This window comes from Acinetobacter sp. NIPH 284, assembly GCF_000369425.1.
GTDB lineage: Bacteria > Pseudomonadota > Gammaproteobacteria > Pseudomonadales > Moraxellaceae > Acinetobacter.
Map to the genome: position 1 here is coordinate 172,891 of NZ_KB850011.1, position 57,671 is coordinate 230,561.

At 37.8% G+C, this 57,671-nt stretch carries 51 protein-coding genes, 1 tRNA gene and 1 pseudogene (1 of these 53 running past the window's edge); 24 read left to right on the forward strand and 29 right to left on the reverse strand.

Annotated elements, in window-relative coordinates:
• Positions 1 to 1,581, forward strand: partial view of a 5-oxoprolinase subunit B/C family protein gene (locus tag F908_RS06815; RefSeq protein ID WP_005159601.1) — the 3' portion only. It extends 3 nt beyond the left edge of the window; only the last 1,581 of its 1,584 coding nucleotides appear in the window; the start codon falls outside the window, past its left edge; the stop codon is at positions 1,579 to 1,581.
• A complete protein-coding gene (locus F908_RS06820) occupies positions 1,574 to 3,301 on the forward strand; it encodes an acetyl/propionyl/methylcrotonyl-CoA carboxylase subunit alpha (protein WP_005159603.1) in 1,728 nt (575 codons plus the stop codon). The genes F908_RS06815 and F908_RS06820 overlap by 8 nt, the downstream gene beginning before the upstream one ends.
• Positions 3,302 to 3,374: 73 nt before the next feature.
• On the opposite strand, the gene F908_RS06825 is transcribed toward F908_RS06820, so the two are convergent.
• Together F908_RS06825 and crp are read right to left on the reverse strand one after the other, a co-directional pair.
• Positions 3,375 to 4,151, reverse strand: coding sequence for a M48 family metallopeptidase (locus tag F908_RS06825; protein ID WP_005159604.1), 777 nt, complete (start codon positions 4,149 to 4,151; stop codon positions 3,375 to 3,377).
• A 213-nt stretch (positions 4,152 to 4,364) separates the two neighbouring features.
• Positions 4,365 to 5,072 carry a cAMP-activated global transcriptional regulator CRP gene (gene crp / locus F908_RS06830; RefSeq protein WP_004662603.1) on the reverse strand — a complete coding sequence of 236 codons (708 nt, stop codon included), beginning with the start codon at positions 5,070 to 5,072 and terminating at the stop codon, positions 4,365 to 4,367.
• A gap of 147 nt (positions 5,073 to 5,219) precedes the next feature.
• Here crp and F908_RS06835 point away from each other — a divergent pair, with 147 nt between their 5' ends.
• The gene (locus F908_RS06835; protein WP_004662601.1) at positions 5,220 to 5,642 is read left to right on the forward strand and encodes an OsmC family protein; all 423 of its coding nucleotides are present in this window, start codon (positions 5,220 to 5,222) and stop codon (positions 5,640 to 5,642) included.
• A gap of 68 nt (positions 5,643 to 5,710) precedes the next feature.
• On the opposite strand, the gene F908_RS06840 is transcribed toward F908_RS06835, so the two are convergent.
• A complete protein-coding gene (locus F908_RS06840; protein ID WP_005159605.1) occupies positions 5,711 to 6,511 on the reverse strand; it encodes a M23 family metallopeptidase in 801 nt (266 codons plus the stop codon).
• 262 nt (positions 6,512 to 6,773) lie between these two features.
• Between F908_RS06840 and clpB the strand changes: the two genes are divergently transcribed.
• Positions 6,774 to 9,353 (forward strand): ATP-dependent chaperone ClpB, encoded by a 2,580-nt coding sequence (gene clpB, locus F908_RS06845; RefSeq protein ID WP_005159607.1) that lies wholly within the window; start codon positions 6,774 to 6,776, stop codon positions 9,351 to 9,353.
• A 167-nt stretch (positions 9,354 to 9,520) separates the two neighbouring features.
• Positions 9,521 to 9,940 (forward strand): hypothetical protein, encoded by a 420-nt coding sequence (locus F908_RS06850; RefSeq protein WP_005159609.1) that lies wholly within the window; start codon positions 9,521 to 9,523, stop codon positions 9,938 to 9,940.
• Between the two features lie 16 nt (positions 9,941 to 9,956).
• Here the strand turns inward: F908_RS06850 and rlmKL are convergent, their stop codons facing one another.
• Positions 9,957 to 12,161 (reverse strand): bifunctional 23S rRNA (guanine(2069)-N(7))-methyltransferase RlmK/23S rRNA (guanine(2445)-N(2))-methyltransferase RlmL, encoded by a 2,205-nt coding sequence (gene rlmKL / locus F908_RS06855; protein ID WP_005159612.1) that lies wholly within the window; start codon positions 12,159 to 12,161, stop codon positions 9,957 to 9,959.
• Between the two features lie 337 nt (positions 12,162 to 12,498).
• Here rlmKL and F908_RS06860 point away from each other — a divergent pair, with 337 nt between their 5' ends.
• From F908_RS06860 to F908_RS06875, 4 genes are all read left to right on the forward strand, one after another.
• On the forward strand, positions 12,499 to 12,858 hold the full coding sequence (locus tag F908_RS06860) for a hypothetical protein (RefSeq protein WP_005159614.1): 360 nt from the start codon (positions 12,499 to 12,501) through the stop codon (positions 12,856 to 12,858).
• Positions 12,859 to 12,977: 119 nt separating this feature from the next.
• A complete protein-coding gene (locus tag F908_RS06865; protein ID WP_005159617.1) occupies positions 12,978 to 13,994 on the forward strand; it encodes an aspartate carbamoyltransferase catalytic subunit in 1,017 nt (338 codons plus the stop codon).
• Between the two features lie 12 nt (positions 13,995 to 14,006).
• Positions 14,007 to 15,239, forward strand: coding sequence for a dihydroorotase (locus F908_RS06870; RefSeq protein ID WP_005159621.1), 1,233 nt, complete (start codon positions 14,007 to 14,009; stop codon positions 15,237 to 15,239).
• 132 nt (positions 15,240 to 15,371) lie between these two features.
• Positions 15,372 to 16,154: a Rossmann-like and DUF2520 domain-containing protein gene (locus tag F908_RS06875; protein WP_005159624.1), complete on the forward strand. Its 783-nt coding sequence runs from the start codon at positions 15,372 to 15,374 to the stop codon at positions 16,152 to 16,154.
• A 200-nt stretch (positions 16,155 to 16,354) separates the two neighbouring features.
• On the opposite strand, the gene F908_RS06880 is transcribed toward F908_RS06875, so the two are convergent.
• Both F908_RS06880 and trmB read right to left on the reverse strand, forming a co-directional pair.
• Positions 16,355 to 16,714 carry a hypothetical protein gene (locus F908_RS06880; RefSeq protein ID WP_004915115.1) on the reverse strand — a complete coding sequence of 120 codons (360 nt, stop codon included), beginning with the start codon at positions 16,712 to 16,714 and terminating at the stop codon, positions 16,355 to 16,357.
• A 347-nt stretch (positions 16,715 to 17,061) separates the two neighbouring features.
• Positions 17,062 to 17,778, reverse strand: a complete 717-nt coding sequence (trmB, locus tag F908_RS06885; protein WP_004662584.1) for a tRNA (guanosine(46)-N7)-methyltransferase TrmB — start codon at positions 17,776 to 17,778, stop codon at positions 17,062 to 17,064.
• A 184-nt stretch (positions 17,779 to 17,962) separates the two neighbouring features.
• Between trmB and F908_RS06890 the strand changes: the two genes are divergently transcribed.
• Positions 17,963 to 20,425 carry an ExeM/NucH family extracellular endonuclease gene (locus tag F908_RS06890; RefSeq protein WP_005159627.1) on the forward strand — a complete coding sequence of 821 codons (2,463 nt, stop codon included), beginning with the start codon at positions 17,963 to 17,965 and terminating at the stop codon, positions 20,423 to 20,425.
• Between the two features lie 238 nt (positions 20,426 to 20,663).
• Positions 20,664 to 21,275, forward strand: a complete 612-nt coding sequence (locus F908_RS06895; RefSeq protein ID WP_004662579.1) for a glutathione binding-like protein — start codon at positions 20,664 to 20,666, stop codon at positions 21,273 to 21,275.
• Between the two features lie 55 nt (positions 21,276 to 21,330).
• On the opposite strand, the gene F908_RS06900 is transcribed toward F908_RS06895, so the two are convergent.
• Positions 21,331 to 21,675, reverse strand: a complete 345-nt coding sequence (locus F908_RS06900; protein ID WP_005159630.1) for a hypothetical protein — start codon at positions 21,673 to 21,675, stop codon at positions 21,331 to 21,333.
• 159 nt (positions 21,676 to 21,834) lie between these two features.
• A complete protein-coding gene (gene ahpF / locus F908_RS06905; protein WP_005159633.1) occupies positions 21,835 to 23,400 on the reverse strand; it encodes an alkyl hydroperoxide reductase subunit F in 1,566 nt (521 codons plus the stop codon).
• 230 nt (positions 23,401 to 23,630) lie between these two features.
• Here ahpF and F908_RS06910 point away from each other — a divergent pair, with 230 nt between their 5' ends.
• Positions 23,631 to 23,849: a DUF1653 domain-containing protein gene (locus F908_RS06910; protein ID WP_004662574.1), complete on the forward strand. Its 219-nt coding sequence runs from the start codon at positions 23,631 to 23,633 to the stop codon at positions 23,847 to 23,849.
• Positions 23,850 to 23,887: 38 nt separating this feature from the next.
• Positions 23,888 to 24,475: an O-methyltransferase gene (locus tag F908_RS06915; RefSeq protein ID WP_005159636.1), complete on the forward strand. Its 588-nt coding sequence runs from the start codon at positions 23,888 to 23,890 to the stop codon at positions 24,473 to 24,475.
• On the opposite strand, the gene F908_RS06920 is transcribed toward F908_RS06915, so the two are convergent.
• A complete protein-coding gene (locus tag F908_RS06920) occupies positions 24,452 to 25,501 on the reverse strand; it encodes a helix-turn-helix domain-containing protein (RefSeq protein WP_005159640.1) in 1,050 nt (349 codons plus the stop codon). The two genes, F908_RS06915 and F908_RS06920, sit on opposite strands and share 24 nt — an antisense overlap.
• Before the next feature lie 122 nt (positions 25,502 to 25,623).
• On the opposite strand from F908_RS06920, the gene F908_RS06925 reads away from it, so the two are divergent.
• Positions 25,624 to 26,823 carry an alkane 1-monooxygenase gene (locus F908_RS06925; RefSeq protein ID WP_005159642.1) on the forward strand — a complete coding sequence of 400 codons (1,200 nt, stop codon included), beginning with the start codon at positions 25,624 to 25,626 and terminating at the stop codon, positions 26,821 to 26,823.
• Between the two features lie 45 nt (positions 26,824 to 26,868).
• On the opposite strand, the gene F908_RS06930 is transcribed toward F908_RS06925, so the two are convergent.
• Positions 26,869 to 27,081: a KTSC domain-containing protein gene (locus F908_RS06930; RefSeq protein ID WP_005159645.1), complete on the reverse strand. Its 213-nt coding sequence runs from the start codon at positions 27,079 to 27,081 to the stop codon at positions 26,869 to 26,871.
• A 253-nt stretch (positions 27,082 to 27,334) separates the two neighbouring features.
• Positions 27,335 to 27,898 (reverse strand): alkyl hydroperoxide reductase subunit C, encoded by a 564-nt coding sequence (gene ahpC / locus F908_RS06935; protein WP_004662563.1) that lies wholly within the window; start codon positions 27,896 to 27,898, stop codon positions 27,335 to 27,337.
• Between the two features lie 475 nt (positions 27,899 to 28,373).
• Between ahpC and hrpA the strand changes: the two genes are divergently transcribed.
• Both hrpA and F908_RS06945 read left to right on the forward strand, forming a co-directional pair.
• Positions 28,374 to 32,228, forward strand: coding sequence for an ATP-dependent RNA helicase HrpA (gene hrpA, locus F908_RS06940; protein WP_005159649.1), 3,855 nt, complete (start codon positions 28,374 to 28,376; stop codon positions 32,226 to 32,228).
• A 46-nt stretch (positions 32,229 to 32,274) separates the two neighbouring features.
• Positions 32,275 to 33,381 carry a beta-ketoacyl-ACP synthase III gene (locus F908_RS06945; RefSeq protein WP_005159653.1) on the forward strand — a complete coding sequence of 369 codons (1,107 nt, stop codon included), beginning with the start codon at positions 32,275 to 32,277 and terminating at the stop codon, positions 33,379 to 33,381.
• Positions 33,382 to 33,437: 56 nt separating this feature from the next.
• On the opposite strand, the gene F908_RS06950 is transcribed toward F908_RS06945, so the two are convergent.
• Together F908_RS06950 and lipA are read right to left on the reverse strand one after the other, a co-directional pair.
• Positions 33,438 to 35,141, reverse strand: coding sequence for a DUF4394 domain-containing protein (locus F908_RS06950; protein ID WP_005159654.1), 1,704 nt, complete (start codon positions 35,139 to 35,141; stop codon positions 33,438 to 33,440).
• Between the two features lie 389 nt (positions 35,142 to 35,530).
• Positions 35,531 to 36,544, reverse strand: a complete 1,014-nt coding sequence (gene lipA / locus F908_RS06955; protein ID WP_005159655.1) for a lipoyl synthase — start codon at positions 36,542 to 36,544, stop codon at positions 35,531 to 35,533.
• Positions 36,545 to 36,735: 191 nt separating this feature from the next.
• Between lipA and sthA the strand changes: the two genes are divergently transcribed.
• Together sthA and F908_RS06965 are read left to right on the forward strand one after the other, a co-directional pair.
• Complete coding sequence (gene sthA, locus F908_RS06960) at positions 36,736 to 38,151, forward strand: Si-specific NAD(P)(+) transhydrogenase (RefSeq protein WP_005159656.1); 1,416 nt, start codon at positions 36,736 to 36,738, stop codon at positions 38,149 to 38,151.
• An 87-nt stretch (positions 38,152 to 38,238) separates the two neighbouring features.
• Complete coding sequence (locus F908_RS06965; protein WP_005159657.1) at positions 38,239 to 38,721, forward strand: DUF3465 domain-containing protein; 483 nt, start codon at positions 38,239 to 38,241, stop codon at positions 38,719 to 38,721.
• A 40-nt stretch (positions 38,722 to 38,761) separates the two neighbouring features.
• On the opposite strand, the gene F908_RS06970 is transcribed toward F908_RS06965, so the two are convergent.
• The 11 genes from F908_RS06970 to F908_RS07020 all read right to left on the reverse strand — a co-directional run bounded on the left by F908_RS06970 (position 38,762) and on the right by F908_RS07020 (position 48,050).
• A complete protein-coding gene (locus F908_RS06970; RefSeq protein WP_004662548.1) occupies positions 38,762 to 39,214 on the reverse strand; it encodes an Mpo1 family 2-hydroxy fatty acid dioxygenase in 453 nt (150 codons plus the stop codon).
• 181 nt (positions 39,215 to 39,395) lie between these two features.
• Positions 39,396 to 40,007, reverse strand: coding sequence for a septal ring lytic transglycosylase RlpA family protein (locus F908_RS06975; RefSeq protein ID WP_005159659.1), 612 nt, complete (start codon positions 40,005 to 40,007; stop codon positions 39,396 to 39,398).
• 287 nt (positions 40,008 to 40,294) lie between these two features.
• The gene (gene mltB, locus F908_RS06980; protein WP_005159661.1) at positions 40,295 to 41,296 is read right to left on the reverse strand and encodes a lytic murein transglycosylase B; all 1,002 of its coding nucleotides are present in this window, start codon (positions 41,294 to 41,296) and stop codon (positions 40,295 to 40,297) included.
• A 19-nt stretch (positions 41,297 to 41,315) separates the two neighbouring features.
• Complete coding sequence (gene rodA / locus F908_RS06985; RefSeq protein WP_005159663.1) at positions 41,316 to 42,458, reverse strand: rod shape-determining protein RodA; 1,143 nt, start codon at positions 42,456 to 42,458, stop codon at positions 41,316 to 41,318.
• A 242-nt stretch (positions 42,459 to 42,700) separates the two neighbouring features.
• A complete protein-coding gene (locus F908_RS06990) occupies positions 42,701 to 43,360 on the reverse strand; it encodes a hypothetical protein (protein WP_005159664.1) in 660 nt (219 codons plus the stop codon).
• A gap of 33 nt (positions 43,361 to 43,393) precedes the next feature.
• A complete protein-coding gene (gene queF / locus F908_RS06995; protein ID WP_005159665.1) occupies positions 43,394 to 44,209 on the reverse strand; it encodes an NADPH-dependent 7-cyano-7-deazaguanine reductase QueF in 816 nt (271 codons plus the stop codon).
• Positions 44,206 to 44,979, reverse strand: a complete 774-nt coding sequence (locus F908_RS07000) for an ABC transporter permease (protein WP_005159666.1) — start codon at positions 44,977 to 44,979, stop codon at positions 44,206 to 44,208. Before F908_RS07000 ends, queF begins: the two co-directional genes overlap by 4 nt.
• Entirely contained in the window at positions 44,976 to 45,911 is a 936-nt protein-coding gene (locus F908_RS07005; protein WP_005159668.1) for an ABC transporter ATP-binding protein, read from the reverse strand. The genes F908_RS07000 and F908_RS07005 overlap by 4 nt, the downstream gene beginning before the upstream one ends.
• 538 nt (positions 45,912 to 46,449) lie before the next feature.
• Positions 46,450 to 46,525 (reverse strand) — tRNA-Arg (locus F908_RS07010).
• Positions 46,526 to 46,644: 119 nt separating this feature from the next.
• Positions 46,645 to 47,217: a hypothetical protein gene (locus F908_RS07015; protein WP_005159671.1), complete on the reverse strand. Its 573-nt coding sequence runs from the start codon at positions 47,215 to 47,217 to the stop codon at positions 46,645 to 46,647.
• Between the two features lie 140 nt (positions 47,218 to 47,357).
• Complete coding sequence (locus tag F908_RS07020; protein WP_005159674.1) at positions 47,358 to 48,050, reverse strand: 3'-5' exonuclease; 693 nt, start codon at positions 48,048 to 48,050, stop codon at positions 47,358 to 47,360.
• Positions 48,051 to 48,315: 265 nt separating this feature from the next.
• On the opposite strand from F908_RS07020, the gene F908_RS07025 reads away from it, so the two are divergent.
• Positions 48,316 to 49,593: an alpha/beta fold hydrolase gene (locus F908_RS07025; RefSeq protein ID WP_005159677.1), complete on the forward strand. Its 1,278-nt coding sequence runs from the start codon at positions 48,316 to 48,318 to the stop codon at positions 49,591 to 49,593.
• Positions 49,594 to 49,833: 240 nt separating this feature from the next.
• Positions 49,834 to 51,090 carry a serine hydroxymethyltransferase gene (gene glyA, locus F908_RS07030; RefSeq protein ID WP_005159681.1) on the forward strand — a complete coding sequence of 419 codons (1,257 nt, stop codon included), beginning with the start codon at positions 49,834 to 49,836 and terminating at the stop codon, positions 51,088 to 51,090.
• Positions 51,091 to 51,483: 393 nt separating this feature from the next.
• Here glyA and F908_RS07035 read toward each other — a convergent pair whose 3' ends face one another.
• The 3 genes and pseudogenes from F908_RS07035 to F908_RS15495 all read right to left on the reverse strand — a co-directional run.
• Positions 51,484 to 51,738 carry a YfhL family 4Fe-4S dicluster ferredoxin gene (locus F908_RS07035; RefSeq protein ID WP_005159685.1) on the reverse strand — a complete coding sequence of 85 codons (255 nt, stop codon included), beginning with the start codon at positions 51,736 to 51,738 and terminating at the stop codon, positions 51,484 to 51,486.
• Positions 51,739 to 51,740: 2 nt separating this feature from the next.
• Positions 51,741 to 53,105 carry a prephenate-dependent tRNA uridine(34) hydroxylase TrhP gene (gene yegQ, locus F908_RS07040; RefSeq protein WP_005159686.1) on the reverse strand — a complete coding sequence of 455 codons (1,365 nt, stop codon included), beginning with the start codon at positions 53,103 to 53,105 and terminating at the stop codon, positions 51,741 to 51,743.
• Positions 53,106 to 53,356: 251 nt separating this feature from the next.
• Positions 53,357 to 53,628, reverse strand: a pseudogene (locus F908_RS15495) (IS5/IS1182 family transposase); the annotation flags it as partial.
• A 254-nt stretch (positions 53,629 to 53,882) separates the two neighbouring features.
• Between F908_RS15495 and F908_RS16090 the strand changes: the two are divergent.
• From F908_RS16090 to F908_RS07050, 3 genes are all read left to right on the forward strand, one after another.
• Entirely contained in the window at positions 53,883 to 54,044 is a 162-nt protein-coding gene (locus F908_RS16090; RefSeq protein ID WP_005159687.1) for a hypothetical protein, read from the forward strand.
• Between the two features lie 158 nt (positions 54,045 to 54,202).
• On the forward strand, positions 54,203 to 54,637 hold the full coding sequence (locus F908_RS07045; RefSeq protein WP_005159689.1) for a putative hemolysin: 435 nt from the start codon (positions 54,203 to 54,205) through the stop codon (positions 54,635 to 54,637).
• A gap of 200 nt (positions 54,638 to 54,837) precedes the next feature.
• Complete coding sequence (locus tag F908_RS07050; RefSeq protein WP_005159693.1) at positions 54,838 to 55,392, forward strand: FxsA family protein; 555 nt, start codon at positions 54,838 to 54,840, stop codon at positions 55,390 to 55,392.
• 43 nt (positions 55,393 to 55,435) lie between these two features.
• Here F908_RS07050 and F908_RS07055 read toward each other — a convergent pair whose 3' ends face one another.
• Positions 55,436 to 55,618, reverse strand: a complete 183-nt coding sequence (locus F908_RS07055) for a hypothetical protein (protein ID WP_005159698.1) — start codon at positions 55,616 to 55,618, stop codon at positions 55,436 to 55,438.
• 229 nt (positions 55,619 to 55,847) lie between these two features.
• Between F908_RS07055 and F908_RS07060 the strand changes: the two genes are divergently transcribed.
• On the forward strand, positions 55,848 to 56,105 hold the full coding sequence (locus F908_RS07060) for a hypothetical protein (RefSeq protein WP_034602683.1): 258 nt from the start codon (positions 55,848 to 55,850) through the stop codon (positions 56,103 to 56,105).
• Positions 56,106 to 56,155: 50 nt separating this feature from the next.
• Here the strand turns inward: F908_RS07060 and metK are convergent, their stop codons facing one another.
• Positions 56,156 to 57,322, reverse strand: a complete 1,167-nt coding sequence (metK, locus tag F908_RS07065) for a methionine adenosyltransferase (RefSeq protein WP_005159701.1) — start codon at positions 57,320 to 57,322, stop codon at positions 56,156 to 56,158.
• Positions 57,323 to 57,671 lie beyond the last annotated feature (349 nt).

The following is a 57,671-nucleotide window of genomic DNA, read 5'->3' on the forward strand; positions in this document are numbered from 1 at the left end:
CGATTTCTATCCGTTAATTTAGATTGTTTTTTGATTGAGCTTGAAAGTTTAGAAGAAACAATGGCGGTTCATTACTGCTTAAAACAAGCACAGCATCCTCATATAAAAGAACTTATTCCTGCGGCACGTAGCATACTGATTTATTTTGATTCGTTATTGGTCGAGATGCATACACTCATTCGATGGATTTCAAGCCAAAAAATCAGTCAGGATACTTTGCGTCAAGGGAAGGAAATTGTTATCGGTGTGCGCTATAACGGTATTGATTTAAATAATGTTGCTGAATATTTAGGAATAAGTACTGAACAAGTCATTCAGAAACATACCAACTCTTATTGGCAAGTTGCATTTATTGGCTTTGCTCCCGGCTTTGCTTATCTAACCAATCCTGAGCAAGTATTTAGGAGTATTCCACGCTTAGCATCACCACGTAAAAAAGTTAGTGCAGGGGCAGTAGGTTTAGCAGGCGAATATAGCGGTATTTATCCTCAAGATAGTCCGGGTGGATGGCAGTTGATTGGACAGACTGATGAGATATTGTGGGATATTCATCGACAACAGCCTGCTTTATTACTGCCGAGTGATCATGTCATCTTCAAGGATAATAGTCATAATCCAACCCAAATTTGTGTGCCTGCTCAGAGATTTTCTCAAAGAAAATCGATTAAAAAACCTGCTGTGTTACGCGTTAAAAATGTTGGCTTACAAGTATTGATCCAAGATGAAGGACGTAAAAATTTAGCTGAGCTAGGCGTGGGGCGGGCAGGTGCTATGGATCAAAAGGCATTTCGTCAGGCAAACTTAATTGTTGGTAATCCAAAGAATGCAGCCGTCATAGAGGTTTTAAATGGTGGAGTGCGATTACAAGTTTTGGAACCGACGGTTATGGCTGTGACAGGTGCTGAAACGGAAGTCTGGGTGAGTTATATAGGTTCGAATAAAGTCAAAGTGATGATGTACCAGCCAATCGCTTTAGATTATGGCGATGAAATTTATATTGCTGTACCTACCGCAGGCATTCGTAATTATATTGCGCTACGTGGCGGTATCACCGTTGAGAAAGTACTCGAAAGTGCTAGTTATGATTCTTTGGCTGAATTGGGTACAAAACCAATTCAAGTGGGTGATGAGATTCATTTTGCCCAATTAATAACGCAGCCTGTCAGCTTAAATGAAATACCGATTAAATTACCTAAACGAGATGAGATTATTGAAATAGATCTCGTGTTAGGGCCGCGTACAGATTGGTTTGCCGAAGAAAGCCTTGATTTATTGTTTAAACAAACTTGGTTAGTGAGCACAGAGAGTAATCGAATTGGATTGAGATTAGTGGGTGATCAGCCTTTAACGCGACAATTCGAGCAAGAATTACCGAGCGAAGGTTGTTGTACAGGTGCTTTGCAAATTCCTCCAAATGGTCAGCCTGTATTATTTATGAATGATCATCCTATTACAGGGGGTTATCCTGTGATTGCGGCGGTCGCATTCTATCATTTGGACTTAATTGCACAGATTCCAGCTGGTTGCCATATTCAATTTCGTAAAATTTATGATTTCATGGATGTCAAAAAAGATGCATAAAAAACATAAGCTGTTGATTGCGAATCGTGGAGAAATTGCTGTACGCATTATTCACGCATGTAAAGATATGGATATTACATCAGTGGCGATTTATGCAGATGATGATATTGCCAGTTTGCATGTTCAACTTGCAGATGAAGCTTGGGCATTATCAGGACAAACAGCACAGCACACTTATTTAGATATCAATAAAATTATTGATATTGCGTATAAATCCCAAGTGACCATGATTCATCCTGGTTATGGTTTTTTATCAGAACGTGCCGAATTTGCCCAAGCTGTGATAGATGCGGGGCTGATTTGGATTGGGCCATCTCCTGAAACTATCCATAAACTTGGTGACAAAATACAAGCGCGTAAAATTGCACAGTCGGTAAATGCACCTTTGGTTCATGGTACTGAACAACCACTTCAATCAGCTCAAGAAGCGTTATATTTTGCGAAACAGTATGGTCTGCCGATTGCGATAAAAGCTGCGTATGGTGGTGGTGGACGTGGTTTAAAAGTTGCTTGGCAATTGAATGAAGTTGCCGATTTATATGAATCGGCTGTGCGAGAAGCATTCGCTGCTTTTGGTCGAGGAGAATGTTTTGTTGAACAATATTTAAATAAGCCTCGGCATTTGGAAGCACAAGTTATTGCTGATCAACAGGGACATATTGTCGTTGTAGGAACGAGAGATTGTTCTTTACAACGCCGTAATCAAAAGCTAGTCGAGGAAGCACCTGCACCATTTATTAATGAGCATATTGAAGCTCAGTTAGTGCAATCTGCTATTGCAATTTGCCGCGCTGCAGATTATGTCGGGGCAGGTACCGTCGAGTATTTACTTAGTCAAAATGGTCAACTTTCGTTCTTAGAGGTTAATACACGTCTACAAGTTGAGCACACAGTTACTGAGCAAACTACGGGCCTAGACTTAGTTGTCGAACAAATTCGAATTGCTTTAGGTCAACCACTTTCGATTCAAGAAATGCCAAAACCAATAGGACATGCAATTGAATTCCGAATTAATGCGGAAGATCCAGCACGTGGTTTTATCCCAGCATTTGGACAGCTTACTCGTTTTCACCCACCATCAGGAATTGGTATTCGTCTTGATACGGGGGTGATGACTGGAAGTGTTGTTTCAAGTCATTTTGATTCTTTAATTGCGAAATTAATTGTGACTGGTGCAACCCGCGAGATTGCAATTCAACGGGCCAAAAGAGCGCTTGCCCATTTTGAAATAGAGGGCATTGCTTCAGTATTACCATTCCATCGTGCAATCCTGTCAGATGCTGACTTTATTGATGAATTTAAAGTACATACACGTTGGATTGAACAAGATAGTCGCCATGATTATCCTCACTATTCACGTAGTAAACTGAGCAATCAAGTTGAATTACAACGTTATCCAATTGAAATAGATGGAAAGTTGCATCAGATTGGCTTACCAAATGGATTTTTTAGTTTAGTCGGGACACCCCCACCCAATCAGAAACAAAATGATTCTGATCAGAACCCAAGTAGTAATAGTGTCTTAGCACCGATGAGTGGTGTAATCACCGTGTGGAAAGTTCAAGAAAATGATCATGTAAACCAAGGTGAGACAATTGCAATTATGGAAGCAATGAAAATGGAGGTCCCTGTGATTGCTCCACAAACGGGGAAAATTCAAAAGCTGATAGAGATTAATCAGACTGTTGAAACGGATTCAAAAATTGCTGAGATAAATTAGAGTTTTTGTATATAAGACAGTTAAAGGATAAGCCATTAAATCTCTAAAATGAGATCTAATGGCTTTGGCTAAATTAACGACGTTTATTATAAACTGCCAGAGCAGCAGGTAAATTTTTACGCATATCACTAATACGTTGACTATTTGATGGGTGAGTTGATAAGAATGATGCACCACCAGCACCATCTACACGATCCATTTTTTCCCAAAGACTAATTGCTGCATTTGGATTATATCCTGCTTTTGCCATCAGCATTAACCCACCAAAATCAGCGCGACTTTCTAAATTACGAGAATAGGGTAAACCAATACCAATTTGACTACCTAAAGCAATTGCCGCATTACCTGCTTCACCAATATTCGCACCCGCATAAGTCGTACCAATCCCAATCGCTAAGTTTGTAAGTGCTTGTGCACCAATTTTACTTTTGGCATGTTCTTCTAAGGCATGGGTCATTTCGTGTCCCATAATTGCTGCGATTTCATCATTGGTCAAATTCAGCTTGTTCACAATACCCGTATAGAAAACGACTTTCCCACCTGGCGCTACATAGGCATTTACAGTATCTGATTTTAGTACTGCTAACTGCCAATCAAAACGCTGACCGGTTTGGTTCATTTGGTCAGCATACGGTTTTAAGCGCAAAAATACTGAATTAATACGTTGATAAGTATTTGAGCTCATATCCAATTGATTCTTGGCACGAGCTTCCTGTGTCATCTTTGCAAAGCTTTGAGCGGACTGAGCATTTAATGTGGCACTGTCAGCACCTGCCATATCTGCAAATGATGCACAACCTGAAATCGTTATTAAAGTCATTGCACAAAGGCTTAAAGCCAATTTTTTCATACTTATTTGCTCCAAATCAGTATCTTATAAATATACCCATGATTAACAAGAATTATAAAAAAAGTTTGCAAGGCTTTATATTCTGATTATCTCTATAATCATAGTAATTATGTAAGCAGAATTGATGAAAAGCTAAATAGCTTAGCTTCATCTGAATAAAATTAAAGCCAGTGGTTTGCACTGGCTTTGAAATTAGCTTAAAGCTAGAGGGGATTAATCCTCATCATCAAATTCATCTTCAGAAAATGCGTTATCATCTAAAGAAGTATCAAAAATTAAAATTGCTTTACCATCAGTTTGAATCATGCCTTGATCTTCAAGTGTTTTTAAAACACGACCAACCATTTCACGTGAACACCCCACAATACGACCAATTTCTTGACGTGTAATACGAATCTGACGACCATTCGGTAGAATCATTGCCTCAGGCTGCGCAGATAAGTCAATTAAACAACGCGCAATACGACCAGATACATCGATAAATGCTAAATCAGTGACTTTACGTGTTGTATTCTTCAGACGGCGAACAAGCTGAGCAAATACAGCATAGCTCAGGTCAGGGTATTGCTTGCTGAGTTCGTGGAAATTTTCATATGAGATTTCTGCAATTTCGCAAACATCTCGTGTACGTACTTCTGCGGTACGTTGAGGGTTATTTTCAAACAGCCCCATTTCACCAAAGAAATCACCTGGATTGAGATATGCAACAACAATCTCACGCTCATCATCTTCACGTAATATGATTGACACTGAACCTTTTAATATTAAATACAGTGATTTTGATTCCGTTCCAGCGTCAACAATCGTGGTGCGTTTAGGGTATCTATTAATATGAGCACGTTTTAGCAATGCTTTAACTGACTCAGGTAATTGACCTGGAGACAAAGCATCAGTGCTAAGATGTGAAAAATTTGAAGTCATGCTTAAAATTTCCGAATTTGGATAAAACCGATCGCACAGGCCCCATGGAGCCTTTTCTACACAGAAGAGATGAAATTCCTTATCAACTCATTTTATGTTAGTGTACAAGAACTGAAGTAAATTTATAACGTTTTTCGGGTAGTTGCAATGCAAACAAGTGTACATTGGTTAGAGAATGTTGCTTTTGAAGCGAAATCAGAAAGTGGTCACAGTGTAGTGATGGATGGTTCTGCTGAGTATGGTGGTGAAAACCGTGGACCACGTCCTATGGAGTTGATTTTAATGGGACTTGGTGGGTGTGCTTCGTTTGATATTGTGACTATTTTAAAGAAATCACGCCAAGATGTGACCGATGTTGTATGCCAGTTAAAAGCGGAGAGAGCTGATTCTATTCCTGCGGTGTTTACAAAAATTCACTTACATTTCGTAGTAACAGGTAAAGCGGTTAAAGCAAAGCAAGTTGAAAAAGCAGTTGAGCTTTCAGCAGAAAAATATTGTTCTGCGAGCAAAATGTTGTCTGATGGTGGTGTAGAAATCACACATGACTTTGAAATTGTAGAAGCTGATTAAGACTTAATTATTAAGTTTAACTAAAAAGTGATCTATTTGTTTAGATCACTTTTTTATCGACATAGTTTTTATTTCAGTAATAATTGTGGGTCTACCCGTGCATCATTTAAACTCATTCCCCAATGTAAGTGTGGACCAGTGACTCGACCTGTATTTCCTACTAAACCTAAAAGTTCACCTTGAGTAATATGTTGTCCCTTTGAAACCTCAATTTTACTGAGATGGCAGAACATACTGATTAAACCTTGACCGTGATCAATCAAAACAGTCTTACCATTGAAAAAATAATCACCAGTTTGAACGACAATGCCATCTGCTGGCGCTACAACTTTTTGGCCAATTGGTGCTGGAATGTCTAGACCTGAATGTGGGGCGCGTTCTTCATTATTAAAGAAACGTTTGCGTCCAAATGAGTTACTAAATTTGCCTGCTGTTGGTGGAATAAAACTTGGAAATTTAGTCCAATAGCTTTGACTGAAAGAATTATAAATCTCATTTTGTTCTTTTGCTTCCGAAGCATATCGATCAAGTTGATTTTGATTCGGATTAACATAGTCTTGGTTTTTTACATTGAGGTGCTGTTCAGCATATTGATATGGCAGTATTTCAATCTGTATGGGCATAGTATTGGTTGTTAGGCTTAACGTTCCCAATGGGGTAGAAAGAGGAATTCCAAAAATAGCGTATCGTTGAGTGCCTTCTTGTGTAATTAGAATCGGTTTTTTCTCATAGAAAACTTGGGTAATCGTTGATGGAATTGGAATAACGGCTATACCGCCTGCATGTCGTGAATTCTGTGGTAATTGAGCGATAGCTATCTGAATAGGGAAAAGGCAAATACTAGCTATTACAATTCTTCTTAAATGCATAACGATCATTTTTAAATGAAGTAAAGTCTTAAGTTAAAAGTTTCACTGTAAAATAACAATATGGATATTGTTTAAATCAGAATAGATAGAAAATTATACAAAATATACTTGAAATAGATTGTTTATATACCCATATTATTACTGAGTTTTATAAAGTTTAATTTAAACAAAATATTGAAAAATATATAAATTTTATTTGAAATTTTAAAAAGTGTTCCCATCTTAGTGATAAGTTAAAAATTTGTTGTGAGGAATAACAAGAATGCGCTTTGAAAAATTTACGAACCGTTTACAGCAAGCTCTTTCAGATGCACAATCATTGGCAATGGGTAAAGACCATACTTCTATTGCGGGTATTCATATTTTATCGACTTTACTAGATGAGCCTGCCAATTTAAGTTTGTTGCAGCAATCAGGTGCGCGCTTGCCAGAGTTAAAACAAAAGTTAGAACAAGCAATAAGAAATGCACCGACTTTATCAAATCCAACTGGAGATATTAATCTTAATCCTGAAGCGGTAAAGATCTTAAATTTAGCTGATCGTTATGCGCAAAAAGCAGGTGATGAATTCTTATCAACAGATTGGGTGTTATTAAGTTTAGCGGAAACGGGTGAAACCAAAACGATATTAAACAGCGTTGGGGTAACACCAGATAGTTTACGCAAAGTAATTGAAAATATTCGAGGAAATGACAAAGTCATGAGCAATAATCATGAAGATCAACGCGATTCATTGAATAAATATACCATTGATTTAACAGAACGTGCTTTGGCCGGTAAGCTTGATCCAGTTATTGGTCGTGATGATGAAATCCGCCGTACCATTCAGGTGTTGTCACGCCGTACCAAAAATAACCCTGTGCTGATTGGTGAGCCTGGGGTCGGTAAAACTGCGATTGTAGAAGGTTTGGCACAACGTATTGTTAATGGTGAAGTGCCTGAAAGCTTAAAGAATAAACGTGTGCTTTCACTGGATTTGGGTTCATTGCTGGCAGGTGCAAAATATCGTGGTGAGTTTGAGGAACGCTTAAAAGCGGTGCTGAAAGACCTTGCCAAACATGAAGGCGAAATCATCCTGTTTATTGATGAGCTGCATACCCTTGTAGGCGCGGGTAAGGGCGATGGCGCAATGGATGCAGGTAACATGCTTAAACCTGCGTTGGCGCGTGGTGAATTGCGCTGTGTTGGCGCAACTACGCTGGATGAGTATCGTCAGTACATTGAAAAAGATGCTGCACTTGAACGCCGTTTCCAGAAAGTGTTGGTGGATGAGCCAAGTGTGGAAGATACCATTGCGATTTTGCGTGGTCTTAAAGAGAAATATGCAACCCATCACGGCGTACAAATTTTGGATTCCGCGATTATTGCGGCGGCGAAAATGTCACATCGTTACATCACTGACCGTCAGTTGCCAGATAAAGCCATTGACCTGATTGATGAGGCGGCTTCACGGATTAAGATGGAGATTGATTCCAAACCTGAAGCATTGGATAAGCTTGATCGCCGTCTCATCCAGTTGAAAATGCAGTTGGAGGCGGTGAAGAAAGATGAGGATGCAGGCAGTAAGGCTGAAGTCAATCATCTTGAGCAGCAAATTGCTGAAAAGCAAAAAGAATACAATGATCTGGAAGAAATCTGGAAAGCTGAAAAAACACTGGTTGAGGGTGATAAAAAAGCCCAGATCGAACTGGATCAGGCGCGGGTTGCATTGGAAAAAGCCAAACGTGAGGGTGATCTGGCTGAGGCGGCACGCCTGCAATATGGTGTAATTCCAGAGTTGCAGAAACGTCTGGAACAGGCAGAAATTGCAGAGGAAAATGAGGAACCTAAACTCATTCGTACCAAAGTGACTGAAAATGAAATTGCTGAAGTAGTGAGTGCGGCAACAGGCATTCCTGTGGCGAAAATGCTACAAGGTGAACGTGAAAAACTACTCCAGATGGAAGAATTCCTGCATAACCGTGTGGTGGGTCAGGATGAGGCGGTGGTGGCGGTTTCCAATGCGGTACGCCGTTCACGCGCAGGCTTGTCTGACCCGAACCGCCCAAGTGGATCATTCCTGTTTCTTGGCCCGACAGGTGTGGGTAAAACTGAATTGACCAAGGCATTGGCCAACTTCCTGTTTGACAGTGATGACGCCATGATCCGTATTGATATGTCTGAGTTTATGGAAAAACACTCGGTAAGCCGTTTAGTCGGTGCGCCTCCAGGCTATGTGGGCTATGAAGAGGGTGGTGTTTTAACCGAAGCGGTACGCCGTAAACCATACAGCGTGGTGTTGTTTGACGAAGTGGAAAAAGCTCATCCAGATGTATTCAATATCCTGTTACAGGTATTGGATGATGGTCGCTTAACTGATTCTCAAGGTCGTGTTATCGATTTTAAAAATACGGTCATTGTGATGACATCTAATTTAGGCTCACAAGATGTACGTGAATTAGGTGAAGGTGCAACTGATGAGGAAGTTCGAACAGTGGTCATGAGTGCTGTAACTCAGCATTTCCGTCCAGAGTTCATTAACCGTATTGATGAATTAGTCATTTTCCATTCGTTGAAAAAAGGTCAAATTCGTGGTATCGCGGATATTCAATTGGATCGTTTACGTTCACGTCTGAGCGAACGAGATATGGCTTTAACTGTCGATGATAGTGCATTTGATCTATTGATTGATGCTGGTTTTGATCCAATCTATGGCGCACGACCACTAAAACGTGCAATACAGCAACAAGTTGAAAATAACTTGGCTCAGAAAATTTTATCTGGTGAATTCCAGCCCGGAGATAATATTCTGATTAAAGGTGATAGTGGTCAGCTTGTGTTTGATAAAATGAAACTTAGCTAAATCTAATTTGAATGATTGGCTAAAAAGATGGCGATGAAAATCGCCATCTTTTTTTATATCAGTGCAATTTATCTGATTTCTTAAGGAATATTACCAATGACATTGCGATTTTATGAAAAGCTTGCTAGTTTCGGAATAAATAAGAAAAAAATTCAGGATGAATTAAAATGGAGAATAAGCAGCATTATTACACTTATATTGGTGTAATTGTATTCTTTACGGCTTTACCATTAATTGGTTCGGCTGCACAGCCGATGACAGAGGGAACTTTAGCCTTACAAACAGGTGCATTAAATAGATCCTTGCCTAATATTATCGAAAAAGCTCAACGAGATGCGATGAAGCCAGAGGAAGAACGTTGGCGTTCTCAACGCATATTGAGTGACCGTAATTTGCGTGAAATAAGGATCAGTATGCTTGCTGAAGGTGCTTTATCACCTTATGAAGAACAAAAGAAAACGTCTGTAATGGATGTGCGGGAAAAGAAGAAAGCAAGTATGAAGCCCCATGATGAGGCTCCAGATAACTTCATGATTTATGAGTTTGATTCTCCTAATGTAAAAAGAACCAAATTCACATTTAAATAATGAGAAAAATCATTCCTTAAATTTGATTATGTTGGATTTTCCAAGCACGATGAATTTTTTGATTACGTTTAAAGTCTAAGCCTATCGTTTCAGAAGTAATTTCTTCGACATGATAGATTGCTTCGATTTCTTCATCTAACTCAAACCCACGATAGTTATTTGAGAAGTACAAAGTACCATCACTGGTTAAACGATTCATTGCACGTTTAAGCAGGGAAATATGATCGCGCTGTACATCAAATGTACCATAAAACTTTTTTGAGTTAGAGAAAGTTGGAGGATCAATGAAGATGAGATCATATTGTTCATGAGCTTCTTTTAACCATTCAAAGCAATCACTCGAAAAGAACATATGTTGTTCATCAGCATGATCTACCGTTAAACCATTCAATACAAAATTTTCTTTTGACCAATTCAAATAAGTATTTGATAGGTCGACACTGGTGGTACTTGCTGCACCGCCAAGTGCTGCATGTAAGCTAGCAGTTGAGGTATAGCTATAAAGATTAAGAAAGTGTTTGCCACGTGCTTCTTTGGCAATTCTTAGACGAATTTGACGATGATCTAAAAATAAACCAGTATCTAAATAGTCTGTTAAATTGACGAGAATTTTAGCTTTGCCTTCCTGCACAATAAAACGTTTAGACGCAGTGCTTTGTTTCTCATATTGATTGGTTCCCGTTTGCTTTGCACGGGTTTTGATAAAAATTGCGTCACGATTTAAGCCAGTCACTGCACGAATGGCAGCTAAACCCAAATTAAAACGTTTTTTTGCTTTTTCAGGATCAATTGTTTTTGGTGGTGCGTATTCCTGAACATGCAAACGATCTCCATATAAATCGATGGCAATGTTAAAATCAGGTAGATCGGCATCATACAAACGTAAGCAAAAAATATTTTCTTTCACAGCCCATTTTTTTAAGGCTTGCATATTTTTTTGCAAACGATTAGTAAAGTCTTCTGCACCTTCAATTTTTTCAAATTGCTGAGGTTGCCATGTTGCCAAAAAAGGTTGGGTGACGGTTGCTGGCTTGATGGTACCAAAACGCACGTAGATTGGTAATTTACCATTCATCAAACGTAAAGTTTGAGGTTCGGTGATAGCCAGTACATCTGCTTGTTCAATTTGTGCTGCAATCACGGCAACAGGCTGATTTGGAAAATTCTTCTGTAATAATCCTGATAAACCTAAATAGAATGATCGACTAGAGGCCTTATCACCTAAACGTTCCCCATAAGGAGGGTTGGTGACAACAAAGGCTTTTTTACCTTCAGCATGGAAATCATCCCAATCTGCTAAAGTCCGTTCTTCAATTTGAATTTGGTCGAGTATTTTTTCAAAACCTGCTGCAATGATATTTTGGCGAGTGGCTTTAACCGCTTCCCAATCCGCATCGTAGGCATAAAACTTGGGTAGAGGTTGCTCTAAAGCCTTTGCATGACGTTCTGCTGCTTCTGCTTTCAGTGATAACCATAATTCACGATCATGTCCATGCCAACCATTGAAGCCAAAGCGACGTACTAAGCCTGGTGCACGATCGGTTAAAATCATTAATGATTCAATAATGAATGTTCCTGAACCACACATTGGGTCAAGAATAATGTCAGGCTGATATTGTGCTAATTGAGCTTTTTGTAGAATTGCCGCTGCCAGATTTTCTTTAATTGGCGCATCGGTCATAAAACGGCGATAGCCACGCTTATGCAGAGAATCACCTGATAAATCTAGGCAGTAAGTATGCTCAGTTTTGCCAGCCAATACATAAAGTGTAATTTCGGGTTGTTTAATATCAATACTTGGGCGTTTGCCAACCGCCTCCATAAATGAATCAACAACACCATCTTTAACTCGTAGTGTAGCAAACTGTGTATTGACTTTAATTTCGCGTTCTACATGTAGGCGAACAGCAAAGGTACTTTGTGGTGCAAAAACAAGAGACCAATCAAAGCTAATCGCACCCTCGTAGAGTTCTTCTGCAACATCACGCGCGTCATGTGTGAATTCAAGTCCATGGGTATGTATTGGTAACAACACACGAGAGGCTAAACGAGACCACATACAAACGCGATAGGCATTCTCAAGTGTGCCTTTAAATATTAAACGCCCAGCAAAACGTTGGATATTTTGAATGCCTAAATTCCCAAGTTCTTGTTGTAATAAGGTTTCAAGCCCGTCAGCACAGGTCACCCAATAGTCTGTTAGACGTGGTTTAGCGTTCATTCAAATTTCCAAAAACATTTTTAGCAATCGACTATTTTAACTGATTTTGGAAGAGAAATACGGTTTTTCTTTTGATGTTTAGCCTTATTATGTTCCATAGATTAATTCTAATTTGTGGTCTAAGGCATATTGTGAAACTCTTTGGATTAGTAATACGGTATTACTTATTTAGATTGAATCACGTCTTTGCTTTAAATTTTCAGCATATGTTTTTTACTTATCAGATAAGTTCACCATGTCATAAAATAATTTTTATTTGTTTTGAATGGTTGGTACATATTTTGCTTTCTAAAGCTGGATTATCAAGAAATACTTCTCCCAACGATGTGAGGACTTTATGAAAGCAAATACGAACCATGAACTTGTACTAAATGCCGAAGCTTTTTCTGTTGCAACTCAAATGTATGTGCGTTTAAGACGAGTCTGTAGTCGTGTGATTGATGTGATGTATTTGGTGCATGACCAAGCTTATGCTAGATATATTATGCAAATTGCACTGGAAACGCGCGATGCCGAATTAGCGCATTATGTTGAGCGTTTAAGTCATTTGCTTGATTTATATCCTGAGTCTGAATCAACATTATTTGTAGCAGAACCAAAGCAAACAAATGATGAAGAACTTTACTTTGCCGAAGTCACTGAAGAGGAAATCTATCGGGCACAAGTATCGCATCACTATATTGGTGCGCTCCGCTAGCCGAATCTGTTGCAACTCTCTCATTTAATGCAACATAATGGTGAAAAGTTGTTCTGCGAAAGTAGAGAAATTGGGCTACACTATGCAAGTTTTGGTGATTCGACCTATAGGAATCTTTTATGCATATTGCAGCCCTGCATCAACCAAGTCAGGTTCAATTGAATCAACAAGGAAATTTAAAGCACTTCTTAACCATTGAAGGTCTTTCTAAAGAAAGCCTGACCAAGATTTTAGATACCGCACAAAGTTTTTTAGACGACAATAATAATTTGATTAACCGTCCGTTATTAGAAGGGCTGACGGTAATGAATCTTTTTTTTGAAAACTCTACTCGAACTCGCACTACATTTGAGGCAGCTGCAAAACGTTTGTCTGCAAATGTTCTGAATATCGATATTGCACGTTCAAGTACCTCTAAAGGTGAAACGTTACGTGATACGCTTTGGAATTTGGAAGCGATGGCTGCGGATATTTTCGTAGTTCGTCATTCATCTTCTGGGGCAGCACATTTTATTGCTAAAGATGTTTGTCCTAAAGTGGCAATTATCAATGCAGGTGATGGTCGTCATGCGCACCCAACGCAAGCGATGCTAGATATGCTGACCATTCGCCGTGAAACCAAGAAGCCATTTGAAGACTTAACTGTGGCTATTATTGGTGATATTAAACATTCGCGTGTAGCACGTTCCAATGTGGCTGCTTTACAAACACTAGGTTGCAAAGATATTCGCGTGATTGCACCAAATACGCTGTTACCAGTTGGTTTTAATGAATATGGCGAAAATGTACGTCTGTTTAATAAAATGGATGCAGGCGTAACAGACTGTGATGTGATTATTGCATTACGAATTCAAAATGAGCGTATTGATTCACCTGCATTATCTTCACAATCTGAATTTTACAAAATGTATGGACTTAATAAAGAACGCTTGGCGCTCGCTAAACCTGATTGCATCGTTATGCATCCTGGTCCAATGAACCGTGGTGTTGAAATTGATTCAAGTATTGCGGATGGAGATCAATCAGTTATTTTGAAACAAGTAACCAACGGTATTGCAGTACGAATGGCTGTACTGGCACTTGCGATGCAAGGGCAGTTACAAGAACAAGGTTTAATTGAAGCGATTGCACTTTAAAGGATAGATCACATGAGTATTGTAAAAATTGAAAATGTCCGTGTGCTCGATCCAATTCAAAAAACTGATCAAGTTCAAACGGTTTATATTAAGAATGGTAAATTCGTTGATAGCGCAGATCAAATTGATGAAACGATTGACGGTCAAGGTAAATGGTTGATGCCCACTATGGTGGACTTGTGCGCACGCTTACGTGAGCCAGGGCAACAACAACATGGGACATTAAAGTCAGAAGGTAAAGCTGCGCGTGCAAATGGTATTTTACATGTCATTACTCCACCAGACTCAAAACCTATCGTACAAGATAATGGCGCACTTATTCATGGTCTGATTGAAAAGGCACAATTAGATGGTGGTATTTATCTACATATTATTGGTGCACAAACTCAAGGTTTGAATGGGAAGCAACCTTCTAATATGGCTGGTCTAAAAAAAGGCGGCTGTACTGCGGTTTCAAATGCTAATGCCGCATTTGATAATGATGATGTCGTGATTCGCACGCTAGAATATGCTGCTGGTCTAGATTTAACAGTAGTGTTTTACGCAGAAGAGCCGCAAATCGCGAAAGATGGTTGTGCACATGAAGGCTTTATTGCATCGCGTCAGGGTTTGCCAATGATTCCTGCGATTGCTGAAACTGTGGCGATTGCTAAATATTTACTCATGATTGAAGCAACAGGTGTCAAAGCCCATTTTGGTTTATTGTCATGTGGTGCGTCTATTGATTTGATTCGTGCTGCGAAAGCCAAAGGTTTGCCAGTAACTGCGGATGTAGCAATGCATCAACTTCATTTAACTGAACAATTAACGGATGGATTTAACTCTCTAGCACATGTTCGTCCGCCACTACGCTCTGAACAAGACAAAGCTTTGTTGCGTCAGGGTTTAAAAGAGGGCGTAATCGACGCTATCTGTACCCATCACGAACCATTAAGTAGTTCAGCAAAAATGGCGCCTTTTGCAGAAACTCAGCCAGGTATTACAGCGTTCGATACCTATGTCGGTTTGGGTATTCAGCTTATTCAAGAAGGTGTTTTTGATGCTTTAGAATGGGTCGAAAAAGTTACCTTAAATCCTGCTAAAGTTGCCAATATGACTGAACGTTGGAAACAAGAATCAGGTTGGGTACTGGTTGATCCAGGGCTAGAGTGGACTGTTTCAAAAGAAACAATTTTATCTCAAGGTAAAAATACACCGCTGTTAGGTCAAACCTTGAAAGGCAAAGTGCTTCAGACATTTATCTAAACTTTATTTCTGAGCAGAATAGGTCAAGTTACTTATTCTGCTTAACTATTTCAATTAGTTAATTCATTATTGTGATCTTTTCTTAAAGAGTTTATTGGTACATTATTCCGCTTCTAAAAAGGTTCTATAAAAATGAGAATTACATTCATTGGTGCAGGGCGTGTTGCCTATCATTTAGCAAAAGTACTCCATCATGATCACCAGATTGTACAAGTTTTTAGTCGTGATTTAGAAAAAGCCAATCGTTTAGCATCTTTAGTGGATGCTGTTGCCATCAGTGATTTTGAGCAATTAAGTGCTGATATTGATCTAGTGATCATCGCTATTTCTGACCAAGCAATAGCTGAAGTTATTAAAAAAATTAGCTCTTCTTTACAGCAAGTATTAATTGTACATACTTCAGGAAGTACAAGTTTAGAAGTTCTTTCAGTAGTACACGACAAATCAGGTGTATTTTATCCTTTACAAACATTTAGTTATGAACGAGAGATTGACTGGACAACAACGCCTGTGTTTGTCGAGGCTGTAAACAATCATGATTTGGATTTACTCACCTCATTAACAGGTAGTTTGACTCAGAAGGTTTACCAATATAGTTCTCAACAGCGTCAGACATTGCACATGGCTGCTGTTTTTGCATGTAATTTTAGTAACTACTGTTATGATATTGCTAAACAAATTGTTGATGAACAACAGGTCGATTTTTCTTTACTTCACCCATTGATATTGGAGACTGCACAAAAAGCAACAATCAATGACCCTAAAGAAATGCAGACAGGTCCAGCCATGCGTGGTGATGAAAATATTTTAAAAATGCATCATAAGTTATTAGAAAAAGATGCAAGAAATGATCTTGTTGAGGTTTATAAGCTCTTAAGTGAAGGTATTAAGACCCGTCATTTACATGGTAAATAACCATAAATGTATAAATTGTATAATCTTTTTTATCTAAACTAAGCTCGGTCGTGTTTGCATTTTTTTATAATTAATAATAAGAAGGGCAGATCGAATAATACCTGTATTAGAAAACTTAAGTATTGTTTATAAACACATTTAGCTGATATGAGTTGTTTAAATATCAGCTTAGAAATTAGGTAAATGTGTCTTGAACTTAATCAATTCTTTTGTTTAAAACGATGTTTGCATTTTAGACATAAATAATCTTGAAAAATATTCTTGTCGATCACGACACCCGCTTTTTTTCCGAAAATATTACCAACTACGCCACCTGTAATTCCGACACTAATTGCACCCACGAAAGTTCCAATAGTTCCACCAACAATTACACCCAATGGACCTGCTACAGTTCCTATAGCTGCGCCAACTGATGCACCAGTTGCTGCACCACCTACTGTACCAGCAGTTGTGCCAGCAGCAGTCATTAAAACGCCACCTGTAGTTTTCAGTAATTTGTCATGATCACGTACTTCGATTTCTGTAGAACCACATTTAGGGCATTGCAGAGTTTTTTCCATAAAACCAACCTATCTTCATCTTTGGGCTAAATCATTGCACAGAATAGAGCACTCATTGTTTATGAAACGATAATTTCTTCATTTGAGATCAAAATGATTCATTATTTATTTTAGCTAAACATGAATAAAAAATATTTATAGATCATGTAAATAGAGGGCTGTAAATTTGAACACATTTGATTTTACAAAGTAAGCATATAGGTTTGATAGGTACAGCTTTTATAAGTTGTTTTAATAATTCACTTTTTGTCTTTTATATTTGAAATTTAAAATTGAGTTGGTTTTTAATAGGTTGAAATAGCATTAAATGTTGATATTTAATGCTATTTTTTAATTTTGATGAATTACTACTTTATTTTTTTGAAAATAAAGTCATTGATCTTATGACCAGATTCAAGTCCACGACGCTCAAATTTGGTTACTGGACGCCATTCAGGGCGAGGGTAGCTATTACCTTTACCTGCTAAATTTTCCATGTCTGGACGATTATCTAAAATATCAAGCATCCATTCTGCGTATGGCTCCCAATCAGTAGCAGCATGGAAGGTACCCCCAAGCTCTAACTTCTGTTCAACCAGTTGCATACGTTCATGAATCACAAAGCGGCGTTTAAAGTGACGCTTCTTCTGCCATGGATCTGGGAAGTACAGTTGCACACAGTTAATGCTGTTGTCAGGCATTTCACGTAATACTTGAATCGCATCTGCGTCAAGTACAAATAAATTCTTCAAGCCAGCCATACCAGCTTCATACACGCATTGTGCAATTCCTGGTACATGTACTTCGATTCCGACAAAATTACGTTCTGGATTGGCTTTTGCCATGAGTACCAAAGAACGCCCCATACCAAAGCCAATTTCAACAGTTAAAGGTCGTTCAGGATGTTCAAAGTGTTGACGTAAATCACCAACGGGGTATTCCAAAATTAAATCACGATAATCTTCTAAAGCAGTCCGTTGTGATGTATTAAGCGGAGCTGAACGACGCATAAACGTCACAATTTCACGGTGCTCAGGCAAATTGTCGAGTTCCGTAATTTGCGTTTCTAACTGATCGTTTGACATGATTCTGGAGATATAAATATAGAAATGCAGTATTTTAAGTGTTCATCAGGTCAAGTCAAATCTTTAAATGATTTTATTTGATCATTTGTTTTTCCAAACGATCAAAAACTTGTAAAAAAATCTTCATGTTTTTGTCACAGAGATTGAATAGCCTAATGTCGATTTAAACATTAAGTAAAAATTTATGAAAAATTTTAAATTCCATTCGATTGCAATTTGTTTCGGCTTATTGGGGGCTTCTTCGGTATTTTCTGTGGCACATGCCCAGTTGATGTTTAGCCAATATATTGATGGTAGTAATAATAAAAAAGGATTAGAAATTTATAATCCAGATCAAACAGCCGTTAATTTAGCTGATTATGAGATTCAACAGTTTAATAATGGTGGTGCATCTAAGCCATTTGTCTATCCTTTAGTCGGAAACCTTGCGAGTAAGGGGCGCTTTTTAGTTGGACATACTGCCTTACAAACTGAGTTAGGGGATAAGGTCAATCAAGTCGCTGCACTTTCGTTTAATGGCGATGATGCCATTTTATTGGTTTATAAAGGCAAAGTGGTAGATCGTTTTGGAAGATTGGGTGAGCAACCAGCTTCTGGTGGCTGGGGCACAACAACAATTAGTAAAGCGAATAGCTTTACTCGCTTACAAACGGTAAATCCTGTAGCTGAGGTTGATCCTAAAACTATATTTGATCTTGATAATTCTTGGCGTGCATGGAAGGATCGGAATGATTTTTCAAATCTAACAGGCTCAACAACACCTCCTATTACTGAAATAGTCAGTTGCTCAAGTACGGACACCGCGATTGCAGATTTAAATAATAAAGCAACTCAAGGGCAAAACTATACGCTCCGTGGTGTGATCACTGCTGATTATCGTTATGAAAATGGTTTCTCTGGTTTTTATATTCAAACTATTGATAGCAAAGCTAAACCAAACGTGAGTAATGGGATTTTTGTTTATATTCCAGCGAGTAGCTCTGTTAAAGGCGGGCAAGTTGGGGATGAAGTGATCTTACGAGGACGTTTGACTGCGTATCAAAACCAATTACAGATTGATCAGTTACAGCAAGATATTTTGACCTGTAATAGCAATATGGCAAATCAGGTACAGCCAAAAAGTGTTGATTTACCGTTTCATAGTTTGACTGAATTAACTGCAAATTCACCGCAACTTTATCAAGGGATGTTGGTAAAACTACCGCAAACTTTAACCATCAGTGAAAATTATAACTATGGTCGCTTTGGTGAGCTGTCACTGAGTAAGGAGCGATTATTTATTCCAACAAACTTATATCCACCTTTATCTGCTGAGGCAAAAGCATTAGCACAGAAAAACTTATTATCGAAGATTATTTTAGATGATGGTTATAACAATCAAAACAGAACGCCTTGGTTGCCGCAGAGCTTCAGTGCAACAAATAGTTTGCGCTCTGGTGATCAACTTAAGAATATTGAAGGGATTTTAGAATACCGTTTTAATGGTTGGCGCATTCAGCCTATTCAGGGGCGTAGTCTCCCAGAATTGGTCACTAAAACACCATCAAGACCAAATGTTGCCACTAAAGATACGCAGTTGATACGTGCAGCAGCATTTAATGTCTTAAATTATGACAATGGCAAAACAGGATTTCCAACTGAGCGTGGAGCATCTAGTCAATCTGAATTTGATAAACAGCATCTGAAAATTATTAAAGCTTTAAAAGCAATTGATGCCGATGTATACGGTTTGATGGAAATTGCAAACAATGGCTATGATAAAAATAGTGCAATTGCATATTTAACCCAAGCTTTAGGCGCTGATTGGAAATATGTAGTTCCTGAAAATCAGGATCGTTTAGGAACAGATGTGATTGCTGTTGCCATTATTTATAACAGCAAACGTGTAAAACCTGTGAACAAGCCAGTTGTACTTGATTTAGGTGATAAGAATAGATCGACGATTGCGCAAACTTTCCAACCGATTTCTGGAAAGCAAATGTTCACGATTATTCCTAATCACTTGAAATCTAAAGGATGTACAGGTGTTGATACGAATACAACAGATGCTGATCAAAAAGATGGGCAGGGTTGTTGGAATCCAACACGTGTGAAAGCTGTTGAACAACTCGTTCAATGGATGGCAAAAAATCCAACTCAGGTTGAAAAGCCAAACATCTTAGTTTTGGGGGATATGAATAGTTATGCTAAAGAAGATCCGATTCAGGTGTTTGAAAAGGCAAATTACAAAGTTCTATTAAATGACAAAGTTGTAGGGCAAGGTGAGCAGGCTTATAGTTATGTGTTTGGTGTATCAAGTAATGCGGAAGGCTATGGCGGCGCAGGCAATTTAGATCACGCAATCGCAGATGCAAATTTATATAGTAAAGTAAAAAAAGCATTTACTTGGCATATCAATGCAGATGAACCAACAGTCTTAGATTACAACGAAGAATATAAAACCGATGCACAAAAAGCATTATTTTTCTCAGAAGATGCTTATCGCTCTTCAGATCATGATCCTGTAATTGTTGATCTTGATATGAGTGATGCCGAGAATAAACCTTCACCGTCAAATACTTCATCGGGGAGTTTTGGATGGTTATCGATCTTAGGTCTTTTGGGTCTTGCAAGTTTTTCCAAGCGCTCGAGAAAAGATAAAGTGTGATCTATGCAAAAAGAGGAGGATAGAAGTAATCTATTCTCCTCAAAAAATGATCTATTTGAGCAGGATATATACGATGATAATAAAAAGTTGACATAAGACTACTTGCAAAATCATGTAATTTCACTAATAGTCAGATCATTCAGTATTTTTTACTTTTTTTGACAAATTTGTGGAAACACATTTTGCAAATTATGGTAAAGCATTCTAGAACATAAGAGTTAGATAACAAGGATCAATTATGAAGTTGTATTACTCACCTGGTGCTTGCTCATTGGCAGCACATATTATTTTAAATGAAATAAATGTAGATTTTGATTTAGAACGCGTTGATCTAAAAACACATAAAACCTCGAAAGGGGTAGATTATTATGAAATTAACCCGAAAGGTTATGTTCCAGCTTTAGAGATTAATCCTGGTTTAATCTTAACTGAGAACGTTGCAATTTTACCGTTTCTGGCACAACACGATCCTAAACAGGATTTAATCCCACCATCGGGTATGGGGCGTGCCAAAGTCCTTGAATGGTTAGGTTATTTAAATTCTGAGTTGCATGATGCTTATGCAGTTTTCTTTAGTGGTAAGTTAACGGATGATGAAAAAACCAAAGCGTATGCTGAAGTAGATCGTTTACTGAAATATATCGACAATTATTTAGCTGAATCAGAATATGATTATTTAGTGGATGATAATTTTGGTCCAGCAGATGCGTATTTATTTGTACTTACAAATTGGTCAAATCATATTGAACACGATTTAACACCATATATTCATATTATCGCTTTGCGTAATAAAGTCGCTGAACGTCAGTCGGTTCAAATTGCAATGCGTGATGAAGGATTACTCGGTTAGTTTTCTCTGCATTAAAAAAGCCTCTGTGATCAGAGGCTTTTTTATAATCAAAAGATTATTGTTGCGCTTTTTCTTTTACATCAGCAGCGCCGCTTTCAACTGCACCAGCAACTTTAGCAGTTGCATCACGTGCAGCGGCTTCAGTTTTTGCAGCAGCTTCAGCAGTTGCATGAGCAGTATGATCAGCAGCAGCATCGATTTGATCAGCAGCAGTATCAACTGCTGTAGCTACATTGCTTGTTGCAGCATCAGCAGCATTTTTCACATCAGCGCCAGCTTGTTCAGCAGCGTTTTCTAAATGTTCGCCAGTAGTTGCCCCAGTTTCAGGCGCTTTATCTTTATTACAGCCTACAAGTGCAACAGTAGCAGCGAGACCTAATGCAACAAGTAATTTATTCATTTTCATGTTTCCTTTTCTTCGTGGCATCCAATAGGTATGGATAGCGAAAATATAAACATAAACTGTATGAATAATAAAGTTGAAAATTTGTTGATAACTTGTAAAAACACGCACTTACATTTTTGAAATGTAAATGCGTGCACATGTTTTTAGATTATTTTAAACATCAGAGCGAATCATATAATCAAAAGCGGATAGAGACGCTTTGGCACCTTCACCTGTCGCAATGATAATTTGCTTGTAAGGCACGGTGGTACAGTCACCCGCAGCAAATACACCTTTGACATTGGTTTCATTACGATCATTGATCACAATCTCACCACGATTGCTGAGTTCAACTGCACTGTTCTTTAGGAAATCCGTATTTGGCAATAAACCAATTTGTACAAAGATTCCCGAAAGTTCTACTGTGTGTTCTACATCAGTCGCACGATCTTTATACTTCAATGCTGTCACTTGTGAACCATCACCAACCACTTCAGTACTCAAGGCATTGGTAATAACTGTGGTATTCGGTAAGCTATTTAACTTGTCCTGTAAGACTTGGTCAGCACGAAGTTTGGTATCGAACTCAACCAAAGTCACATGCTCAACAATCCCTGCTAGATCAATCGCAGCTTCTACACCCGAGTTACCTCCACCAATCACTGCAACTCGTTTACCTTTAAATAATGGACCATCACAGTGTGGGCAGTACGCAACACCACGTGTACGGTATTCAGCTTCACCTGGAACATTCATTTCTCTCCAACGAGCACCTGTTGAAAGAATGATGGTCTTAGACTCAAGCTTAGCACCATTTTCTAGTTCAACTTCAACCAAACCATTGGCTGTTTGATCTGCACCTGTGATTTTACTAACTCTTTGTAAGTTCATGATGTCCACGCCATATTCACGAACATGCGCTTCCATATCTTGAGCAAACTTAGGACCAACTGTTTTTTGGATCGTGGTAAAGTTTTCAATATCCATGGTATCCATGACTTGACCGCCAAAACGTTCAGCCACAATCCCTGTTTTGATCCCTTTACGCGCTGCATAGATCGCTGCTGTACCGCCTGCAGGACCACCACCAATCACCAATACATCAAAAGCATCTTTCGCATTGAGAAGAGCTGCATCTTTCTCTGCTGAGTTGCTATCTAACTTCGCGATGATTTCTTCCAAAGTCATACGACCCTGACCAATATGTTCATTGTCTTGGAACAACATTGGGACTGCTAAGATTTTGCGTTCTTCAACTTCTTCTTGGAAGAAACCACCATCAATCATGGTCGCAGTTGCATCTGGGTTATAGATCGCAATTAAGTTCAAAGCCTGAACCACATCTGGACAGTTGTGACAACTCAAAGATACAAACACATCAAAGTTTGATTTTAAGTTCAAACCTTTAATCTGATTTAACACCTCATCAGATACCTTCGGTGCATAACCTGAAACTTGTAACAATGCCAAGATCAAAGAGGTGAACTCATGTCCCATTGGTAGACCAGCAAAGAACACGCGAGGTTGTTCACCTGCTTTAGCCACACCGAAACTAGGACGGCGAGCGTTTGAACCATCAAAACGCGCCGTAACTTGATCAGAAAGTTCAGCAATTTCGGTCACGAGTTCTTTGATTTTTGCAGCCTTATCGGATTCATCTAAAGCAGCCACTAACTCGATTGGACTTTCTAAACGTTCTAAGTAAGCTTTTAATTGAGTTTTAATATTTTGATCTAACATGTATTTCTCCAAATTCTCAGCAATTCAATCAGCTAAATTCTTTCAATGGGGCTATAGTACGCAAATTATTTAAATAGGTAAAACAGGTTGTTTTTATTATTTTGATCGTATTTTTGAATTTTAATATATATTTGTGGAACTTTTGTGCGTATATGAGCATAAAAATTTGAATCAAATAGAACTTGTTATATAACTGCAATTATTTCATAGCATATATAAGGAAGCAGCAAATGGTATTACAACGTGGTATTTATCAACACTACAAGGGTCAAATTTATCAGGTATTTAATGTTGCTAGACATAGCGAAACTGAGGAACAACTTGTTGTATATCAATGTTTATATGGTGATTATTCAATGTGGGTGCGTCCATTATCGATGTTTGTTGAAACAGTTGAACTTGAAGATGGGCAAGTTATTCCACGTTTTAAATTAATACAAGCGACTTAAATTTGAACTTTTGCTTTTGAGCATTACGGAGACAAGATATGACCAGCACCGTTTTTTTACAACGTATTGCTGATTTATATGATGAATTTAAGCAACATGATGCTCGGCAGTCTGATCGTTTAAGACGTTACCGAAATATTGAAGCAGAATCTGCTAAGTTACTTGGGATGTTAGTACGTACTCAGCAATCAAAGCAGATTCTAGAAATTGGAACATCGACGGGATATTCAACCTTATGGTTGGCTGAGGCTGCAAAATCAGTTGGAGGCAAAGTTCAAACCCTAGAGATCAATGCTTTCCGCAGTGCTCAAGCCAAGAAATATGCTGAAGAATTTGGATTAGAGAGTTTTATTGATTTTTGGGTGGGCGATGCCTCAGATTATTTGGCACAAGCAACTGAATCCTATGATCTAATTTTATTAGATGCAGAGCGTGGCTGCTATGTGAGTTATTGGAATGATTTAAAACGTCTATTGCAGTTCTCGGGTAATACTTTGATCGTAGATAATGTGATTTCGCATGCTGCTGAGGTCAAAGATTTTCTTGAGTTGATTAAAGCGGACGAAAATTATATGAGCACTATTTTACCTGTAGGTGCTGGTTTATGTCTGGTTGTCTTGAAGTAGATACCTTTGATCTTGATGTTTTGAGCGATAGCTCTGCGGACTACAACCTAATACTTTGTTAAATGCACGGGTAAAGTTGGCAGGGTTCGAATAGCCTAATTCGTAAGCAATATGGGTGATGGTAAAGGTTGAATTTTGTAGAAGGTCGATAGCGCGTTCAATGCTGATCTGCTGTTTTAAGGCATGAAACTCGACACCCTGTTGCTGTAAATAGCGTTGCAGGGTTTTGGTAGAAATATTTAGAACTTTAGCGCATTCGGTTAAGGTCGGCACTTGATTGGCTTGTCTTAGCATCATGCTGACCCATTCAACAATTTCACCTTGATGATAAATTTTTTGAATCTGTTCCTGACAACGTTGTTCAACCACTTTTAGGCTATGAGCATCCGCCAAAGGTAAGGGTAGGGCCAGTTGTTGTTGATCAATCACAACGCGTATACCTGATATCCATGTGTAATTAAAATGAAAATTTGCTTTAACGAGATGTATATAGCGTTCAGCATAAACAGGCTCGGGTATACTTAAATAAATTTTGTAACGTTGTAATTGTTGTCCTGCAAGTTCTAATAAGCTGTAATAAAATCCAACGGCAATTGCTTCAATATGAAATGCTAAACATTGCTTATTCATTTGCAAGATTGGTTCAAGTAATAACTCAACCTTATGTTGATTAGTTGGAAATTGAATCGATAGCTTAAAGCTTGGCATAATTAGCCGAAAATATTGTGCAATTAATTTCAACGCATGTTCTAAATTTGGACTGGTCATTAATGCATATCCAACCAAACTATGCGAACTGAGTTTTAGATTTTTACCGAGTTCAAAAGCCAAATCTTCTGTATTAGGTAGGCTCAGGCCAAGTGCAATAAATTGTTCAATTTGTTGAATTGATAAAAGCTCAGTTTTAGAAAGTTCGTTATGAAATGCGTTTAATGCCTGATTATCATATTGATGAGTGCCAATCAGAATTTCGATCAACCGCAAATAATAACGAGACGGAATAATAGGGATTTGCTGTTTTTGCACAATAAAAAACCACTAAAGTCTTAAAATGATAATATCAAGTCTTAAAATGATAATATAGAGTGACTGCAAAAGAACACAATCAATTCAAGCAAAACATTTTGTGTTTGATTGAGGAGTTTCTAATGAATATGCATACTCAACTGGATGTAGAGCAAGCAACAACAACCTTTAAAGATAAAAAACGTCATTTGTGGTTATTGGGTTTGGCAGTACCGACCATTGCAATGAGTGGTTTAGCAGGTTATCAATTTGGACCAAAAAAAACCAAAAAATTCTTTGCCTCTTTTGGCCCATTATTTATTCATGGTGTTATTCCTGCATTGGATAAGTTAATTGGTGAGGACACAGAAAATCCACCACTTGATGCGATTGCAGATTTAGAAGCTGATCCATATTATTCTCGAATTGTTAAACTTTTTATTCCATTGCAATATGCGACCAATATTTACGGCACTTATTTGGCAAGTCGTAAAGGTACATCACTTGCAGATCAAGCATTATTGGGTACGTTGGTGGGGATGGTGAATGGTATTGCCATCAATACGGCGCATGAATTGAGTCATAAAAGTGGTCGTCTCGAACATTATTTATCACATTTGGCATTAGCTCCATCGGGCTATAATCACTTTCGTATTGAGCATCCATATGGTCATCACCGCCGTGTTGCAACGCCAGAAGATCCAGCATCATCTCGACTTGGTGAAACTTTCTGGAAATTTTTACCGCGTACAGTGATTGGTAGTTTCAAATCTGCGATCGAAATTGAGAAAAATCGTTTAGAGCGTAAAAAATTGCCATTCTTCTGTAAAGAGAATGAATTGATTCATGGTTGGGCGATGTCTGCCGTGTACCATGCTGCTATGTTTAGCAAATTTGGAGTGCGTTCAGCACCGTTCCAAGTGACACAGGCTGCCTATGCAATTACTTTGTTTGAATCAGTAAATTATATTGAGCATTATGGTTTAAAACGTGAAAAGAAAGCCAATGGTCAATATGAGCGTACTTTACCTGAGCATAGTTGGAACAATAACAATGTAGTGACTAACTTGTTCTTGTATCAATTACAGCGTCACTCAGATCATCATGCAAATCCAACACGTAGCTTCCAAACGCTACGTCATTTTGAAAATGCACCACAGTTACCAGCGGGCTATGGAGCGATGATTTTACCAGCCTTTATTCCTTCATGGTGGTCAAAAATTATGGATGATCGAGTAGTAGAGCATTACAAAGGCAATATGGAGAAAATTAATATTCATCCAGACGCAAAAGAGAAAATATTAGAGAAGTATGCTGAACAAGTTGAAGTCGAAGCTGCTTAATAAATTTAAATAAAAAACCAGCCTTAATCTAGGCTGGTTTTTTATTTATGAGGCTAAAAGATAAAGTCGTTTAAAATGCAGATCAAACTCAAGGTATTTATGGACAAAAGCAGTCTTATCAGTTGTGCGTAGCAAATTGTCATAGATAAATTCTGGAACAGGATGATAAAGCTCGGCTGTGCCATTGCTGTAAAAAATTTTTAAGTAGCGTGAAGAAATATCATATTTCCAAAAGGTTACAACAACAGTTTTTTCCATATATTTTCCCCCATTTTAGTTTGATCATTTAGTACATACGAAAAACTCTTTATGTTTCATAATTTGACATTACTCCATGTAAAGCAGGCTGACAATTGATAATTGAATTTCGTTATAAATTTATAAGTATAAGAATTGTAAAAAATTTACTATTTAATTGAGATCGATGTATCGCAAAAAGGTGAGCAAATGACAAATAAAAAGAAACCACTCTTTTAGAGTGGTTTCTTTTCAACATTGTTAAATCTAAAAATTAGATTTTACCAACGAGGTCGATCGATGGAGCAAGAGTCGCTTCACCTTCTTTCCATTTAGCTGGGCAAACTTCGCCTGGGTGGCTTGCTACGAATTGAGCAGCTTTAAGCTTACGTAAAGTTTCTGAAACATCACGTGCAATTGCATTGTCGTGAATTTCAGCAGTTTTAATTACGCCTTCTGGGTTGATGATGAACGTACCACGTAAAGCTAAACCAGCTTCTTCGATATGCACATCAAAAGCACGTGTTAATTGATGTGTAGGATCACCAACTAATGGGAATTGAGCTTTACCTACAGCAGGAGAAGTTTCGTGCCATACTTTGTGAGAGAAATGAGTATCAGTTGTTACGATATAAACTTCTGCACCAGCTTTTTTGAATTCTTCGTAGTTCTCAGCAGCATCTTCAACTTCAGTAGGACAGTTGAAAGTAAATGCAGCAGGCATAAAAATAAGAACAGACCATTTGCCTTTAAGATCAGCATCAGTGACTTGAATGAATTCACCGTTACGGAATGCATCAGCTTTAAATGGTTTAACTTCAGTATTAATTAAGCTCATCATTGTCTCCATGATTGAGGTTTTATTGAGAGGCTAAGGCCTTATTTGTTTACGAGGTTAAGAATAAATAATTTTTAGTTATTGGGGAAATAGTATTTTTACATGACTAAAATCGGAAAATTGAATGAATCAATATAAAACGATTTTCACCCTAAGATATAAGCCTATTTGACTCCAATAAGATGAAGCAAATATGACGAATACCTAAAACTAACTTGCATAACAACATGCAGTCGATAGTATTAAAATTCAAGGGTAAAATTGAAAAAATCTAAAAAATATAGAGAAAACCAAGATATACACTTAGATTTTTACCTATGTTTTGCTTGGTTTAAAAATAAGAAAATACAAAAGTACCTCTGTGTATCAATTGAATAGTGCATGTTTTTGAAAAGAACTAAATGTGGTTGCTTTGCATAGCAACGCTTTAAGGCGTAAAATAGCTGATTATTTTTATTGTTAGGAAAGCTGTTCAGTGCAGAGTCATTTAAATGTAGATCAATGGGTTATGGCACGTGACCGTCACCGTTTAAATCGACTGCGCAAAGATAAAAAAACACCACTAGCAGAAATCGAAAAACTTTTTCAACAGTCAAATGACAAAGTCAAACAACGCTTAGCGCGTATTCCCCAAATTAAACTCAATCAAGATTTACCTGTTACTCAGTATGCAGATCGTTTGATTGCCGCAATACAAAAGCATCAAGTGATTATTGTGGCGGGTGAAACGGGTTCGGGTAAAACCACACAGTTACCACAAATTGCTATGCTCGCTGGTCGTGGTCTCACTGGGATGATTGGGCATACTCAGCCGCGACGTTTAGCTGCTCGTAGTGTCTCGCAACGTATTGCAGAAGAAGTTGGGCAGAAACTGGGTGAGGCGATTGGCTTTAAAATCCGTTTTAATGAGCAGGGATCGCAAGATTCTATCGTGCGTTTGATGACGGATGGTATTTTGTTGGCTGAGCTGACGAACGACCGCTTCCTTTCAAAATACGACACAATCATTATCGATGAAGCCCATGAGCGTTCACTGAATATCGATTTCATCATGGGTTATCTCAAACAGTTATTACCAAAGCGTCCTGATTTAAAAGTCATCGTCACCTCAGCAACTCTAGACGTAAACCGCTTTAGCCAATACTTTAATGATGCACCGATTTTTGAAGTAGAAGGGCGCAGCTTCCCTGTTGAAGTACGTTATCGTCCAATTTCGGAACTCAGTATTATTGGTAGTGATGATGATGAGTTTGATGATTTTGAAGAGAACTTACCACGTGCTGTTGTACAAGCGGTCGAAGAGTGTTTTGCTGATGCTGAGAGTAAAGGGCATCCAGAACATGCTGATATATTGATTTTTGCCAGTACAGAGCAAGAAATCCGTGAATTACAAGAAACCTTACAGAAGTATGGTCCTCGGCATACTGAAGTGTTGCCTTTATATGCGCGTTTGGCACTCGCCGAGCAGCAAAAGATTTTCAGTCCAAGCGGTAAAGGTCGCCGTATCATTATTGCAACCAACGTTGCTGAAACAGCATTAACCGTTCCTAATATTCGGTATGTGATTGATAGCGGTTTTGCTCGTATTTCACGTTATAACTACCGTTCACGTGTGCAACGCTTACCGATTGAAGCGATTTCACAGGCAGCAGCCAATCAGCGTAAAGGTCGTTGTGGTCGTATTGCTGCGGGTGTGTGTATTCGTCTATACAGTGAAGAAGATTTTTTAAGTCGTCCTGAGTTTACCGAACCAGAGATCAAACGAACTAACTTAGCTTCTGTTATTTTGCAGATGCAAAGTCTTGGTTTAGGTAGTTTAGAAGCTTTTGACTTTATTGAGCCGCCTGATTTTCGTTTGGTGAATGATGGACGCAAGCTTTTGATTGAGTTAGGTGCATTAAGCGAACGTAAGAACGATTTAACTAAAGTCGGTCAAATGATGGCACGCATGCCGATTGATCCACGATTAGCACGTATGCTGATTGGTGGCGCTCATTTTGGTGTACTGAAAGAAACTTTAATTATTGTCAGTGCCTTGGCGATTCAAGATCCACGTGAGCGTCCTGCGGACAAGCAAATGCAGGCCGATCAGAAGCATGCCTTATTCAAAGAAGCGGACTCAGACTTTTTATTCTATTTAAAACTTTGGAATACGCTGCAAACCAGTCCTGAAACACAAACTGAAAATAAGCGCCGTCAATTTGCGCGTCAACATTTTTTAAGTTGGTTACGTTTACGGGAATGGAAGCAAACCCATCAGCAATTAGTTGAGTTGGCTGAAGGATTAAAGCTGAGCTTTAATGAAAAGGCAGCCAATTACGAAAATTTACATCGAGCATTATTAACAGGTTTACTGTCATTTATCGCCAATAAAACCGATGAACGTAATACCTTTATGGCGGTACGTCAGCAGAAAGCCAAAGTATTTCCTGCCAGTACACTGCATAAGACCAATACTGCTTGGGTGATGGCATTTGAGATGGTGGAAACTTCTCAAGTGTATTTACGAACTTTAGCAAAAATTGATCCTGAATGGATTTTATTAGCTGCACGTGAGCTATTGAAATATCACTATTTCGAACCACATTGGTCGAAAAAAGCAGGCATTGTGAATGCCTATGCGCAAATTTCATTGTTTGGTTTAATTATTGAACCAAAACGTATGGTGAATTTTGAGAAAGTTGATCAAGCCGCAGCCCATGAAATCTTTTTACGGGATGCCTTAACGACTGGTAATTTGGGTATTACACCGCCATTTTTAAAACACAACTTACTTAAACTTGAAGAAGTTGAGCGTGTTGAAGATAAACTGCGTCGTCGTGATTTAGTGGTCGATGAAGAAACTATTTATCAATTTTATGCAGCGAAAGTCCCAGAAGAAATTGCCAGCCGCCGTAGTTTTGAAGATTGGCGTGCAACAGTAGAGCCAGATCATCCGCGTTATCTTTTTGTAGAAGATGATGCCTTATGGATGAATGATCGACCAACCACACAGCAATTCCCAGATTATTTACATAATGGACAATTGCGTTTAGCTGCGAGCTATCGTTTTGATCCAAGCCATGATGAAGATGGTGCAACGGTTAAAATTCCTGTGCAGGCTTTGCCACAAGTAGATGAAAAACAATGGTCATGGGGGATTCCTGGGTGGCGTCAGGATTTAATTGAGGCTTTGCTCAAGGCGTTGCCTAAAGACAAACGTCGTAATTTAGTTCCGATTCCAGATACTGCGAAAAAACTGATGCAAGGTGTCGATGCAGTACATTTGCGTGAACATCTGTTTAGTTACTTGGCTTTTGCTCTGCGCGGTGAGCAAATTACTGAAAAAGATTTTTCTTTTGAACGAATTGATCAATATCTTGTACCTTTTATTAAAGTTGTGGATGAAAAAGGCAAACTCATTGCGCAAGGACGTGATTTAGACGAACTCAAAGCGCGTTGTCGTGTCGAAACTCATCGTCCTGTGAAGCAGCAAAAGGGTGAGTTCCAGACTTTTCCTGAAAATTTTGTATTTGAAGCGTCTCAAAAAGTCACGGGAGTGGTCGTAAAGCAATATCAGGCTTTGGTTCCAAGTAAAGTTTTTGCTGAACTTGATGTTAAAGATGAGTCGGGTGTGGTGATTCAAACCTTTAATGATCAGGATGAAGCAATTAAGCAACATCGTGAAGGCGTGATTCGTCTTTTACACATGCAATTGGGGGATTTAATTCGTCAATTGAAAAAACAGATTTCCAAACCATTAGCTTTGGCATATTCGCCTTTAGGTGATCGGGCGAAGTTGGAACAAATGCTGGTTTATGCAACCTTACAAGTTTCAATAAAATCCTTGCCTAAAGATACAGCGGAATTTAATCAGCTAATGGCTGATGTAAAAAAGCAATTCTTAGCAGATGGTCAAAAAGTTTTAATTGATATTACTGAGATTTTTACTCAATGGCAGCAAATTCGTCGCGAGTTATTGGTTTTAGATCAGGATATCTTTGGTCGAAGTGTGGATGACATAGAAGACCAACTTGATTTAATGTCGTTGGCGAACTTTGTCTACAGTAAACCTGTTGAGATTTGGCAGGAATACCCACGGTTTTTAAAAGCATTGCTATTGCGTTTGGATCGTTTGCCAAATAATCTACAACGTGACCTCGCTGCAATTGACGATATTGATCCATGGATGGACAAAGTATTTAAATTTAAAAATGATCCTAAAATCAAAGAATTGTATTTGATGTTGGAAGAACTTAGAATTTCCTTGTTTTCTCAACCGATGAAAACAAAGATGCCAATTTCACCAACTAGATTGCAAAAACTATGGGATCGATTAGCAATCGGTTAAACTGAGCAATAATGAAAGTTAGAAGCATTCTTTACAGGAGTTTTACATGGGCATTCGTATAACAGGTACAGGGTTATTTCACCCAACCGAATCTATTTCTAATGAAGAGTTGGTTGAAAGTTTAAATGCTTATGTAGAACAATTTAATCAAGAAAATGCTGACAAAATTGCAGCAGGTGAGATCGAAGCATTGCGTGGTTCAAGCCCAGAATTTATTGAAAAAGCTTCTGGTATCCAACGTCGTTATGTGGTCGAAAAATCGGGTATTCTTGATCCAAAACGCTTACGTCCACGTTTACAAGAGCGTAGTAATGATGAGCTTTCACTTCAAGCGGAGTGGGGCGTCATTGCTGCAAAACAAGCGATGGAAAATGCAGGTGTTACCGCAGAAGATATCGATGTTGTCATCTTAGCTTGTTCAAATATGCAACGTGCCTACCCAGCGGTTGCAATTGAAATTCAGTCAGCTTTGGGCATCCAAGGTTATGCTTATGACATGAATGTGGCTTGTTCTGCTGCAACATTCGGTTTGAAGCAAGCCTATGATGCAGTGAAATGTGGCGCACGCCGTGTATTATTACTCAATGTTGAAATTACCTCAGGTCATTTAGACTACCGTACCCGTGATGCACATTTCATTTTCGGTGATGTTGCAACGGCTTCAATTATCGAAGAGACTGAAACTAAATCAGGCTATGAAATCTTAGATATTCATTTGTTTACTCAATTCTCAAATAACATTCGTAATAACTTTGGTTTCTTAAACCGCAGTGAAGATGCTGTGGTTGATGACAAATTGTTCCGCCAAGATGGTCGTAAAGTCTTTAAAGAAGTATGTCCATTGGTCGCAAAAATCATTACTGCACAGTTAGAAAAACTTGAATTAACTCCTGAACAAGTGAAGCGTTTCTGGTTACATCAAGCCAATGCCAATATGAATGAACTCATTTTAAAACTCGTTGTGGGTAAAGAAGCTGATTTAGAACGCGCACCTATTATTTTAGATGAGTTTGCCAATACATCTTCAGCAGGTGTAATTATTGCGATGCATCGTACAGGTGAGCAAGTCAATAATGGCGAATATGCTGTGATCTCTTCATTTGGTGCAGGATATTCGGTTGGTTCGATTATCGTACAAAAACATATTGCTTAAATTTTATAGGCAAAAATAAAAAACCGCATCAATGATGCGGTTTTTTTGATTTCAGCTTATTTAAGTAAGATCGCTAGGTCGATGACTTGTGGAGTCGTGTTACCACCAATAGTTGAAGCTGCTAGATTTGGTGTTCCATCCACATTAATTGCTAAACGTGCTCTTGGAGTTGTAATAGTCGTGTCACTATTTAGATCTATACGATATAACACAGAAGGTCCAGAAGCACCTGAGACTGCTGCTAAAGCTAAGCCATTATCACCACCCGCAATATCAAAGCCATTATCTATACCTAAGTTGACTCCTAAATTACCGATCAGGTTTAATGTGCCTGCGTTTGGTGGATTCTGTTTAGTGAGAGTTTTGCCTGTTTGATCAAGATCAAATAGTTCAGTAGCAAGCGTTGAAACTGGTGTTGCAAAACTATTGGTATATGCTGCTGCAGTGACTTTAGCATCAGAAATCCCATTAATATCACCATCTTTTATAGTATCGCCAGTATCGACGTTAATTCTTAAGTTCTGTCCATTATTGCTGATTACGCGGAGTCGATCTGCTGTAGGGTTGAAATCAACTGCGAAACTTGTACCATCTAATGTTGTGAAACTACTACCCGTCGCAGGTTTGAGTGCAGTGATAAGGCTTGCTAAACCAGTGTCTGTATTGATCGTATACAAATTCCCTTTATTGGTAAGACCATAAAGTTTTCCAGAATTGGTCGTAGTGGTTCTGAGTCTGTAATCAATTCCAATAAATTTCTCATCAACGAGTAAACCTGTGATGGTTTTTTCCATAACCGCATTTGGATTATTCAAAGCAAAGTTCAATAATTTATTATTGGCCGTCAATCCATAAGCTTGAGCGGTGGCATCACTTGCTCTTTTTAATGCGATACCGCGAATTCCCATGCTATTAAAGTTACTATTTAGGTCACCAGATGCAAAAATGGCATCATTGCTTGTTCCTACGTTTGCTAGATTAAGTTGAAAGAATTTATAACCACCAGTATTGAGTTTTAGCGCTGCGAAGCCGACGTTACTCACAGGATCGATGTCAAATCCACCACCGCCATTAATGTTTATATCTGCTCCCAACGCAGTTGAAACACCCAATGTTCCAGCATTCGCATTTTGGATATAAATTCGATCAGAATTTTGGTCAATACTATAGAGTTTGGTTGAGCCAGTACCGTCAAATGCATTGGTGTATGCTCCTGCAATGACTGCTGGGCTACTAGCAGTTAAACTAAGGGTGCCATCTGTAATTGTGGCACCAGTATCAACATTTATTCGTAAATTCTGTCCTGTGTTGGTCATGACTCGTAGACGATCTGCGACTGGGTTGAAGTTCACAGTAATCAGATTCGCATCCCCTAAAATCTTAGTAAATGCTGCATTTCCATCAGTCGTATCAGTAGGGTCAGCCATTAATTTTTTTATAAAAGTGGCTGAACCAGTTGCAGGATTCAAAGTGTAGATATTACCTAATAATCCCACCGCATAAAGTTTTCCATCTTTCGGGCGATAATCGATTCCAACGAGTTCATCATCTGTTTGTAGACCTGTAATTTTAAGATTTGACACGATTTTATTTGGCATCATTCGATCAATTGAACTGATCATACCGTTGTTTGTTAAGATTAATGTGTCACCTGTATGAGTATTTGTAGTTTCTGTATCGTTGTTAGAATCATTATTACAACCCAATAATATTAGGCTACCCAGAGTTGCTGCGGTCAAAGTTAATGCTCGTTTATTCATAGTCGTTTATCCTGATACATATTTTGGTTATAAGAAGCTTTTGAGAAAGATTCCCTGTTATTTATTAACTCTGAGCTTCTTGTTATTGGATTGCTGTAATGGGGGTCTAGCCTTAGAAAAAGATTTCGACTTTTATTTTTAAATGAATAATTTAAAAATCTTATAATTACTTTTATTAGATTAAGTGGGGCAAACTTGAAAGTAAACTAGTGTTTTTAAGTGATTTTTTCGTATTTGAGTTTTTGAGTTGTAATTATTCACACCAACTTCACGGCAGCTAAGAAACTCTAAATTATTAGTAATTGTTATGAAAAAATATAATCTTTAAAACTCAAAAATAAAAAATCGAGAGAATTTTAAAACTCTCTCGATTTCGATATATTTATTGCTTACGCTTCGACAGTTTGTACTGTGATTTTTTTTGCAGGATCGACTTTACGTCGTACTGCTGGAACACGTTCGCCGTGATATTGACGATCTGCGAAATAGCTCGAACGAACCATCGGCGCTGACCAAATATTTCTAAAACCTAATTTACGACCATGTTCAGCATAACGCTCAAACTCTTCTGGTGTCACAAAACGATCAATCGGTGCATGCTGTTTAGAAGGTTGTAGATATTGACCAATAGTCACGTAATCTACGTCGTGCGCACGAAGATCATCGAGTAAAGCAATCACTTCCTCTTCTGTTTCACCAATCCCAACCATCAAACCACATTTCGTTGGTACGTCAGGACAGTATTCTTTAAACATTTTTAAAAGATTTAAAGAATGTTGATAGTCAGAACCTGGGCGCATTGCTTTGTATAAGCGAGGAACAGTCTCGATATTATGATTGAAAACATCGGGTGGACATTCGGTCATGATGCGTAAGGCAATATCCATACGCCCACGGAAATCTGGAACTAAAATTTCTAATAAAGTTTTTGGACTGAGTGCGCGAGCTTCTTTAATACAATCCACAAAGTGTTGAGCACCACCATCTAATAGATCATCACGGTCTACAGAAGTAATCACTGCATACTTAAGACCTAAGTTAGAAATGGTTTCAGCCATGTGGCGTGGTTCATCAGGGTCTAATGCATTTGGCCGACCATGCGCCACGTCACAAAACGGGCAACGGCGAGTACAAATATCACCCATGATCATAAAAGTAGCAGTGCCACCACCAAAACACTCAGGCAGGTTAGGGCAGGCAGCTTCTTCACAAACAGTATGGAGTTTTTGCGAACGTAGAGTTGTTTTTATACGCTGAACCTCTTCAGGTGCAGTCATTTTGACGCGAATCCAGTCTGGTTTACGAGGCACTTCAACCGTAGGTATAACTTTTACAGGAATTCTTGCGACTTTTTCTGCGCCACGAAGTTTTATGCCCTGTTCAGGTTTACGGTGTTCAGACATATTATTTTCTACAACCTATTGCTTGAGATATTCGATTATTATAGTCAAATTTATTGGTTTGTAGGATGAATTAGGTATTCATTTTGAAAATGTGAATATATAAAAATATATGGTTGAGAAATACATCAAGCCATAGCATATTAGTTATCATATTTATAGAAGTAAATAGCGAAGAGACAAAGGAGCTTTGAATGCCACGTAAGAAAGAGGTCGTTGGTGGGAATGTTGTAAAATTTGATGCAGTAATTCTCGGTTCTGGCCCAGCTGGTGAAGGCGCGGCAATGAAGCTAGCTAAAGCAGGTAGACGTGTAGCGATCGTTGATATACGTGATCAACTTGGTGGTAATTGTGCTCACGTAGGAACAATTCCGAGTAAAGCATTACGTCAAACAGTATCAAGTATTATTCGATATCAACGTGACCCAATGTTTCAAAAGGTCGGTGAGTGGAAACAATTCACCATGAAACAAGTGCTACGTAATGCACATAAGGTAATTCAACAGCAAGTTGATACGCATACACGTTTCTATGATCGCAACAAAATTGATGTGTTTCATGGACGTGCTTATATCCAAGATAAAAATACGGTTTTGATTTTTGGTCAGGACGGAATCAAAGATACGATCATTTGTAAGCAAATCGTGATTGCAACAGGTAGTCGTCCTTATCAACCACAAGGTTTAGATTTCAATCATCCGCGTGTATTTGATTCAGATAAAATTCTTGATTTGGATTATTCAATTCAAAAAATCATTATTTATGGTGCTGGTGTGATCGGTTGCGAATATGCCTCGATTTTCATTGGTTTAGACCATAAAGTTGATTTGATCAATACTCAACAAAAGCTTTTAAGCTACCTTGATGATGAAATCGCAGATGCATTGTCATATCACTTACGTGAACAAGGCGTATTGATTCGACATAATGAGCAAATTGACCGCTTAGAAACCTTTGATGATCATGTGGTTTTACATTTGCTGAGCGGTAAGAAGATTAAAGCTGATGCCATTTTATGGTGCAACGGTCGTTCTGGTAATACAGATGGTCTTGGTTTGGAAAATGTCGGTCTAACACCGAATAACCGTGGTCAGCTGATGGTCAATGATCAATACCAAACTGAAGTTGATAACATCTATGCTGCAGGGGATGTTATTGGTTGGCCATCACTTGCGTCGGCTGCTTATGACCAAGGGCGTTGTGCAGGTGCAAATATGGTTGGTGAGAAAAATGTTAAGCCAATTAAAGATGTACCAACAGGTATTTATACAATCCCAGAAATTTCTTCAATTGGTAAGAACGAGCAGCAATTAACTGAAGAAAAAGTACCTTATGAAGTAGGTCAGGCTTCATTCCGTCATCTAGCTCGTGCCCAAATTACGGGTGATACTGTCGGTGAATTAAAAATCTTGTTCCATCGCGATACTTTAGAAGTACTAGGTATTCACTGCTTTGGTAATAATGCGGCAGAGATTATTCACATTGGGCAAGTGGTGATGCATAGTCCAAACAATACGTTGAAGTACTTCGTTGAAACGACATTCAACTATCCAACGATGGCAGAAGCATATCGTGTAGCAGCTTTGAATGGTATGAATCGTTTATTTTAAATGGCGATGGATTTAGTTCGATAAGCAACAAAATGCCAATCAACTTGATTGGCATTTTGTTATCTGGATTTGGTCAGGAAATTTGCGATGAAAACTAAAATAAATAATCTAATTCTTGTAGTAATCATTTTGTTGCTTGCAGCTTATTTGAGTTTCGATTTTAAAGAAAAGCAAAATACTAGAATTACTAGCAGCACCACACAAACTTCAGTTTCAGATACTAATATTTCTGTCGATGATCAAAACAAGATCATGCAGGCTTATCAGCAGCAAAGAAGCAATATTCAAGTTCAAGCGCAGGGTATTGTGAAAGCGGTTTTACCAGATGACAATCAAGGTTCAAAACATCAGAAAATTATTCTTAAACTTGAGAATGGTTTAACGGTTTTGATTGCACATAATATTGATTTAGCCCCAAGAATAGACGGGCTTAAAAAAGGTGATCAGCTTGAGTTTTTTGGTGAATATGAATATAACCCAAAAGGCGGTGTGATTCATTGGACTCATCATGATCCACAAAGAAAACATATTGACGGATGGTTAAAATATAAAGGGAAAATATATCAATGATATTTTCCCTTTATCACTCATTCTATTTGCATGTTCTCAATCAGCTTGTAAGCGCTAATTTCTGACGAGATTTCCATTTAGGTAGGACTTTAGCTAAATAAGCGTCCATGCACCATACAGGGCCAATGAGGAGGAATTGTAAGTCTTTAAAGAAAGAAGGCTTTTTCCCTTCAACTTTGTGACCATAAAATTGGCCAATCCAAGCAATCACAAAGACACCAATATAGAATCCTACGCCTACAGGTAAAATAATAATGAGCCACGCCATAACGGCTAACAGTGCAGCCATTGCAACAGCCAAAACAATATCCAAACGAGCATAAAATACTAAAGTGAGTACAAGAAGCAAAGCGGTGAGTAGAGTGCTAAAATGAGCCAAAATACCAATAATTGAAAAAAGAATAGCTGGGACACAAACCCAATGAATTTTTTTATTGGTTTGATTTTGATGGCTGTCACTATACTCATCAAACCACGTATCAATTGACTTCATGTTAATTCCTTTACTGTATTCATTTTTATTTGCTCAATATAACGAATTAAATAAAAAGGGTCAAAATCATTCGCGGATATGATGTTGCTCCAAAGAATAACTGTAATTTCTAAATTCTTTTGTCTCATAATAAAAAAAGCCACACTAGGTGGCTTTTTTTGGAGAGTGTAAAACTAAGTTATTAAGAACTTGGCCCATCAACTCGCTCGATGCTCACATTACTAGTACCAGAACCAGACATACCAAGTTGCTTTGCAGCACCATAAGATAAATCTAGTACTCGGTTACCATGGAATGGACCACGATCATTTACTTTTACTACAACACTCTTGCCGTTGTCTTTATTTGTTACACGGATATAACAGTTTAAAGGAAGGCTACGGTGAGCTGCAGTTAATCCATTCATATCGAATGTTTCACCGCTTGCTGTTTTACGACCATGAAACTGACGTCCATACCAAGATGCAACGCCACTTTGGCTGAATTTACGAACTGTGTTCGAAGCAACAGTATTCAGTTTTTCAATCACTGAAGGCTCATCTTCAGGAATATCGATTTTTGCAGCAATCGTTTGGCGACGGATTTGGTCACCTGAACGCTCAGTGATTGAAAGACTATTAACGTTTGAAAAACGCGAATTAAAATTTTGAGAATCTTTGCTTAGTACGCGGGCAGCTAAATTAGAACCATCCACATCATTATTCATTGATGTCGATTGTACCATTTCCGCATGTAACGGGCTTAAACTCAAGCCTGCCGTCAGCGCTAGAATATATTTTAGCGAAAACTGCATTGTATAAACTCCTAGAGAACATGCTTTTTTATTTCAAAAAATAACTTTGAAACATAGTGCACATGTCTAATTATTCACTTTTGCAATTACTTTACTTGAGTGGATAATATTCATCGCTTACGAAGTGTGTCTAGTCTTTAACGATAAATAGTTACAAAAAGGGTAAAAACTTACAGATTGTGGTTAATAAATAATCAATATTGTAACAAAATATATTTTTTGCTGAATATGTGATCTTTTTGCTTTATTTTTTTATTGACTTTTCAGAATGTTATAAAAAAGCTAGTCTATCGACTAGCTACTTCGGTGCCCAATAACCATACTGCTGTTGCGTACATACGACTTTTATTATAAGTCGTAATCACTTGGAAATTTGGATAAGTAATATAGTAAATTGGACCAAATTGGTCTTGTAATTGAATGACATTGACTAAGTCTAAATCATCAATTTTTACCAAAGGGTCAACAGGGGAAACCCCTAGTCTTTTCAATTCTCCATAGGGAATAGGTTTGGTTAAATCCTTGGAAATAATACTATCAGGGTTGTTGCCTAAGTAACGGGCTGGAAACCCAATTGGTCGATCGCGCTGCCAACCATGTTGAGCTAAATAGTTCGCAATAGAGCCAATAGCATCTGTTGCTGAATTTCTTAAATCAATGTGACCATTTCCATCATAATCTACGCCCAACTTTTGAATATTGCTTGGCATGAATTGCGGATAACCAATAGCACCTGCATATGAACCAACGATACTATTTGTTGGATAACCTTCTTTGTACGTCCAAGCGATCAAGGCGGCTAATTCATCACTAAAATAGTCTGCTCGACGAGGATAACCGAAAGCGAGTGTTGCAAGCGCATCTCTAGTGACGAAAGAGCCCTTATTCGCACCATAACCTGTTTCTACACCTAAAATGCCCAGAATGACTGTTTTAGGTACGCCAAACTGCTGTTCAGCACGATTCAACGCATCTTGATATTGATTTTTAAAGTTTGCCCCGCGTTGAATAGTGCCATCAACAAGAAACATTGAACGATATTCATACCAAGGTTTACTTTCGCCTGGGCGAGTCATGATATTGAGAATATTAGGTAAATCTTTAGCGCCACTCATGGCTGCATCAATTTGTTCACTCGTTAAATTATAAGTTGACATTGCTTTCTGCTTAAAAGCAAAGTAATTCGGATGTGTATAAAATTCATTTGCTTGAGCCCAATTACTGCTGACAAATAAACTGGCACTCAAACCAAGCAATTTAAAAGTTTTATTTAAATTAGGAAGAAACATATGTTTATAAAATTCCTCATTATCGATGTGTATGAATAGACATAACCAGTCCAAAAGTAGACATCAGGGTAATAATTGCCGTCCCACCATAACTCATGAAGGGTAAAGGCACACCAACTACGGGTAAAATACCACTGACCATACCTGCATTTACAAATACATAAACAAAAAATGACAAACCAAATGCGCCTGCGACCAAGCGACCATAGTTATGGAAGCTCTGCAATCCAATTTGGAATGTTCTAAAGATAATTGCACAATAAAGAATAATAAGCAGTGTCACGCCAATTAAGCCAAATTCTTCAGAATAAGCGGCAATAATAAAGTCGGTATGGCCTTCAGGTAAGAAATGTAGATGAGATTGGGTGCCTTCTAAGAACCCTTTACCTGAGAATCCTCCTGAGCCAATCGCAGTTTTAGACTGAATAATGTTCCAACCTGTGCCAAGAGCATCTGCCTCAGGATCTAATAATGTAAGAACACGCTGACGTTGATAATCATGTAGTAAAAATTCCCAAGCAATTGGAATAATAATTGCGGCTAGACCTGCTGCTGCAGCGATGAGTCGCCAAGATAAACCACTTAAAAATAGTACGAAAATACCACTGGCCAGAACCAGTAGTGATGTACCTAAGTCAGGCTGTTCTGCAATAAGTAGAAAAGGTACGACAATCAACATCAATGACAGTACAACTTGTGAAAGGCTCGGAGGTAATGCTTTTCGTGATAGAAACCAAGCAATCATCATTGGCATACCAATCTTCATAAATTCACTGGGTTGCACACTGCCGAAGCCAGGGATATCAATCCAACGTTGTGCTCCCATACGGACTTCGCCAAAAATGACGACTGCCACTAAGGAAAGTACACCAAACACATAAAAATAGGGTGAAAATGCCTGATATACCTTTGGGGGGATTTGAGCCAAACTAAACATAACAATAAAGCCAATCCCAAAGCTCATTGCTTGCTTACTGACTAGTCCGACATCTTGCGCAGAAGCACTATATAATACTGTGAGTCCAAGTAAGGCATTTAAAACCAAAAAAGAACAAAGCCAAGGGTCGATATGCAATTGTTGCCAACGAGAGGGCTGTGCAGCTGTACTTAAGCCATCACGAGGTGCTTGACGTAAAAATTTGTATTGTGAGCTTGGGGACATGTGATTCTAAATCAGGTAAATCAAGGCTTCGCGAATGCTAACATAAATGCGGATTTAGAGCGTGCAAATTTAGAAAATGTGAGATCTATAAGTATCCAGTTTATAATTGGAATGATCATCTGTTATCTATGAATTATATTAAATAATTATTATAAATCAATGTTATATATTAAATATTATATTGCATGCACCTAATAAAAAGCGATGGTTCCATGACCATCGCTTCTGCATCATTTGGCGAATTACTTTTGAACCAATAACTGATCAAAATGTTTTGCAAATACTTCAAGTTCACCTTGGCTTAAACCTGGGATGAGCTTGTTGATCACAACATGAACGGCTGTTTCGACACCACTGGTTGCAACGCTGGCAACACCACGTTTCATCATGCCCAGACCCAGCGTTTTGTTAAATTCGGTCATGAAGTGTTGAATCAATGCATCAGCAAAAGTTTTAAATTGCTGGGTTAATGCATCACGTTGTGCCTTGCCATTTCCAGCAGCGACTTCTGCAAAGCTTTTCTTCATGTCAGCGACCAGCGTATCAGGCAGAACCGTACCAAGACGTTGTTGACCCTCATTGTCAGTAAACAGGCTTTTTTCCATAAACGACAACGATTCAAGAACCTGCTCGTTTGGTGCCTTGCCTAATAACTGTTTAAGTAAAGTCTCAACAATGCCACGGATTTTAGTTGCAAGCTTCTCGGTAGTGTCACGCTTATCACTTGGCGGAAATTGTTGAACCAGCTTAATCAGCATGTTGTCTAGTAATTCATCCGACAATTGTAAAGAGATTTTGTCACGTAAAGGGTATTGTGGTTCTTTACTGTTACGGCTAGCCTGTGCAAGTTGAATATCCTGACTCAAACCTGCTGATGGAAGAATACCGAAATAACTGGTCATTGAAACATTTCCTCTATATCAAATTTATTCGTTTTATTGTCTCGCCAAGCGAATTGGCTCGGGCATCCATGACAAGTCTGATACACGGCATGGGTTAATATCCAAGCCTCCACGGCGTGTATAGGTTGCATAGACCATCAGCTTTTCAGGTTGAAGCAATTGCCAAATATCCGCAAATATTTGTTCAACACATTGCTCATGAAAACCGTTATGCTGACGGTACGAGATAATATAGGCTAATATGCTGCGATAACAAGGTTTTTTACCTTGCAGACGAATAAAAATCGTACCCCAATCTGGTTGTCCTGTGACTGGACAATTACTTCTTAAAAGATGAGAGTAAAGTTCAATTTCAACACTTTCTTGGGTCGCAGGATCTAACCTTAATAGAGTTGAATCTGGATGCTCAGATAGACGCTCAGGGATGAGATCATCAATACAAATCCCCTGCGGTTTAGAAATTTCTAAATCATCAACTTGGAATAATTGTAGTTCAACTTTTCCACCCGCCGCATTGGATAAGTCACGTTCAACCGTTTCGACAAAAGCTTGTTGAGACTCAAACTGAGTAAAGTTCATGCTATTGAAATAAAGTTTAAGTGACTTTGATTCAATTAAGTTGGGGGAGTTGGCGGGTAAGGTTAAACGACCAATCGCCACTTGTGGTAAACCAAGATGATTCAGCCATGAAATTTCAAATACATGCCACCAGTCTTTACCTTGTGTAATTCCTTCAACATGCAAATACTGTTGACGAGACTCAGCGCGAGCAATTGGAAATAAAACATCGGGCTGATATTGAGTAGGGTATTGGGTGTCTTTACCCAATAAAGAATGTTCAACACTCATTCACGCATTCCTGAACCACGAGCTAATAAACGATAAGCAACTGCATAGAGCGCAACACAGCATAGGGTAACGATACTTAGTGAGAACGTTACATTGACGTCACTGTGCCCTAAAATGCCAAAACGGAAAGCATTGACCATATATACAATTGGATTGACTAAAGATAAATTTTGCCAAAATGGGCTAAGCGCACTAATCGCATAAAAGACACCACCTAAATAAGTAAGTGGAGTTAATACAAAAGTCGGGATAATAGAGATATCATCAAATGACTTCGCATAAACCGCATTGATGAAACCACCAAGCGAGAATAATAGTGAAGTAATAATGACAGTATATATAGTCACGAATAGGTTATAAATTTCTAAGTGAGTAAAGAATAAACTCATGATGGTTACAATGAGACCAACCAATACACCGCGACATACGCCACCAATCACATAACCCCAAAGAATTAAATGTAATGGCACAGGGCTCATAATGAGTTCTTCAATACTTTTTTGAAATTTAGCACTAAAGAAACTTGATGAAACGTTGGCATAGCTATTGGTAATTACCGCCATCATGATCAGGCCAGGCACAATAAACTGCATATAGCTAAAGCCGCCCATTTCGCCAATACGAGAGCCAACTAAGTTGCCAAAAATCACAAAATATAGGCTCATTGTGATTGCTGGTGGTAACAAAGTTTGTGGCCATATCCGCATGAAACGGCGAATTTCTTTAACAACCAAAGTCCAAAGTGCTGTTTTTAATTGATTAAAGTTCACTGATTCGCTCCAGCAAGATTCTTCTCGACCATTTTCACGAATAATTCTTCCAAACGATTGGACTTGTTCCGCATACTGCTGACTTGAATATTTTGTGATTGCAGGATCAGGAACAGATCATTCATGTTATGCGCCTTGTCCATAGTGACTTCTAATGTCATTGGATCAATTAAATTAAATTTGAAGCCGATGATATCCAGTTGCAAATTTTCAATAGGTTCAGCGAGGTCACAGATGAATGATTCTTCATTGAGTTGATTAAGAAAGCCTTTCATGGTGGTATCTTCTTTAATCACACCACGATCAATAATTGCGATGCGACGACAAAGCATCTCAGCTTCTTCTAAATAATGTGTCGTTAAAATAATTGATGTGCCTTTTTCATTCATTTCAGTGAGAAAATCCCACATTGAACGACGTAACTCAATATCTACACCCGCAGTTGGTTCATCTAATATAAGCAACTTAGGTTCATGCATCATGGCACGTGCAATCATTAAACGACGCTTCATACCACCTGAAAGCATACGTGATTGAATATTACGTTTTTCCCATAAACCGAGTTTTTCTAAATAATATTCAGCACGTTGTTCAGCATGTTTTTTAGGAATGCCGTAATAACCTGCTTGTGTCACTAAGATATCGAAAGTTTTTTCGAATTGACCGAAGTTAAACTCTTGAGGAACAACACCAAGACATTGTTTCGCATGGGATGGATGGGTATCTAAGTTATGCCCAAAGATTTCCACTGTACCCGATGTTTTTTTGGTTAAAGAGCTAATGATACTAATCGTTGTAGATTTACCCGCACCATTAGGACCTAATAATGCATAAAATTCACCTTCAGGTACGGTCAAATCAATACCTTTTAACGCCTGAAAACCATTACGATAAGTTTTGGACAAATCGCTCAACACCAAAGCATCAGTCATGAACGTCTCACGTTGTTAAATAGAACGACTATTTTGAGTGATATGAAAAAATAAACCAAGTAGAAAAATAGGTTTCTGGCGTTTTAGAAATAGAACGATTAATTCGATAATTTTGTAAAATGATCTACTTTTAAATTGTCAAATATTAAATTTTTTATTTATTATCAAACTATTAGAGTTTTAAGTATCGCATCAACTATAGGTACGATTATCAAAATAATCGTAAGCAATAGAGCGTAGCTTTTAAGACTTTTGTTGCTAGCTTAAGACTTAACGATAAATTGATTTTGAAAAAGAAGAATTTTTATTAAAAAAGTAATTAAATAAATACAGCTAATTAATAATAGAGAAAAGCCAACGATTTGTTTTGGCATTTTTGCGGTAACTTTTTTGAGTAATTTAAGGCTTACCGCAAGGTTTACCGTATTGATTGCGGTAATCATTGAGAAAGCATGAGAAGAATTGATAATAAATTAAATTAAGAATTGTTGTATTGCAACGCTTTTGACAAGTTATGAGAAGCCATGAAAAAGGAATCTGGTGCGCTCAGCGGGACTCGAACCCACGCCACAGGCTTCGGAGACCTGTACTCTATCCAGTTGAGCTATGAGCGCATACATGTGTGGCACATCATAGGCAAAAAATACATATAGGTAAATATAAAGACGCAATCAATACGATCTATTGTTTATTAAAACAACGATTTTGAACTTTAATTGCCAAAATATTTCAATTATGTTTGCAAATGCTGTACTGAATAATTAATCAACTTCAATGTTTGATTCAATTGTGCTGGTGGAATTCGTGATTCTTGTAGAAAAGTAATCCATTGCATTTGGCAAGCTTTTAATTGCTGTAGGTTTTTGATTATCTGTATTTTTTGTATTAATGGTCTCGCCATTAAACCACAATAAGTTGTTAAGGTTTGAATCATAACTTGTTGGATTTCAATAAAAGGAAGTTTTTCTAAGGTAATAATTTCTGCTTCAAGATTTTCTGCTAGATTAGATATGTTTTTATTTTGATCTGGTTGAATGCGTGAGATTATCGTAGAAGTATGATTCTCTTCTGATGTGACTTCTTCTTCAATATGTATGGATTCGGGTTGTTGATGTGCTAATAAGCCCATATCAATCAGTTGTTGAACTAATTCCGTAGGTGCTATTCTTTCTTTATATCCATGATCAAGTTCTTGAAAATCTTCATGATCAATCAAAAGCAATAAACGACGCTGCCGTGGAGTTAAAGCACTATCACGTTGTTGCAGGGCATTTTGCCCGAGTTCCGTTTTGAAAAAATTAGACATTTCTTAATCCCCACAAGCCCAAGATCTAGCATGAGGATTAAGATAACGTTAAAAAATGACAATAATATTAACAATTTATTAAATATCATTGTCTTGATTGAAATGACTGGAAAATAATTTAAAAAATTTTCTAAGAGGGCTTATCTAACTAATTTTGTTTCCAATGCCTTACGTAAATAGAGATCAAGATCGTCTTGGCGTAAAAGCCATTGGATATAATCCGCTGGAAGATCTTGAATCGCAGTACCTTTGTGTTTACCAAAAGTAATATTCTTCGGAATACGAGCTTCTTCTGAAGCTATATAAAGCTGTTCAATATTTTCAATGTTTAATTGATGAATGATATGCATCAAAATATTAGCTGTTAAAATAATGTCAGCATCAGCTCTATGAGCACCTTTGAGCATTTCTCTAGCTTTATCACTGCCCTTGGAGATCAGATAAATTAAGGCTGAAATATTATGTGCTTCCGCATTTTCCCAAACACGACGTGCAAGTGCTAAAGTGCAAATTGGTTTAATTTTTGATGTATCTACGCCGCACTTTGCAATAGCTGTAATATCGTAATCAACGTTATGACCGATAATATATTGGGTTTGTTCAGGCAGTTGAAACTCACTGTAAAAAGGTTGATCAGCTAGGTCTGATTCTAATATGTGATGCACCGCCATCGCGGCATAAGAGATAGGTTGACCAACTTGATACAGCTGATCAAAAATCTTTTTCTTATCTAAGCTCAGCTTTCCATGCTCAATTTCAATTGGCGCATAAGCAATTTCTATAGGCAAACCATTCAATGTATGTGTTTCCGTATCTAAAATAATGGCTTGCATAAAGTTGAACCTAATTGGGTAGGATAGTCTCTCAGACTTTTTATCTTACAAGAAATTTAGGATGAGCTGTGCTTAATCATGCTTAGATTGATTGGATTTTAAATAAATTAGTAGTGTATTGCGCAAATAAAAAGCAAATATAAAAGGATATAAAAAAATACTTGAAACAATTTTGTAATAGGCGTAATTGTTATGGATTTAATTGCCTTAGAAAAATAACATCTAAGGACAAAATCAAAAAAGAAGATAGTTAAGGAAAAACTAAATGAAAATTAAACTATTAACGGTTGCAATGCTGAGCACGACTTTGTTTTTGACAGCTTGTGGTGGCGACGATAATGAATCGACAGTTTTTGTACCTAAACCTGAGATTCCTGAAAATAATATCAAAGACCCTGTTGTTGGAATTCCTAAAAACTATGAACTTAATGGTATGGCTGCAGCGTCATCTGATAGCGTGATAATGACCTATAAAATGTTGGGAGTTAATGATAAAGAAGTATTGGCAACAGCGCTTGTCTTCACACCGCCGGCTTCAATTTTACCACCAGAAAATGGTTGGCCGATAGTCGTTTGGGCACATGGCACAACCGGTGTTGCTGATAAATGCGCCCCAAGTCAACAAGGATTGGGTGAGAATGAAGTTTTATTAAAAGCTTTACTTGAATCTGGCTACGTTGTAGTTGCTCCAGATTATGAAGGTTTGGGTGAACCAAGTGGGCTTGATGCTCATCCATTTTTAAATGTTAAAAGTGAGGCTTATTCAATTACTGATGCTGTGGTTGCTGCACGCGCTTATTTAACAAGTTTAAATAAGAAAACAAATGGTCAGTGGATGACAGTAGGACATTCTCAAGGTGGTCAATCGGCATTAGGTGCAGCTCAATATGCAAGTCGTGCGAAGCTTGATTATAAAGGAACTGTTGCTGTAGCACCTGCGTCAAATCTAGCTTTAATTTTAGCTGGCGGTGAAAGTGAGGCAAATAAAGAACCTAATCCAATTAAGAAAATAAACATATTAGCTCCTTTAGATACATTTACTGCCTTAATTACTGCTGGTTTAACAAATCAGTATCCAAGCTTAAAATTTAGTGATGTCTTTAATTCTCCAACAGATGAAATAGCAGCAACTGCTGAAACTTCTTCAGAAAATTCAGTTTGCTATCAGGCCTTAGGTCAAAATTTAGGTAATGCAATGGGGATTTATTTAGACAAAAATAAGACTCTTGAGGGTTATCCACGTACAAAAACTAACTTTATGTCAATTCCAAGTGTTACAAGTTTTTTAGCCACAGATTCTCAACCTTTGCAGAAGAAAGTGTCGACTCCAATTATTATTTATCAAGGGACATTAGACAAAACAGTACCTAAACCAGTGACTGATTTTTTGGTTAACTCAGCTAAATCTGTAGGAACTGCAATTCCTAGTTCTAATTACAGAGTCGGAGAATGGGATCATACAACAGCATATTCCACAAATATTGGAAAAATTGTCCAAGACGTTAATATCCTTTTACCATCTAACCAAATCGTCAAACAATAAGTAATAACATACAGCTCAACCCTATTTTTCAGGGTTTGAGCTGTGCGATTCTCAATAGAAATGTTAAAATTAGATAAAAGGAATTAATTAACTCTAGAAGAATAAAATTATTAGTGGAATGTGAGTAAAATTCACGAATAATTAAATAAATATCAAGCTCTGTAACAGCAAACTTCATGCTATAATTCGCACCAATCTTTAGCACGGCTTAAAAGCCCTAATTTATAGGACCCTCCGCTAATGTTTGCCAATATCTCTATTGCTGAATTTGATCCAGAATTAGCTCAAGCAATTGCTTCGGAAGGCGACCGCCAAGAAGCTCACATCGAGTTAATTGCTTCTGAAAACTATTGCTCTAAAGCTGTAATGGAAGCTCAAGGCTCGAAACTTACTAACAAATATGCAGAAGGCTATCCGGGCAAACGCTATTATGGTGGTTGTGAATATGTTGACGTTATTGAGCAACTTGCAATTGACCGTGCGAAAGAGTTGTTTGGAGCAGATTATGCAAACGTACAACCACATGCAGGCTCACAAGCAAACTCAGCAGTTTACTTAGCGCTTCTTAATCCTGGTGATACAGTATTAGGTATGAGCTTGGCTCACGGTGGTCACTTGACTCACGGTGCTAAAGTTAGCTTCTCTGGTAAAACTTATAATGCGATCCAGTACGGTTTAAACCCTGAAACAGGTGAAATCGATTATGAAGAAGTTGAGCGTTTAGCTTTAGAACATAAGCCACGTATGATCGTAGCTGGTTTCTCTGCTTATAGCCGTGTTGTAGATTGGCAACGTTTCCGTGATATCGCGGATAAAGTTGGTGCTTACCTTTTTGTTGATATGGCGCATGTTGCTGGTTTAGTTGCTGCTGGTGTTTATCCAAACCCAGTTCAAATTGCTGATGTAACGACAACGACTACACATAAAACACTTCGTGGTCCACGTTCTGGTTTAATTCTTGCAAAAGCAAACGAAGAAATCGAGAAGAAACTTCAATCAGCTGTATTCCCAGGCAACCAAGGTGGTCCTTTAATGCACGCAATTGCTGCTAAAGCAATCTGTTTTAAAGAAGCTATGGCACCTGAATATAAAACTTACCAACAGCAAGTTGTTAAGAATGCTCAAGCAATGGCTGAAGTATTCATCGCTCGTGGTTATGATGTTGTATCTGGTGGTACGGATAACCATTTATTCTTATTATCTTTAATTAAACAAGAAGATGTAACGGGTAAAGATGCTGATGCATGGTTAGGCGCTGCTCATATCACAGTAAATAAAAACGCTGTTCCAAATGACCCACGTTCTCCATTCGTGACTTCTGGTATTCGTATTGGTACGCCAGCTGTAACCACTCGTGGTTTTGGTGAAGATGAAGTTCGTGACCTTGCAGGTTGGATCGCCGACATTATCGACAGTAAAGGTAATGAACAAGTGATTGCTGATGTGAAAGCGAAAGTTGAAGCAGTGTGCGCTAAATTCCCAGTTTATGCTGCGTAATTTGTTTCGCTAAATAAAATTTTAAACACACCTCAAACTTTGGTTTGGGGTGTTTTTTTATGGTGATGATTTATTGAAGCTAGCTAAAAGAATTCAATTTTTCGGTTGAATCTTTTTGTATTGATGTTACTTGAATAATTCAGCATGTGTTCCAGTACGAGTAAAGATGATTTGTGTATCTTGAGGGCGAATTCAAACATGAGGTGCGACAGTTTCAATAGCCTTATGATAATCAACAAGCCGAGCAAATTTCTCTAATTGTTAAAAACGTAATACTAAAAAGCAAGTTTGGTGCCAGTGCTTTGCCTAAGTCCGTAAATATTACTTTCTTTTTAGAGATGATAATCGATGATTGATATGCGATTGAGTGATTCATTTATATTGTGTAAGCCTCTAATTACCTAATAAATTTAAACTATTAAATTTAATTTGCAGTTGATCATTGCTCTCTATGTGTAAAGGATCGGGTTTAATACAATCAATAGGGCAAACTGCAATACATGTGGGTGATTCGTAGAAGCCGACACATTCAGTGCAACGTTGTGGGTAAATTTCGTAGATTTTTGCACCTTCATAAATCGCTTGATTCGGGCATTCTGGCAAGCACATATCACAGTTGATACATGCTGTGGTAATGAATAGCGCCATATTTAATCTGCCGAATATGCAAGTGCATCAGTTTTTAACTGCGTTTTGGCGTGTGGAAGATGACGGATTAATAAGGCATAAGTAATATCGATATCTGCTGAAAGTGGGATTTCCACAATATGTCCAGAACCTTTTGCATTGTCGATTGGATGACCTTTTAAATCACGCATTTCAGTTAAAGTGAAGACAAGATTACCTTTGGGAGTCATGAGTTCAAGAGTGTCGTCAACTAAAAACCGATTTTTAACTTCGACTCGAACATAATCTCCGTTGCGTTCAATTACCTCACCACAAAATTGTTGATAGTCGAAATGTGATGAACCATCCTCATAATTTTGGTAATCGCTATGCACATGGCGACGTAAAAATCCTTCTGTATAACCACGATTTGCCAAACCTTCAAGTTGATCCATTAAACTTGAGTCAAATGGTTGACCTGATAGCGCATCATCAATTGCTTTACGATAAATTTGAGCTGTTCGAGCACAGTAAAAATAGGATTTTGTTCGTCCTTCAATTTTAAGTGAAGCAATTCCCATATGAGTCAAACGATCAACATGTTGAATGGCACGTAAGTCTTTCGAGTTCATGAAATAAGTACCATGTTCATCTTCTTCAGCCGCAAACATTTCTTCATCATTACGTTGTACTAAAACACTTTGAACTAGATCATCTTGAACTTTATTGGAACAGCATTGTTTGGATGGTTCTATCTGCTGAACAGGAATCACGTCACCATTGGCATCTTCTTGTGCTTCGTGAATTTTATATTCCCAACGACAAGCATTGGTACATGCGCCTTGATTTGCATCTCGTTTATTCATATAACCTGAGAGTAAACATCGTCCTGAATAGGCCATGCATAGCGCGCCATGTACAAAAACCTCAAGTTCAATTTCTGGTACATTTTTCTGTATTTCTTCAATTTCTTCTAATGCGAGTTCACGAGAAAGAATGACTCGGCTTAAACCATAGTCTTTCCAGAATTTTACAGTTGCCCAATTAATCGCATTGGCTTGTACCGAAAGGTGGATAGGCATGTCAGGGAAATGTTCGCGAACCATCATAATTAAGCCTGGATCCGACATAATTAATGCATCAGGTTGCATCGCAATAATTGGCTCGATGTCACGAATAAAATTTTTAAGTTTGCTGTTATGTGGCTGAATATTAGCAACAACATAGAATTTTTTGCCTAATGCATGTGCTTCATCAATTCCTATTTTTAAATTTTCATGATCAAATTCATTATTACGAACACGGAGACTGTAACGTGGTTGTCCTGCATAAACTGCATCTGCTCCATAAGCAAAAGCATAACGCATATTTTTAAGTGAACCAGCAGGAGAGAGTAATTCAGTAATCATGATGCAAAAGGCATATAAAAAATAAGGAATTATTTTAAAAATATAATTACTAAGATTCAACCAAGCATTTTGCTCGGAATTATAGCTGTTTTTCTCTCATATAAAAAAATAACTCTAGAATTACTGCAACGTTATAATTTATATTGGCTTTGTTGCACAAAGGTTTGAAAGACAATGCTACCCTAATTGAGCTAAATTCAAGTGATAACTTGGATATGAAGGTGGTATAATTGTTTGAATTTATTAAAAATTTATACATGTGTATGAATCTAATTCATCTGACTAGGAAAACTCCTTGCTGTGAATTTATCACCTAATAATTTGATGCAATCCATTTTGGTTTCCACTAAACTTCGATGATGATAACCAGACCATTTTTTCCAAAGTGACTTACCTACCCGTTTGACTGTTTTTAATAATTCATTCCTCTCTCTAAATATCTCAATTTCTTATCTTTCCAAAGCTTTGCATGCTTCCTAGTAGTAATGACTGCATGTGCATCTCGATCTAAAAAGATTTGTCGGCTCGGAATATCAATATGCTTTTGTCGTCTACAAAGGGTGGAGTAATCTGGTGCTGTCCAATTCAAACATTAGTTGTACGGTAGGTTTTAGTCACAGGCTTCTTCAACTAGAAATTATATTGCTGAAGAAGCCTTCAAGAATAGCTTTGTGCAACAAAGCCTTATAACATCAATAAAAATGACGATTAAGATTGAATTTTAAACTATATCTAAATATTCACTCTATGCTAGGCTTAAGAAAAAAGGGTAAGCCTATGGATGCCATTGAAATAAAAGATTTCTCAGCTCTGACTGGGTATACAAATGCCATTTTAGCAATCGATGAGTGGCTTGAACACAAACCTTATTTCTATGTGATTAAGGATCAGTATTTGATTGATGAGGCTATTCGTGTTGAATATATCATTATTCAATAATTTTGAATTTAGAGGAGCTTATAAATGACAAAAAAACCGATTGTTTATAGACTTATCTATTATGTATTGTTGATCTGAAATTGGGGTTTTTGTTTCAAGTAATAGACATAATATTTTGATTTATTTGTTATCTTTAAATTTTTGCAAGATTTCAAATTATGAAGAAAATTCTATTTTTAGCTTTAGCACTTACTACATTAACAGCGTGTTCTTTAACACCCAGCAAGGATGTTACTCCACCTAAAATTGGTATGGCAAATCCTGCAAGCCAATACTGCGTTGAACAAGGAGGTCAGCTTGAGATTCGCAATGAGGCAAATGGTCAGGCTGGATATTGTAAATTGCCTAATGGGCAAGTGATTGAGGAATGGGTATTTTTCCGTGCAAATCAAAGTAAATGTGTTGCTGATGAAGCACAAAAACTTGTAGGGCAGTCTGGTTTAACCGAACAGCAAATTAAGCAAAAAACCAAGTCCGAAATTGTGCGCAGTGTAGGACCAAATCAGCCCGTAACAATGGATTACCGTGAAAATCGAGTGACGGTAATGATTGATCCGCAATCTAAAAAAATTCTTAGCGCAAATTGTGGTTAATTGGTGAAATAAGTTCTTGCTTTCAAGTTGGTATCTACCAATTTGAAAGCTTTTCTCATCTAAATGAAAGATAGACCTTGATAAATCTACTTTTGTACCCATCAATTATAATATCGCAGTAATATTTTTCGTTTTGGCTTTAACCAAAAGTATAATCACTGTATTTATTTTCTAATTTTTGAGATAGACGAAACTTTGACATGAATCTACTTCTTATCGTAGTGTTTGGCGCAATTGCTGAGATATTAGTATGGATCGGCGTGGGCGACCTTGTTGGGAGTATGTGGTACGTATTCTTTTGGTTTGTTATAACTTTTTTCGTGGGTTTGAATCTCGTTCGTTCTAGTACATCTAATATTATGCCGCAATTGCAACAAATGCAGATGACAGGTCAACTTGGAGCTGATCCTGCTGTTACTAAAAAATTAGCAATTGCAATGTCGGGTTTCTTGTTAATGATTCCTGGTTTAATTTCTGATGTATTGGCTGTATTGGTTTTAATTCCTGCAGTTCAAGCAGCGTTTAGAAATATGTTGATGAAAGCAATGGCAAAGCGTCAACAGGCGATGATGGATCAAATGATGGGTGGTAATGCTGCTGGTCAGAATCCATTTGCTGATCTCATGCGTCAAATGCAGGACATGCAGAATCAACAACAAGGTGGTGGTCAATATCGTGACTCAACCATTATTGATGGCGAAGCGAGAGAAGTTCAACCTGATCAAAAGAAAATTGAATTCAAAGATGTTAATTAGTCGTTGATATGCTTAAAAAGCACATCCTAGTTGATGTGCTTTTTTATGCTTTATTTTTTACACTTTGCTCTTGTTTAGATTCTGTTTTGTCTGGTGTTTGTTGTTCTTTGCTCTGAGGTTGATACTGGGTAGGAAGGAGATTTGTTATTTCATTTTCAGATTGTTTATATGAACGACTTCGATTAGCTCGTTCACGAAATCCACCTTTATTGATCAATTGAGTCATAGTAATGTCATCTATGATTTGAAAGATATATTTTAACAAATTATATGAAAGATCAAAATAATACTGAGCGTTAGTTGAATCTAGCTTTGTATATCTTCTTTACAATGTATCGAAGAGAATTGTTAATTTGAATGAATTGCCTTTTAAACTAGATTGAATTCTGATTTTTTTTCTCATAGGATAAAAGTGAGACGAAAGAAATTGTTGTAAATAGTAAGTGGATGGAGGAATGATGTTATATCAATATCATTGCGCATGTTGTGACAAGGTGGTCGCTTCAACAGATAAGGAATGCCCTTATTGTGGTTCTCAGCATATTAGAAGTCCTTATGGTTTATGGATGTTCTGTGTGGCTGCGTGTTTTGTAGTTGTACTTGTAATTAAGATGGTACATGTATATTCATTACATCATGAGGAAGATCAACCAACTCAGACAAGTTCTTTATTTGAAATGTTTAAACAAGATACTGCTGAATCTAATAAATGATAACAAATAAAAAAGTTCGCAATTTGCGAACTTTTTTATGAGCGATAAACTTATAGTCCAGCAGCATCTTTAAGAACTTCGACTTTATCTGTCTTTTCCCAAGTAAATGCAGAATCTGAACCTTCACGACCAAAGTGACCATAAGCAGCTGTCTGCTTATACATTGGCTGAATTAGGTTCAACATACGAGTGATGCCGTATGGACGTAAATCAAAGTGTTCACGAACCAATTGAATAATTAATTCATCTGATACTTTACCTGTATTGAAAGTATTGATTGAAATCGAAGTCGGTTCAGCAACACCAATTGCATAACTGACTTGGATTTCACATTTATCCGCTAAACCGGCTGCAACAATATTTTTTGCAACATAACGACCTGCATAGGCCGCAGAACGGTCAACTTTTGATGGATCTTTACCAGAGAAAGCACCGCCACCATGACGTGCCATACCGCCATAAGTATCTACAATAATCTTACGACCAGTTAGACCACAGTCACCTACAGGACCACCAATCACAAACATACCTGTTGGATTGATATGGAATTTTGTACCCGCATGGAACATTTCAGCAGGAATAATCGGTTTTACGATTTCTTCAATCACAGCTTCTTTTAAGTTAGCTTGACTAATTTCAGGATCGTGCTGAGTTGAAAGTACCACAGCATCTAGACGAACTGGCAGACCATTTTCATAAGCAAATGTTACTTGGCTTTTTGCATCAGGGCGCAACCAAGGTAAAGCACCTGAACGGCGTAATTCTGCTTGACGCTCCATTAAACGATGCGCATAAGAAATTGGGGCAGGCATGAGTACGTCAGTTTCACGACTTGCATAACCGAACATTAAGCCTTGGTCACCAGCACCTTGATCTTCAGGTTTCTGGCGGTCAACACCTTGTGCAATCTCAGGAGACTGCTTACCAATCATATTGATGACAGCGCATGTAGAGCCATCAAAACCTAAATCAGAATGATGGTAACCGATTCCGTTAACTGTTTGACGTACAATCGCTTCAAAGTCCACGTTTGCTGTAGTCGTAATTTCACCAGCAAGAACAACAGCGCCTGTTTTTACTAATGTTTCACAAGCGACACGCGCATACGGGTCTTCTTTTAGGATTGCATCTAAAATAGCATCACTAATTTGGTCAGCCATTTTGTCTGGATGACCTTCGCTTACAGATTCTGAAGTAAAAACAGCATACTCGCGCATGAACGTCCTATCATGGTTATTTTCAAAAAGACAGAGTATGTTACATCGACTTGGCGTATAGGACTAGCACAAGCTGACTAAAAAGCATGAAATTATTTCATTTTCATCATGTTTTTATTGATATGTGTATAAGTAAAACTAATATTAATGCTTTAATTAATAAAGTTTTTCTGAATTGTAAATTTTCATATTTGAATGATTGTATTTTACATGTTGTTTACACGGTGAACATTTACATAAAGAATTGTATTTGAATGATCAAAATATAAGAAATATCGTGTATTGCACTTTACCCCATCTTGTTTTTTTAAGACAATAGTCGCAGTTTTTGAAAGATGATTTCTCATCT

What these genes read in the sequence shown, in the direction of transcription:
- glyA (WP_005159681.1), top strand. Translation starts at nt 49,834, where the DNA reads ATGTTTGCCAATATCTCTATTGCTGAATTTGATCCAGAATTAGCTCAA.
- F908_RS06820 (WP_005159603.1), top strand. Translation starts at nt 1,574, where the DNA reads ATGCATAAAAAACATAAGCTGTTGATTGCGAATCGTGGAGAAATTGCT.
- metK (WP_005159701.1), bottom strand. Translation starts at nt 57,322, where the DNA reads ATGCGCGAGTATGCTGTTTTTACTTCAGAATCTGTAAGCGAAGGTCAT.
- rlmKL (WP_005159612.1), bottom strand. Translation starts at nt 12,161, where the DNA reads ATGAACGCTAAACCACGTCTAACAGACTATTGGGTGACCTGTGCTGAC.
- F908_RS06860 (WP_005159614.1), top strand. Translation starts at nt 12,499, where the DNA reads ATGAAAGCAAATACGAACCATGAACTTGTACTAAATGCCGAAGCTTTT.
- F908_RS07005 (WP_005159668.1), bottom strand. Translation starts at nt 45,911, where the DNA reads ATGACTGATGCTTTGGTGTTGAGCGATTTGTCCAAAACTTATCGTAAT.
- clpB (WP_005159607.1), top strand. Translation starts at nt 6,774, where the DNA reads ATGCGCTTTGAAAAATTTACGAACCGTTTACAGCAAGCTCTTTCAGAT.
- F908_RS06825 (WP_005159604.1), bottom strand. Translation starts at nt 4,151, where the DNA reads ATGAAAAAATTGGCTTTAAGCCTTTGTGCAATGACTTTAATAACGATT.
- crp (WP_004662603.1), bottom strand. Translation starts at nt 5,072, where the DNA reads ATGACTTCAAATTTTTCACATCTTAGCACTGATGCTTTGTCTCCAGGT.
- F908_RS06915 (WP_005159636.1), top strand. Translation starts at nt 23,888, where the DNA reads ATGACCAGCACCGTTTTTTTACAACGTATTGCTGATTTATATGATGAA.
- F908_RS06870 (WP_005159621.1), top strand. Translation starts at nt 14,007, where the DNA reads ATGAGTATTGTAAAAATTGAAAATGTCCGTGTGCTCGATCCAATTCAA.
- F908_RS06880 (WP_004915115.1), bottom strand. Translation starts at nt 16,714, where the DNA reads ATGGAAAAAACTCTGCAATGCCCTAAATGTGGTTCTACAGAAATCGAA.
- F908_RS07025 (WP_005159677.1), top strand. Translation starts at nt 48,316, where the DNA reads ATGAAAATTAAACTATTAACGGTTGCAATGCTGAGCACGACTTTGTTT.
- F908_RS07015 (WP_005159671.1), bottom strand. Translation starts at nt 47,217, where the DNA reads ATGTCTAATTTTTTCAAAACGGAACTCGGGCAAAATGCCCTGCAACAA.
- F908_RS06945 (WP_005159653.1), top strand. Translation starts at nt 32,275, where the DNA reads ATGGGCATTCGTATAACAGGTACAGGGTTATTTCACCCAACCGAATCT.
- F908_RS06850 (WP_005159609.1), top strand. Translation starts at nt 9,521, where the DNA reads ATGGAGAATAAGCAGCATTATTACACTTATATTGGTGTAATTGTATTC.
- F908_RS06925 (WP_005159642.1), top strand. Translation starts at nt 25,624, where the DNA reads ATGAATATGCATACTCAACTGGATGTAGAGCAAGCAACAACAACCTTT.
- F908_RS07060 (WP_034602683.1), top strand. Translation starts at nt 55,848, where the DNA reads ATGATGTTATATCAATATCATTGCGCATGTTGTGACAAGGTGGTCGCT.
- F908_RS06965 (WP_005159657.1), top strand. Translation starts at nt 38,239, where the DNA reads ATGAAAACTAAAATAAATAATCTAATTCTTGTAGTAATCATTTTGTTG.
- F908_RS07050 (WP_005159693.1), top strand. Translation starts at nt 54,838, where the DNA reads ATGAATCTACTTCTTATCGTAGTGTTTGGCGCAATTGCTGAGATATTA.
- F908_RS07035 (WP_005159685.1), bottom strand. Translation starts at nt 51,738, where the DNA reads ATGGCGCTATTCATTACCACAGCATGTATCAACTGTGATATGTGCTTG.
- F908_RS06865 (WP_005159617.1), top strand. Translation starts at nt 12,978, where the DNA reads ATGCATATTGCAGCCCTGCATCAACCAAGTCAGGTTCAATTGAATCAA.
- F908_RS07055 (WP_005159698.1), bottom strand. Translation starts at nt 55,618, where the DNA reads ATGACTCAATTGATCAATAAAGGTGGATTTCGTGAACGAGCTAATCGA.
- ahpF (WP_005159633.1), bottom strand. Translation starts at nt 23,400, where the DNA reads ATGTTAGATCAAAATATTAAAACTCAATTAAAAGCTTACTTAGAACGT.
- F908_RS06835 (WP_004662601.1), top strand. Translation starts at nt 5,220, where the DNA reads ATGCAAACAAGTGTACATTGGTTAGAGAATGTTGCTTTTGAAGCGAAA.
- F908_RS06875 (WP_005159624.1), top strand. Translation starts at nt 15,372, where the DNA reads ATGAGAATTACATTCATTGGTGCAGGGCGTGTTGCCTATCATTTAGCA.
- F908_RS16090 (WP_005159687.1), top strand. Translation starts at nt 53,883, where the DNA reads ATGGATGCCATTGAAATAAAAGATTTCTCAGCTCTGACTGGGTATACA.
- F908_RS06950 (WP_005159654.1), bottom strand. Translation starts at nt 35,141, where the DNA reads ATGAATAAACGAGCATTAACTTTGACCGCAGCAACTCTGGGTAGCCTA.
- ahpC (WP_004662563.1), bottom strand. Translation starts at nt 27,898, where the DNA reads ATGAGCTTAATTAATACTGAAGTTAAACCATTTAAAGCTGATGCATTC.
- mltB (WP_005159661.1), bottom strand. Translation starts at nt 41,296, where the DNA reads ATGTTTCTTCCTAATTTAAATAAAACTTTTAAATTGCTTGGTTTGAGT.
- F908_RS06895 (WP_004662579.1), top strand. Translation starts at nt 20,664, where the DNA reads ATGAAGTTGTATTACTCACCTGGTGCTTGCTCATTGGCAGCACATATT.
- F908_RS06990 (WP_005159664.1), bottom strand. Translation starts at nt 43,360, where the DNA reads ATGACCAGTTATTTCGGTATTCTTCCATCAGCAGGTTTGAGTCAGGAT.
- F908_RS06900 (WP_005159630.1), bottom strand. Translation starts at nt 21,675, where the DNA reads ATGAATAAATTACTTGTTGCATTAGGTCTCGCTGCTACTGTTGCACTT.
- rodA (WP_005159663.1), bottom strand. Translation starts at nt 42,458, where the DNA reads ATGTCCCCAAGCTCACAATACAAATTTTTACGTCAAGCACCTCGTGAT.
- F908_RS07045 (WP_005159689.1), top strand. Translation starts at nt 54,203, where the DNA reads ATGAAGAAAATTCTATTTTTAGCTTTAGCACTTACTACATTAACAGCG.
- sthA (WP_005159656.1), top strand. Translation starts at nt 36,736, where the DNA reads ATGCCACGTAAGAAAGAGGTCGTTGGTGGGAATGTTGTAAAATTTGAT.
- F908_RS06970 (WP_004662548.1), bottom strand. Translation starts at nt 39,214, where the DNA reads ATGAAGTCAATTGATACGTGGTTTGATGAGTATAGTGACAGCCATCAA.
- F908_RS06890 (WP_005159627.1), top strand. Translation starts at nt 17,963, where the DNA reads ATGAAAAATTTTAAATTCCATTCGATTGCAATTTGTTTCGGCTTATTG.
- queF (WP_005159665.1), bottom strand. Translation starts at nt 44,209, where the DNA reads ATGAGTGTTGAACATTCTTTATTGGGTAAAGACACCCAATACCCTACT.
- F908_RS06930 (WP_005159645.1), bottom strand. Translation starts at nt 27,081, where the DNA reads ATGGAAAAAACTGTTGTTGTAACCTTTTGGAAATATGATATTTCTTCA.
- lipA (WP_005159655.1), bottom strand. Translation starts at nt 36,544, where the DNA reads ATGTCTGAACACCGTAAACCTGAACAGGGCATAAAACTTCGTGGCGCA.
- F908_RS07020 (WP_005159674.1), bottom strand. Translation starts at nt 48,050, where the DNA reads ATGCAAGCCATTATTTTAGATACGGAAACACATACATTGAATGGTTTG.
- F908_RS06910 (WP_004662574.1), top strand. Translation starts at nt 23,631, where the DNA reads ATGGTATTACAACGTGGTATTTATCAACACTACAAGGGTCAAATTTAT.
- F908_RS06840 (WP_005159605.1), bottom strand. Translation starts at nt 6,511, where the DNA reads ATGCATTTAAGAAGAATTGTAATAGCTAGTATTTGCCTTTTCCCTATT.
- trmB (WP_004662584.1), bottom strand. Translation starts at nt 17,778, where the DNA reads ATGTCAAACGATCAGTTAGAAACGCAAATTACGGAACTCGACAATTTG.
- yegQ (WP_005159686.1), bottom strand. Translation starts at nt 53,105, where the DNA reads ATGATTACTGAATTACTCTCTCCTGCTGGTTCACTTAAAAATATGCGT.
- F908_RS06975 (WP_005159659.1), bottom strand. Translation starts at nt 40,007, where the DNA reads ATGCAGTTTTCGCTAAAATATATTCTAGCGCTGACGGCAGGCTTGAGT.